This is a genomic window from Shewanella sp. SW24, assembly GCF_025653395.1.
Lineage (GTDB): Bacteria > Pseudomonadota > Gammaproteobacteria > Enterobacterales > Shewanellaceae > Shewanella > Shewanella oncorhynchi.
Genome location: NZ_JAKKSH010000005.1, coordinates 115,344 through 173,014 on the forward strand (window position 1 = coordinate 115,344; position 57,671 = coordinate 173,014).

Genomic DNA, 57,671 nt, shown 5'->3' on the forward strand with positions numbered 1-57,671 from the left:
CCTGTGGACAAACACGGCCGCAGATTTCGGGCAGAGTGTTGGTCTCATGCACTAAATCTGCCGCTTCCATAATGCGGCCTTGTTCCGCTAGCTTGAGCCAGTTAGGAATATAATTGTGTAGCGGGCACTTCCACTCACAATAAGGATTGCCGCAATCTAAACAGCGGTCCGCTTGCTCAGCCACTTGAGGCTGAGCAAAAGGCTGATAGATCTCAATAAACTGAGTCGCACGTTTAGCCGCAGGGTGTTTAGCGGGGTCTTTACGACCCACTTCAATAAATTGAAAATCGTTACTCATGCGCCATTACCCCGCTTTTACAACTAATTCTGGGCTCGATTTCTCTAATTTGAGCAGATCGGCCACGGCAATATTTTTAGGTTTTACTAATACGAAGCAATCTAACCAGTTACCAAAATCACTTAAGATCATCTTGGCATGTTCACTGCCCGTTTCGGCCACGTGGGCTTCAATCAGACCTTTTAAATGTTGTTGATGAATAGGTGATTCGAGTTTTTGAGTATCGACAAGCTCAGTATTCACACGGCGATTGAAGCGGCCGAATTGATCGAACACATAGGCAAAACCGCCTGTCATCCCAGCGCCGAAGTTCACCCCTGTTTTACCAAGGACAACCACAATGCCGCTGGTCATGTATTCGCAGCCGTTATCGCCAAGCCCTTCGACCACTGCAATCGCCCCTGAGTTACGTACTGCAAAACGCTCGCCCGCTTGACCCGCGGCGAAGAACTTGCCGCCCGTCGCGCCGTAAAGACACGTGTTACCGACAATGGCGCTGCGCTCACTTTGGAACGGGCTGCCAATTGGCGGGTAGATGACGATTTGGCCGCCAGACATGCCTTTACCCACATAGTCGTTGGCATCGCCGCAGAGTTTTAACCCAAGGCCTGGGCTGTTCCATACGCCAAAGCTTTGGCCGGCACTGCCGTTAAAGCTCAGTTTGACCGGCGCTTTGGTGCCTTTGACGCCGAGTGTGCTTGCGATATAGCCTGACAACGTCGCGCCAACGGAACGGTCGGTGTTGTTGATGCTGTAAGCAGCATCGAAACTCTCGCCCTTATCGACAGCGCTTTGGCATTCGTTTAATAAATGCTGGTTAAGCAGCCCTAAATCGGCCGGTGGATTGGTTTCTTGCCAAGTGCGTGACGAGGTTGCAGGCACCTTGGGTTGATACAAAATCGGTGACAGATCTAAGCCTTGTTGCTTCGCGGTTTGGCCTTCGAGGGCATATAACCATTCACTGCGACCGACGAGGTCTTCAAACTTGCTCACCCCTAAGGTCGCCATCCATTCACGTACTTCCTGTGCAACAAACTCAAAGTAAGTCATCACTCGCTCTGGCAGACCATGGTAATGGTTGTCACGCAGGTTTTTATCTTGCGTTGCTACGCCAGTCGCACAGTTGTTCAAGTGGCAAATACGCAGGTATTTACAACCTAGGGCGATCATAGGCACAGTACCAAAACCAAAGCTTTCGGCGCCCAATAACGCGGCTTTAATCACATCGGTACCGGTTTTTAAGCCGCCATCGACCTGCAGGCGAATTTTATGGCGTAGACCATTTTCCACTAGCGATTGATGCACTTCGGCTAACCCTAGCTCCCATGGACTGCCCGCATATTTCACTGAGGTAATTGGGCTAGCACCTGTGCCGCCGTCATACCCTGAAATCGTGATCATGTCCGCATAGGCTTTGGCCACGCCGGTGGCGATCGTGCCCACACCGGGTTCTGACACAAGTTTCACTGAAATCAGCGCTTTAGTATTGATTTGCTTCAAGTCGAAAATCAGCTGGGCTAAATCTTCGATAGAGTAAATATCGTGGTGCGGCGGCGGTGAAATCAAGGTCACACCAGGGCGTGCATGACGCAGTCCGGCGATTTCAACGCTGACTTTATGGCCGGGTAACTGACCACCTTCACCGGGTTTTGCCCCTTGGGCGACTTTAATCTGCAACACATCGGCATTAACTAGATAATGCGCCGTGACGCCAAAGCGTGCCGAGGCAATCTGTTTAATTGCAGAGTTGCGTTCAGTATTAAAGCGGCGTGCATCCTCACCACCTTCACCTGAGTTCGAGCGGCCACCTAAGCGGTTCATCGCAATAGCAAGAGCTTCATGGGCTTCAGGGCTCAAGGCGCCGATGCTCATGGCGGCACTGTCAAAACGTGAATATAGATTTGATGCCGCTTCTACATCGGCGACATTAATCGATGTTTGCGCGCCCTTAATACCGATTAAGTCACGCAGTGTGGCCACGGGACGATTGTCGACGAGTTCGGCGAATTTTTTATAGCTCGCGAAGTCTTTGTCAATCAATGACGCTTGCAAGGTGTTGACCACATCAGGGTTGAAGCAGTGATACTCGCCGCCCTCAACGTATTTCAGCAGGCCACCTTGTGGTAATGGCACATGGGCACGGTAGGCCGCTTTGTGCAGAATTGCTTGGTCTTGGGCGATGTCTGCAAAGCCTGCGCCCTCGATGCGGCTAATTACGCCTTTAAAACACAGTTCGATCACTTCGCTGGCAATGCCTATGGCTTCAAATTGTTGACTGCAACGATAGGAGCCGACAGTGCTGATGCCCATTTTGGACATGATCTTACGCAAGCCTTTTTCGATGCCGTAGCGGAAGTTCAACATCAATGCCGTGGTATCGGTTAAATCATGGCGTTTTGCCAGTTCGGAAATTGACTCATACACTAAATACGGATAAATCGCCGTGGCACCAAAGCCAAGCAATACAGCAAAGTGATGCGGATCTCGCGCCGATGCGGTTTCAACAATAATGTTGGTGTCGCAGCGCAGGCTCTTATTCACCAGCATTTGCTGCACAGAACCGACCGCCATGGCCGCGGGGATCACTTGCGCCGTTTTACCTATGGCTCTATCCGAAAGGATCAACAAAGTCGTGCCGCTGCGGGCTAAACGCTCGGCTTCGGCTGTGATACGGCGAATGGCACTTTCTAAGCCTTCCTGTGGTTCGTAATTTAAATCGACAATATTGGCGCGATAGTAAGTGCTATCTAATCCCAGTAACTGGTTAAAATCACTGAATAATAAAATAGGCGAATTGAACATCACCCGGTAAGCATGCCCAGTCGTTTCATTGAAGAGGTTCTGTTCACGGCCAATACAAGTGGTCAATGACATGACGTGCTTTTCACGTAATGGATCTATGGGGGGATTCGTTACTTGAGCAAATTTCTGCCTAAAATAGTCATACAGGGAACGTGACTTTTTCGACAATACCGCCATAGGTGTGTCATCGCCCATAGAACCTGTGGCTTCTTCACCTTGCTTCGCCAATACCCAAATGACTTGTTCTAATTCCTCACGGGTATAGCCAAATTGTTTTTGATATTGCAGCAATAGTTCAGGGCTTAACTCGCTGGCACCGTGCTGCTCAGAAGCTAAATCTTCCGCTGGCGTTAAAGTACGGCTGTTTTTCGCCATCCACTCTTTGTAAGGGTGGCGGCGTTTAAGATCGTTATCAATTTCAAAAGATTGGTACAGGCGGCCGTTCAAGGTATCTAATACCAGCAATTCACCAGGCCCAACACGGCCTTTTTCGATGACTTCATCGGCGGCGTAATCCCAAATACCCACTTCGGAGGCTAAGGTCAAAATACGATCTTTTGTGATCACATAACGCGATGGACGCAGACCGTTACGGTCTACGGCGCAGGCGGCATGGCGACCGTTGGTCATCACAATACCAGCCGGACCATCCCAAGGCTCCATGTGCATAGAGTTAAAGTCGTAGAAGGCTTTTAATTCGTCATCCATTTCCGGATTACTTTGCCAAGCAGGCGGGATCAATAGACGCATGGCACGGTATAAGTCCATGCCACCAGATAACAGCATTTCCAGCATGTTATCTAAAGATGAAGAGTCTGAGCCTGTTTCATTCACAAAGGGAGCGGCCTGCTGCAAATCTGGCAGTAGCGGTGAATTAAACTTATAGGCACGGGCGCGGGCCCATTGACGGTTACCCGTAATCGTATTGATTTCGCCGTTATGGGCTAAATATCTAAACGGTTGAGCTAATGGCCATTTAGGAGAAGTATTCGTTGAGAAACGTTGATGGAATAGGCATATAGAGCTTTTTAAGCGAATGTCCGCGAGATCGGGATAAAACGCGGGCAAGTCTACAGGCATCATCAGACCTTTATAGACGATAACTTGGCCTGACAAACTCGCGACATAGAAGTCTTTGTCATCGGTGATCTGCTGCTCTAGGCGGCGACGCGCCATATAAAGGCGACGTTCCAAGTCTTTTTCACGCCAGCCAATGGGGGCGTTGATCAGCACCTGATAGATTTGTGGCAGGCTAGCCTTGCCAATTTCACCTAACACATCGGGATTGACAGGCACCTTGCGCCAGCCTGCAATACTTAAGGTTTCACGCTCGAGTTCGCGCTCAAGAATAAACTTGGCTTGGTCAGCCAGTTCATCGTCTTGACTTAAAAACAGCATACCTACGGCAAATTTTCGGCTCAAATGCCAATCATTTTCCGTGGCAATCGCTTCAAAAAATTGCACGGGTAATTGCATTAATAAACCACAGCCGTCGCCAGTGCGACCGTCGGAGGCAATACCCCCGCGGTGCTTCATGCGATCTAGACCATGGATTGCCGTGCGCACTATACGGTGGCTGGCTTCGCCATCCATCTGTGCTATCAACCCAAAACCACAATTGTCCCGCTCAAAACTGGGATGATATAAGCTCATACAAAAACCTCCCTAGACCTCAACTGATTACTACTCGGGGAGAAAATGTAAAGACTTTCTATAGATATGCACCCGAACCACCCAAATTAGCCTGAGATTCAATAAAGGTCAAACCAAAAATTTGCATAAAACATGGGTATTAATTCATGTTTCATACACAAATCACAATTGCCTTACGTTAACGTCAACAGTGAAATGTGCCGTATAACATTATGAATAAAAAGAATTTTAAAAACTATCGAACTCAAAGTTTACCAAGGTGTAACATGCTGATGGGATTGTTTTTGATTTAGAAATAGTGATTTTTATTGCAAACACAGTAAATAGATAAAAAATTAAAATTGTTGAATTGTTATTCATTTTTGATGTGAGCAAGATCTCAGCGGTAAGCTGGCTAATTTGAGGGTGCGCACATTTATGATAATAACGGTATGAGTCAGGCGGGAATTTGATGTAGCGCCAAGAAAACTCTCGCTACCTTATTTACACTAAGCTTTTTCTTCTATTTGTTCACGTATTTTCTTTTCTATTTGTGATTTTATCTTGGTTATTCTCAATGAAGCGATATGAAATTTGGTGGGTGCTCTGATGGGGCTTGATGCATATGTGAACACCTTTGGTGCCGTTTGTAAGGCGCGATATGGCACCCGACTGCGAAAACTCACTATAGATGCCAAGTTTACTTGCCCTAACCGTGACGGCACTTTGGGGCGTGGAGGTTGTACTTTCTGTAATGTGGCGTCATTTAGCCATCAAACTGCCGATGTATTGAGTATTACTGAGCAACTCGAACAGGGTAAGAGCCGCTATCGTGAGGCGAAGCCTCAGGCACAAGCCGATAAATTTATTGCTTATTTTCAAGCCTACACTAGCACTTACGATGAATATCAAGTGTTAATGGCTAAGTACGATGAAGCGGTTAAAGATGGCGAGATAGTCGGTTTATGTGTAGGAACTCGCCCCGATTGTGTGCCAAATAATGTACTGGATTTACTGGCGCGCTATCAGGAAAATGGTGTCGATGTGTGGTTAGAACTCGGGTTGCAAACAGCCAAAGATGAAACACTGCGTAGAATTAACCGTGGCCATGATTTCGCCTGTTATTGTGACACTGTGTCGAGGGCGAGAGCTCGCGGTCTTAAGGTGTGCACTCATCTCATTCTTGGCTTACCCGATGAAACCCATAGCGATTATATGGCGACTTTAGCTGCTGTATTGCAGCAGGGTGTTGACGGTTTGAAGTTACATCCTTTGCATATCGTCGAAGGTAGCACTATGGCTAAGTCGTGGCGAAGTGGGCGCTTACCTTTATTGAGTCTTGAGGATTATGCCCATAGTGTCGGCGAGATGATCCGCCATACTCCCGCGGAAGTGATTTTTCACCGTGTCACCGCTTATGCGAAAAAACCTATGCTATTAGCACCCGATTGGTGTGTCTATCGTTGGGATGGATTGGTGGCGATTGTGGATAATTTGCAGCTTTATGGTGGACAAGGGCACGCATTAGCGCAACGATAGAGGCAAGTTAGTGGGATAAATTTACTCCCCAAATGTTATGTCGTCGCTATTATGTCGTAAGCGTTTATTTACGACTATTAGTTTGTTTTTTGTTAATTTTAATCTGAATTAGACCATGAATATCGCTATAAGTTGCACTGATAATTTTAGTGGGTATCATGTGATAAATTCGTTTTAAGCATTGAACCACTTAAGGGAGGCCTTATGGCCACAGTTGAATTAGAAGCAATCCTAGATCTCAATACTCTCGAACAGTACTGCAGCGCCATTGGTGCCGGTACCTTACTCAAGAGTGTGGTGTTATTTGAGCAGCTAATGCCTGAATATGTTGGAAATCTAGTGAAGGCTAACGACGCAGCAGACAAAGATACCTTATGTTCAGAAGCACATAAATTTAAAGGTGCTGCAGGTTCTGTGGGGTTAAAACGTATTCAGCAAATCGCCCAATTATTACAGCATGGCGAAGAAGCAAGATGGGATGCTGAACATGGCTCTTGGGTTGCTGACATCGTTGAACACGCGAGTGCAGATTTACAACAGTTAAAGTTATTCCTCCAAGCCAAAGCATAAAATATTACTTGCTAAGGTAAGTTAAGGCGCAGCAATAATGTCTATTGTTGCGCTCAATTGAGTGAATCTTGCATTGGTTTTACGATTAAGTTTGTTGTTTTCGACATTTTCTTGTTAGCGCTTTTCCCATCTTATTTTGTTACTCCCACTTAAGTTTTACGGCGAACCGATTGAATATCGATTCGGGTCACAATCCTGATATCTTATGCCGCGTTATTGCTCATCACTTATGCTAAAGTAGATTTAATTTCTTAATTCATAACCTTAATGGCAATCGAGAAAATGAAAAGTTTACCTAGCTTAAAAAACTTATTCTATTTGGTGAATCTCCATCAAGAGCAGAATTTTAACCGCGCCGCTAAGGTGTGTTTTGTCAGTCAATCAACGCTTTCAAGTGGGATCCAAAACCTAGAAGAGCAGTTAGGACATCAGTTGATTGAGCGAGACCATAAGTCATTTATGTTTACCGCCATTGGTGAAGAAGTGGTGCAGCGCGCCCGTAAAATTCTCACTGATGTGGATGATTTGGTGGAATTAGTGAAAAATCAAGGTGAGCCGATGACGGGGGATATTCGCTTAGGCTGTATTCCAACCATAGCGCCTTTCCTATTGAGTCGTGTGATCCGCCAGTGTCAGCAATCTTATCCGGCGATGAGTTTATTATTGAAGGAAGATACCACTGAGCGTTTGCTAGATGCTTTGGGTAAAGGAGAGCTGGACTTATTGATCCTAGCGCTACCCGTTGATACTAGCGGTTACCACAGCATGAAAGTGGGCATAGATCCTTTCAAAATGGTTGCCCACAAAGATTTAGCGGGTGGCATACATCAACCTATTGATTATCAAACTCTGCCGGACGAGAGCATTTTTCTTCTGCAAAGTGAGCATTGCATCACAGGCCATGCTATTACTGCATGTCAGCTAGGTGATAGTGCGAAAGTCAATCCGTTTGCCGCCACCAGTTTGCATACTTTAGTGCAGATGGTGAACAGTAAACTGGGCACCACGTTTCTTCCGCAAATGGCCATTGACGCGGGTATTTTGAATGACACAGATTTAGTGGTGATGACGCCACCGGGTGAAGCTCCTTACCGTGATATCGGCCTTGTTTGGCGTCAAACCACCAGTCGCATCTTAACTTTCCGCACTTTAGGTTTAATGATCCAAAAATTATTAACTAAGGACGGGGAATAAACTGACTGTAACTGCAAAGCATTAATTCAAGCTAAAGCTTAAAGTCGATTACAAATCAGAGCGGGGAAACGCCAAACACTTCAATTGAGTGTTGTTTCCCTTTGAGTTTGACTGGGCCTAGATTTGATAGGTGATACTGAGTGTTGGGGTTATCTAAACGTCCCGCGAGTGCGCCCGAAATCAACATGCGCTGTCCTAGTGGATTACATTGATCTTGCAGTCTTGCTAAGGTATTGAGCACGTCACTAAAGAAACTAATTTCTTGTTTCTGTACACCAACAACTGCAGCGACGACTTGGCCACAATGAGCCGCCGCTTTAAATTTCGGCACAAAGCCATAATGCTCTTCAAAGTAGCGGCGTTGCCAGTTCAGTTGTTGGCTAAATTCAAAATAAATATTCATGCAGCGGTCGTGAACTATCCCTTCTTCTAATGGCCAGTGAAGCAGCACTGCATCTCCCATATAGCGGTAGATTTCAGCTTCGTTATTGGACACTGTATCTGAAAGTAAACTAAAGCTGTCTTGGATCAATCGACTAAAGCGGTAATCGCCAAGTGATTCGGCATGTGTGGTTGAGGCGACCATGTCTAAATAGAGGAATAAGCGCTGCTCATATCTTGGCTTGTGGTATTTACCAAGGCCTATGTTGAGTAAAATACGCGGCCCGACTAATAATGCCATTTGCTCGACAAAAGCTAAGCTGACTCGTACGACGACCAAATATACGATCAATGCTTGGAATGAAGGGCTATAGAGAATGTGCGCCGTCAGCATTTGTCTGAGGGTCGACATATGATTTTCGATGGCCCACATATTTAAAAACTGAGTCATGTAAGCTAACGTCGTAGCACCCAGTAATAAAAACAAGCCCTTAAAGATGACTGAAAACACATAGGGGAGGCGATTGATTGCACTGAAATCTGCAATGACGTTCGACATCCAATGTAAGCTGCCAAAAATTATCCCCATGTAGATAGCAAGTGTTGCGAGATCAGCCGAACTTACCGCCCATTGGGGCAGCTCTGGTGATTGGGCATATCGAAAAAACACGAATGCAGCCATGGCAATCGCCCAAGCTAAAATCGCAAAAAGGAGTTTTTTCGCTTGTCTACGTGCTCTCACTGCTTGATTGGTATCCGAATACGGCTGTGATTTCAGGATGCCGTAGTTTATAGAAAAGAGTCACCTTAGTGCCAGTGAAATTTGTGATCTGGATCAATCCAAGTCCATATCGTTACTAAAAATTAACCAAATACCTTATTAAGTATCATAGCAGTGAAACTGGTCTTTAAATAAAAGCCCCTAGGGTTGGTCATTTTGAGGCTACCATCTTCGGCAATGCTTTGTGTTAACGCCTTACTATTAGCGGCCTTAGGGCGCAATTGCAGCACTTCGCCGTGGCGCGCTGTAAGCCTCTCTACTTTTCCGAGGGCGATAAGCTCCATGATCTCTTCCCAATCCTGTTGCAGTAATTGCAACTCGTGCGGATCTGGTTCCCACAATATTGGTGTACCTATACGGCGCTCACCCACAGGAATATGCCTCTCTCCTTCAACGGGTACCCAAAGTACTCGCTGTAACTTATGGCAGACTAAGCTGTTTTGCCAGGTTAATCCTTGGATATTCGATAGCGGCGCCACGCAGACATAAGTGGTCTCCAGCGGTCGCCCCTGTGTATCAATGGGGATAGTTTTTAGCTCGACCCCTAAATGTAGAAAATCTTGCTCAGGTTTAGAACCCGCCGTTGCGCCTAATTCCATTTCGATTAATTGACCGACCCAACCTTTATCGCGTTTAAGATCCTTGGGGACACGAATGCTTCTTTGGCTGGCTATCTGCGCCAAACTCACGCCCGCCATCATGTTGGCACGTTCGAGTAGTTCAGATAGATTTTCGGGGGGGATAATTCGATTCATGGCTGGATTTTACTTAAAAATAACCGCTTAGCAATGGCGGTTAAAAAACGAGCTCTACAGGGTGGGTTAACTTGTACCGAATGTTTTTATTCTAAGTGACTGATTTTAAATTTTATATCCGTGTTAACCCCCGTTTTGCAAAAAAGTGTTCAAAGTTACTCTCTGCTTTCCCTTGCGTTCCCCACATACTTATCCACAGATATTATGGATAACTCAGTAAAGTGAGCCTCTTAACCTAATAAAAACCCTAAGTCAATGCGAATAAAGTGCATTTATTCTGGCTTTTGTGGACAGTTGTGGACACTATTTGTGTATAAAGTTGAGTAATATCGCGAGAATGATAGAAATACTTCTTGCTGGTCAAATAATGAGCTTTATTGGTTTTTTAGTCTAAAATAAATCATGATTAACGTACAAGCTTATGAATTTATTAATCATTAAGTTTTAACTCTAAATTTTAAAAACGATGGTAAATAGATGTTTTTTGAACGTTATAACAAGTTCACCTGAGTTTCAAACAGAGATATCCACAGAAAATGTGGATATCCCCGGATTCCATCCCTTAGCATTGTTGATAAATGTCTTTTAAGTCAGATGTTATCCAAAGCTTAGGATAAAATAGAGGTTTGCTGAGAGACTAGCTTTATGAAACAATCAGTTTATTAAAATTTAATGTGATTTGGAGTCCATGTGATTGATAGCGACGGCTTTCGCGCAAATGTGGGCATTATAATTTGTAACAGATATGGCCAAGTCATGTGGGCTAGACGTTTCGGTCAACACTCATGGCAATTTCCTCAAGGTGGCGTCGATGATGGCGAGACAGCAGAAGAGGCTATGTACCGTGAGTTGTATGAAGAAGTGGGCCTAAGACCTGAACACGTGCATATATTAACCTCGACCCGTTCTTGGTTGCGCTATCGTTTGCCAAAGCGTTTAGTGAGGCAAGACAGTAAACCTGTGTGTATCGGGCAAAAACAAAAGTGGTTTCTGTTACAACTGAAAAGCCAAGATAGTGCGATTAATTTGAGTTCTTCTGGGCATCCTGAATTTGACGATTGGCGCTGGGTAAGTTATTGGTATCCTGTGCGGCAAGTTGTGTCATTTAAGCGTGATGTTTATCGTAAGGTGATGAAAGAGTTTGCGGTAACGGCATTGTCATTCCAAACCCTAGAAATACCTAGGAAACGGGGAAGACAAAAAACAACGGGCTGATTTTCAAAAGAGGATTGAAAACAGTGTTAAATACGCTTAGGGATATTACTCAGGCTGTGGCATCTGCCCACAGTTTGGAAACCGCATTAGAAATCTTAGTTTCATCGACTAAAGCGGCGATGGAAACCCAATGTTGCTCCATCTATATCCTAGAAGAGCAAGAACTCGTGTTATCTGCAACCGATGGTCTTGAAAAAAGCGCCGTTGGTCGAGTACGTATGCCGCTGACTGAAGGTTTAGTTGGACTTGCTGCCCAGCGAGAAGAGGCCGTTAATTTAGCGGATGCTCGGCTTCATCCAAGGTTTAAGCTTTTTCCTGAAGTCGCCGAAGAAGAATACCGCGCTTTTTTAGCTGTACCTATTATCTACCAGAAGGCTGTGGTTGGGGTGATAGTGGTACAGCAGGCGAGTGCTCGCCAATTCAGTGAGGGCGAAGAAGCCTTCCTGATGACCCTCGCCGCCCAATTAGCGATGGCAGTGCGTGGCTTAAAACAAAAAGCACAAGTCAGCTCCCATCATCAACAAATTCTGTTTCAAGGTACTTCAGCATCAAACGGTATCGCCATTGCGTATGCCTTCGTACTTGGTGGGGAAATCCCCCTTGAACAGCCTGAGGTGCGTTCTGACGATATTGCCTATGAATCGAGTCGCTTAACCACGGCTATGGTGCGTTGTAAAGAAGCGATAGGTGCCTTATCTCAACGGTTTGATCGCGAGCAAGATGACGAAGTTGTCTCCATTTTCAATGCATTACAGTTACTGCTTGATGATGCTAGTTTAGGCGGCGAATATACCCGTGAAGTGCAATTAGGCTGGGCTGCTGAGTCGGCGGTGAGTCGAGTGTCTCTACGTTATATTCAACAGTTTTTAGCAATGGAAGACCCTTACCTTAAGGAGCGGGCTAGCGATATTCGTGACTTAGGTCAAAAAGTATTGCGCCAACTTATTGAGCCAGAACGTCTAGAGCTTGAGCCCGATAAACCTGTAATCCTCATTACCCGTGAAGCCGATGCGACTATGTTGGCTGAGTTCCCAAGGCAAAAGCTTGCGGGTATTGTCACTGAGCTTGGTGGCGTAAACTCCCATGCCGCTATTTTAGCCCGCGCCTTAGGTGTGCCTGCAATCACAGGTGTAGAGCAACTGTTATCCGCCAATATTGACCAAAAACTTCTAGTCGTAAACGCAAGCCGTGGTCAGTTATTGGTGTCGCCATCACCTGCGATTGTCGGTGAGTATCGTAGCCTGATTTCGGCACAAAAAGCCTTGCAACGCCAGTATGCCCAAGAATTAGCGCTGCCTTCTGTAACCTTAGATGGTTCACGTATTCGCTTGTATCTCAATGCGGGATTACTCAGTGGTGTGGCCTCTGAAATTGCAGAGGGCGCCGACGGTATTGGGCTTTATCGCACTGAAATTCCTTTTATGTTGCAACAGCGCTTCCCGAGTGAATCTGAGCAAGTCAAAGTCTATCAACAGGTCTTATCGGCAGCGTCCGGTCGACCTGTGGTGATGCGTACTTTAGATGTGGGAGGTGATAAACCTTTACCGTATTTCCCGATTAAAGAAGACAATCCTTTCCTTGGATGGCGCGGTATTCGCTTGTCTCTGGATCATCCTGAGCTGTTTTTGGTGCAGTTACGGGCCATGCTACAGGCTGGGGGAGACGGTAAACAGTTAAGTATTTTGCTGCCTATGGTCAGCAACTTAGATGAAATCGATCAATCCTTAGAATATTTGCAACAAGCCTATGTTGAATTAAAAAACGATGTTAACAGCGACATAGTGATGCCACGCATAGGCATTATGCTCGAAGTGCCTGCCATGTTATATCAGTTGGATGATGTGGCAAAACGAGTGGATTTTGTCTCTGTTGGTAGTAATGATTTAACCCAATATTTGCTGGCTGTTGACCGTAATAACCCGCGGGTGAGCTCGTTATTTGACAGTTATCATCCTGGAATATTGCGGGCTTTGCATCAGGCGCACCTAGATTGTCGATACCATAAACTCGATATTAGTATCTGTGGAGAGTTAGCGGGCGAACCTATGGGGGCCATTTTGCTGGTGGCTATGGGATACGATCAGTTGAGTATGAATCAGGGCAGTTTAGCGCGGATCAATTATCTATTGCGTCGTGTTGCGCGGGCCGATTTAGATCAATTACTTGCTAAAGCGCTGAGCCTATCAAACGGCTTTCAAGTGCGTGAGCTGGTTAAAGAATATTTGACCCAGCAGGGTCTTGCAACAATTCTTAATTAACTAATGCTGTGTTTTGCTTTAAGCTAAGGCCCTCAATTTATCACGCTGTAGGTACTCGTGTGGATAGTTTGTTGTTGGTGTTCTTTATTTGCTTGGCTTTAGGCGCATTTGTCGGCTTTATGGCAGGATTATTAGGTATCGGTGGCGGCTTGATTGTAGTGCCGGCACTGCTTTATATTTTGCCATCGGTCGGTATTAGCTCTACTCAGCTCCCCCATATTGCAATTGCCACTTCGCTAGCAGCCATTATTCTCACCTCTATTTCGTCGGCACGTGCCCACCATAAGCGTGGCAATGTGCCTTGGAATTTATTCAAATCAATGTTACCGGGCCTGATTATAGGCGCGCTGGCTTCAGGTTTTATTGCTGAGCGTATTCCCGCTGATAAGTTACAACAAGGTTTTGCCATCTTTGTGATTTTAATGACAATTCAAATGGCTTACCCCGTTAAGGCCGAATCAAATCGTCAATTACCTAATTCAGTAGTGCTTTTTGTTGTATCGGCTTTTGTTGCGGTTTTGGCAGGTTTGACCGGGATAGGTGGCGGTATACTGATAGTGCCATTTTTGACTTTTTATGGTTTACAGATGCGTCAAGCCGTGGGGTTTTCTGCTGCGATGGGTTTCTTAATCTCTCTTTCTGGCAGTTTCGGCTATATTATTGCAGGTATGAATGCCCCTGAGTTGCCCTATGGTACCTTAGGCTATATCTATTTACCTGCATTGTTTGGTTTAGTAATCACTTCTGTCTTGATGGCGCCTGTGGGGGTAAAAGCGGCGAGCACTTGGCCAACACCTGTACTTAAAAAGATATTTGCATTGTTACTTCTATGTGTCGGCCTTAAGTTAATTCTGACCTAGTTTTTATGTTTATCTCAGTTTGAGGCTGCTAATGGATGTGTTATGGCGTTGAGTTTCCCCAATATCGATCCCGTGATCGTTTCATTTGGACCGTTTAATCTTTTTGGACAAACCTTTGAACCGGCACTACGTTGGTATGGTTTTACCTATTTAGTCGGATTTGTTGCGGCTATGTGGTTGTTGAACCGCCAAGCCGACCGTTCAAAGGGGATATGGACGCGGGAGCAAGTTTCAGATTTACTCTTTTATGGTTTTCTTGGGGTGATTTTAGGTGGCCGTATCGGTTACGTGCTTTTTTATCATTTCGATTATTTCCTCGCCAGTCCCCTCTATTTATTTAAAATCTCTGAAGGTGGCATGTCCTTCCACGGCGGTTTGATGGGCGTGATTACGGCGATGCTTTATATCGCGTGGAAACAAAAACGTACTTTTTTTACTGTCGCCGATATGGTGGCACCTGTTGTGCCTATTGGTTTAGGCGCTGGTCGTATTGGTAACTTTATCAACGGCGAGCTTTGGGGACGAACCACTGATCTGCCTTGGGCTATGGTGTTTCCAACTGGTGGGCCTGACCCACGTCATCCATCCCAGTTGTATCAGTTCGCCCTTGAAGGCGTAGCATTATTCCTATTACTTTACTGGTTTAGCAAACGTACCGATAAAGTCGGTGCAGTCTCTGGTATGTTCTTAGTCGGTTACGGTATGTTCCGTATTATGGTTGAAACTGTGAGGCAACCCGACACACAGTTGGGACTTTACTGGGGATTTATGACTATGGGGCAGATACTCTCTGTGCCTATGGTGTTAATCGGTTTGTACTTGATTTTTCGTAAGCAAGGTAAGCAGCAATGAAACAGTATTTAGACTTAATGAAGCACATATTAGCCGAAGGCGTGGATAAATCGGATCGCACAGGTACTGGGACTCGCTCGGTATTTGGCTATCAAATGCGCTTCGATTTGAGCAAAGGTTTTCCTTTGGTGAGCACCAAAAAATGCCATATGCGCTCTATCATCCATGAATTGCTGTGGTTTCTGAAGGGGGAAACTAACGTTGCCTATTTACGCGAAAACAAGGTCAGCATTTGGGATGAATGGGCCGATGATAATGGCGATTTGGGCCCAGTTTATGGTGCCCAGTGGCGCAGTTGGCCAACCCAGAGTGGTGATGCTATCGATCAGATTTCGCAAGTTATCGCCCAGATAAAATCTCAACCAGATTCTCGCCGTCTTATCGTTTCTGCTTGGAACGTGGGCGAACTGGATAAAATGGCTTTGGCACCGTGCCACGCGTTTTTTCAGTTCTATGTAGCCGATGGTAAATTATCTTGTCAGCTGTATCAGCGTAGTTGTGATGTGTTTCTTGGTTTGCCATTTAATATTGCCAGTTATGCTTTGTTAACTATGATGGTCGCCCAGCAATGTGACTTGGCCTTAGGTGATTTTGTGTGGACGGGTGGTGATACCCATTTATATTCTAATCATATGGAACAGACGGCACTGCAGTTAAGTCGTGATCCAAAACCGTTGCCGACCATGACTATTGTACGCAGACCTGAGTCGATTTTTGACTATCAATTTGATGATTTTGAATTAACAAACTACGCTCCACACCCTCATATCAAAGCCCCTGTTGCTGTGTGATGTATGTTTTTTAGCCTAACACTTCGGGATAACCGAGGTGTTAGGGAGAAACTTACGATTATATTTGTTATTACAATTCGTCTACACTCAATTCATTATGATTTTTAGGAGTGCAAGATGGAAAAAGCAATTAGAAATTTTCTGAGCCAAGAGTCGGCTGGCGGTATCCTGTTATTGGTTGCTGTTGCCTTAGCCATGCTGATGGCCAATTCCCCCTTATCTGGACTTTATCAAGGCTTTTTAGGCACTGACGTTCAAGTCAAAATTGGCGAGCTCAACATACACAAGCCACTTATCCTGTGGATAAACGATGGCTTGATGGCCATATTCTTTTTGCTGATTGGTTTAGAAGTGAAACGTGAGTTACTTGAAGGCGCCTTATCGAGTGTCGCTCAAGCTTCCCTGCCTACCTTTGCAGCCATTGGCGGCATGTTAGTCCCTGCTGGTGTGTACTTACTGTTTAACTACGGTGATCCTGTCACACAAGCGGGCTGGGCGATTCCTGCCGCGACCGATATTGCCTTTGCCTTAGGTATTATGGCACTGCTCGGAAGCCGCGTTCCTGTTTCACTGAAAGTCTTCTTACTTGCTTTAGCTATCATCGATGACTTAGGCGTCATAGTGATTATCGCGCTGTTTTACAGTACTGACCTATCAACCATCAGTTTAGTGATTGCCAGTTTAGCGATTGCGGGCTTGGTTGGGTTAAACCGCAAAGGGGTTATCTCACTTTTACCCTATGGCATCTTAGGGTTAATTCTTTGGGTTGCCGTACTTAAGTCTGGAGTGCATGCGACTCTGGCTGGCGTCATCATTGCTTTTTGTATTCCATTGCGGGCAAAGGATGGCAGTTCACCCTCAGAAGGCTTAGAGCATAGTTTGCATCCTTGGAGTACTTTCCTCATTTTGCCAGTGTTTGCTTTTGCTAATGCGGGTGTTTATGTCGGCAATATGAATTTGGAGACGTTAATTTCTCCTGTTCCTGTTGGTATTGCATTGGGTCTGATGTTAGGTAAGCCAATCGGTGTAATGTTATTTAGCTTTATTGCGGTGAAACTAAAATTAGCGCAATTGCCTGATGGCGTAGGTTGGAAGCAAATTGCCCCCGTCGCGGCCATGTGCGGTATTGGTTTTACTATGTCTATGTTTATTGCGTCGTTAGCCTTTGAACATGCAGACCCTATGTACGGTGACTTAGCACGCCTAGGAACCTTAATCGGTTCGATTATGGCAGCGTTAGTCGGGTATTTCTGGTTATCAAAAGTGTTACCTAATAAAGGAGTATAACTATGATAAAGTTGAAATTAATGGGAATAGCAACGCTCTTATGTTTATCGACAACCGCGACGGCATCGCAAATTTCGGCCTGTAATCAGGATGCAAACTCGCAGACTTGCCAAAGCTATCTTGAAGGAATAGTGGATGGCGCTTTGATGTTTAAATCTGATTCCTTAGGGGCGAGATTAGAAACTAATGGTTATGAATCGAGGGCACTTAAGTATCGCGGTGGTAAACGTTTCCAAGAAGCGAATCGAACCTATTGCGCCGAACGTATTCCTGAACGTAACGTTTTAGTTTCAGGAGTCACTGAAGCGGTAAGTCTGGGGAATGCTGCCGATTTGGAGCAGTTACAAGGCATAGTTACTAACCTACTCGACTGCCAGCGTTTAAAGTAACTTGACTGGGAATCATCAGGTTTTTAATCATCTGATTTTAAACTATCGAGTTTAAAATAACACAGTAACCCCTCAGCGCTTTGGCGTTTGAGGGAGCATTAACAGCGGGTTAGCATGCTGCACTTGAATTATAACCACTTGTATTATTTTTGGATGATTAAGAAAAAGGGCTCAGTCGCGAAGGCGGCCGAAGCCCTATGTTTAACGCCGCAAACGATAACGGGGCAAATTCGTGCCTTAGAAGATAGGTTAAACGGCAGTCTGTTCAAGCGAGTCGGTCGGACATTGGAGGCGACAGAGTTAGGTGAATTGGTGTTTCGCTACGCCGATAAGATGTTTAGCCTTAGCTATGAAATGCTCGATTTACTTAATTATCAAAAAGCGGATGCCATGTTATTCGAGGTGGGTATTGCCGATGCCTTATCTAAAGCTTTAGTCAGCCGAGTTTTATTATCTGTAGTGCCTAATGACAATTCTATGCACTTAGCCTGCTATGAGGCGACTCACGAGAGCCTAATGGCGCGTTTACGTGAGCATAAACTGGATATGATCCTTTCGGATTGTGCAGGTGAGTCACTGAAATACCCTGAAATTTTATCTAAAAAATTGGGCGAGTGTGGCGTGAGTTTTTTCTCCGCTGAGACTTATAGCGCTGATTTTCCGGCTTGTTTAGAGCAAGGCCAGCTATTAATCCCCGGCCGCAGAACCTCACTTGGACAACAGCTATATCGCTGGTTTGACGAGCAAAACCTTAAAGTCAGTATCTTAGGTGAGTTCGATGATGCGGCCATGATGAAAGCCTTTGGTTACCTTAAACGAGGTATTTTTGTCACACCGTCGATTTATCGCCAAGAAGTGATTTCCCATGGTATGAATTTGCTCGGTGAAACCACCGATGTGAAAGAGGAATACCATGTGATGTTTGCCGAACGTATGATCCAACATCCTGCGGTAAAGCGATTATTGGATACAGATTTTAGCGATCTCTTTGAGGGGCTCGATACGCAAGTACAACAATGCTAATTTTGTAAGTCAATATGAAGGGTTAATCGACACTTTAGTCAGTGAACTGATAGACTAATGCCAAATCTGTGTTGGGAGAAATACCTTGGAATTAATGAACATCGCAAGGGTTCGCTGGGCATGTCGCCGTGGGATGCTGGAATTAGACGTCTTGCTTCAACCTTTTGTTGAAAACTTCTATCAAGAAATGTCCGATGAAGATAAAACCGTGTTTATCCGTTTGTTGGAATGTGAAGATCCAGAATTGTTTGCTTGGTTTATGGGCCATGAAGTGTGCCCTGATATTGAACTGGCTCGTATGATAGTGAAAGTCCGTGGAAGACCGGCACCATAGTTTCAGTGTAAAAGCCTCTTTCGACCAACGACTCTCGTTGGTCGTTTTTATTGGTGTCTGTTCTAGCTCATTTCTGCTTTGGCCCCAAAGCGACATTATCGCCTTATCTCTGCTTAAATATTTGTTTATCGTACTTGTTAGTATTTTTTTGCTGTCGCAGTTGTGGCGACTGCAGCATTGGCGTTTAGATTTTGTGCTGAGTGATAAAGGCGAGGGACGTTTGTCAACGGGGGAGCACTTTCAGGTACTAAAACGCACTTGGGTCACGCCCTTTGTTTGCTTTATTTATATCAAAGTGGATACTCAGCTACGGCTCTTGCTGGTTTGGGCAGATATGTTAGACGATACTGACTATCGACATTTATGTCGGCTGTTGCTGCGGGCTAAAATGCAACAGACTAAACCTCATTCTGAGATTTAGTCTGTTTATGATGAAGTAATCTATGCGTATGCCGTTACTTTTCTGGTAGTAAAATTGTTGGGCGAGGCGCGTCTAATTTCTCTGGATGATCGATATTAAAATGCAGCCCACGGCTTTCTTTACGCTCCATGGCACAGCGAATAATTAATTCGGCCACTTGCACTAAGTTACGTAATTCGAGCAAGTTATTGCTAACCCTGAAGTTACTGTAATATTCCTGAATTTCTTGCTGTAACATCAGGCAGCGGCGCAGTGCTCGCTCTAGACGTTTATCAGAGCGTACAATTCCAACGTAGTCCCACATGAATAACCGCAGTTCGTGCCAGTTATGGGCGATGACCACTTCCTCATCAGAGTTCGACACTTTACTTTCATCCCATGCTGGAATTTGTCCCGGGATTTGAATTTTATGCAGTTGGCTTTCTATGTCCTGTGATGCCGCACGGGCAAACACTAAACATTCGAGTAACGAGTTACTCGCCAGACGATTGGCACCATGTAAGCCCGTATAGGCGACTTCACCAATAGCATAGAGACCATTGAGATCCGTCTGACCGTGCATATCTGTCATCACACCACCGCAGGTATAGTGTGCGGCGGGTACCACAGGAATCGCATCCTTAGTGATATCAATTCCTAGATCTAAGCAACGGCTATAGATGGTCGGAAAATGCTTCATCACAAAGTCAGCATCTTTATGGCTGATATCCAGATACACACAGTCGGCACCCAGACGTTTCATCTCGTAGTCGATGGCTCGGGCAACGATGTCACGGGGAGCGAGTTCAGCGCGTTCATCAAAGTCCGGCATAAAGCGGCTGCCATCAGGACGACGCAGATAAGCACCTTCTCCACGCAGGGCTTCGGTGAGTAAGAAGTTGCGCGCATCTGCGTGGTATAAACACGTCGGATGGAATTGGTTGAACTCCATATTCGCCACGCGGCAACCTGCACGCCATGCCATGGCAATACCATCACCACTAGCGACATCGGGGTTTGAGGTATATTGATAAACCTTAGAGCTACCGCCTGTTGCTAACGCAACAAACTTGGCCTTAACGGTTTCGACGTGTTCTTCATTACGATTCCACACATAAGCGCCTAACACACGATTACCTGGGCGATTTAACTTACGGGTGGTGATGAGGTCGATGGCGTTATAGCGTTCTAAAACTTGAATATTGGGATGGGCGAGTGCGCGCTCTTGCAGTGTGGTTTGCACTTCCTTGCCTGTAGCATCGGCAGCGTGCAGAATACGTCTGTGGCTATGGCCGCCTTCACGGGTTAAATGGTAAGGTGCGTCTTTTGCATTACCGTCTGTGGTTTCTTCTTTATCGAAGGCGACGCCACATTCGATAAGCCATTGCATCGCACTCTTGGCATTTTCAGCCGTGAAAGTGACAACGTCTTTGTCACATAAACCCGCCCCTGCGATTAAGGTGTCTGCAACATGGGATTCGATAGTGTCACTTTCGTCGAAGACGGAGGCGATACCGCCTTGGGCGTAGTAAGTCGACCCTTCCGAGAGTGGGCCTTTTGAAAGCAGAATTACTTTTGCTTTTTCAGCAAGATGCAAAGCTAGTGTCAGACCTGCGGCACCGCTACCTATGACTAATATGTCAGATTGGTGTTCAACTACTTGTTTCATCGGGTATCATGATGTGACTGAAGAGTGCCAACTATGGTAAACCAACTCACCGATTATGGGTACTTTCCTTTTTACCTTACTTTTTTTGTATAATTTTTAGAACTTTTTCAAAGCCCGCGAGTCTACATAAGTGAATATGATTCGAGCGACTGAGAAATCAGCATTTTAGATTTAGGAGAAGTCGGCTCGGATGAGTGGACAATTAAGTGATCAACAATTAGTTGAGCGCGTACAACAAGGTGATAAAAACGCTTTTAACCTGTTAGTGCTTAAATATCAAAGTAAAGTCATTAGCTTGATATCCCGTTATGTACGGAACCAAGCGGACGTTGCTGATGTCGCACAGGAAGCGTTTATCAAAGCTTACAGAGCTTTGCCAAACTTTCGCGGTGAAAGTGCATTTTATACTTGGTTGTACCGCATCGCAGTAAACACTGCGAAGAATTATCTCGTATCACAGGGGCGTAGAACGCCTGCGAATGATGTTGATGCAGAAGATGCCGAATATTACGAAGGTAGTGACGCGCTGAAGGAGTTTGCCTCCCCAGAACGGCTAATGTTATCGGATGAAATCAAAAAAGTGATTTTCGATACATTAGAGACCTTGCCTGAAGAATTACGAATGGCCATCTCATTGCGTGAACTCGATGGTATGAGTTACGAAGATATTGCCATAGTCATGGATTGTCCTGTCGGGACCGTAAGATCACGTATCTTCCGAGCACGAGAAGCAATCGATAAAAAGCTCCAGCCTTTGCTGGAAGCCTAAATTCTTATTTTAAGAAACCCTTATATTTAGACAGGTGAAAAATGGATAAATTAGGTCAAGAATGGGTATCTGCCGCAGTCGATGGAGAGACTGATGAACAGACCATGGCAGAGTTATCTGCTGATACACATTCACATGATAAATGGCATAACTATCATATGATAGGCGATGCCATGCGTGGCGAATTGCCGCAGACTATTGTGTTAGATCTCTCTGCTAGCATTGCTGCCGCCATTGAACTTGAGCCAGCGATAGTTGCGCCTAAGCATCATGTGTCTAAAGTCACTGCACCTGTAACGCCACAAATTGCCGCCAATTCGGAGCAAAGCCGCGTCGTACCTTTATTTAAGCAATTTGGCCAATATGCCATTGCTGCGACGGTTGCTATGTTTGCGATTGTGGGTGTGCAGAATTACAATCAAACTGCCGATGATGCCGCGTCACCATCGCCCGTGTTAATTACAAGGCCGCTTATTGGTAGCGCATCACCTGTGAGCCTACAAACCGGTCCTGTACAACAGAATCAAGGCTATACCAATGATCAGGTGAATGAGCAACGTCGCCGAATTAATACTTATATCCAAGATCATATGTTGCAACAACGATTGAATACTGGTGCGGTTGTAGAGGACAATACCGAGGTCGTACCCGTTCCGGTCAATCAATAACGAGGAGTTAGCTTGCGTCTAATCCTGTTGGCTTTATTAGCCTTGGTCTTTCCTGCAACCGCGCAGGAAGACATGCCTGCCAAAGCTTGGCTCGAGAAAATGAGTCAGGCTTTACGAGAGAAAGAGTTTAAAGCATCGATTATTCAACTTCAGGCCGATCATATTCGGCCTTTGGTTTACCTGCATGGTAAGGTGAATAATCAAGAAGTTGCCTTTCTAGAATACCTTAACGGTCCACCCAAAAATGCAGTGCGTGTAGGTAATCGTGTCACCTTTATTGAGCACGATGAGCCTGCGTATAGTATCGTTTCTAATCATATTCAAGGTGTCTGGCCTGCTGCTTTCTCTGCCAATATGGCGGATTTAGAAGTGGGTTATCAGTTTGTACTCGGTGGCCGTACCCGTATCGCTGGGCGTCCGGGGCAGATGATCCGCCTGTTGCCTAATGATGAATTCCGTTATGGCTTTCAAATTTGGCTTGATATGGAAACCTATCTGCCGCTGAGATACGACATGCTGACTCAAGATAAGCAATTACTTGAGCAGATCATGGTGATTGAACTCATTGAATTCAGCGAGCCGCCAGCCATTTTGCAAGAGGCTTATAAGCAAGAGTGGCCGGCAGTTATCGATCAAGCCGAGCGCCAAGACGGTCAAAACTGGCAATTTGCTTGGTTACCCGCAGGTTTTACTGTGGTAGTGCGCGACCACCATAGATTAATTGGCAGTCACGAAGCGGTGGAATACATAGCACTGACCGATGGACTGGCAAATATTTCTGTTTATGTGGCGCGAGCGGGCACGAGTCCATTGCCTGAAGAATTAATTACCCGTAATGGCTTGTCGTTAGTCTCAGAAAAAGTCGGTAATGCCGAAGTGGTTGCTGTGGGTAAAGTGCCGACAGAAACTCTAACGCGCATTGCTAAAAGTCTGACGCTAGAATAGGACGCCGATTATGATGGAAGAAATTGCCAGAGTCGTCTCCAGTGATAGTCAAGGCTGGTTGACGGTTGAAGTGGAACTTAAGAGTACCTGCAAGAGCTGCAGTAACAGTGAGTCTTGCGGGACCTCTGCTGTCGCTCAGGCTTTTTCCTCGAAAACCCAGCAATTTTCTATTCAGAGTGACCGCCGCTGTGAGGCTGGTGAATTACTCAAATTAGGCCTTCCCGAGAGCGTGATCCTCAAAGCAGCAGCATTAATCTATTTAATGCCGCTGTTTGGCCTGTTTGTCGGCGCAGCGTTAGGACAATTTTTAGGCCAGTTGCTTGAGTTTAATCCTAACCTAGGTGCCATGGGCTTTGCGGCCGTTGGTGCCTTGATTGCGTGGTCTTTTGGTAAGCAACAGGCCAAACGTTTAGAAGTTGATGCTCAGCCTGTGATTTTGGCCTATTTAGGTAGGAACATCAATTTAAACGAATTAGCTCAATAATTTCAATGTGTTATTTTTTATCAAATAACAGCTAACTGCGGTTTTGGACGTTGTTTTATCGGCCTGTCTTAAGTAGGAGTGAATGTGATTGGTATTGAAACCGCAATCAGGTACAATTTCGCTCCTTTGAACCGTATCCATTTTCAGTATTAGTCATTGCAGCATAATGAAACAAATTAGAAACTTCTCAATTATTGCCCATATCGACCATGGTAAATCGACGCTATCAGATCGTCTTATTCAGGTTTGTGGCGGTTTAACCGACCGTGAAATGGATTCTCAAGTTTTAGATTCTATGGATCTAGAACGTGAGCGTGGTATTACGATTAAGGCACAAAGTGTCACTTTGGATTATAAAGCCAAAGATGGCCTTGTCTATCAACTCAACTTTATTGATACCCCTGGTCACGTTGACTTCTCCTACGAGGTCTCGCGCTCATTAGCTGCCTGTGAAGGTGCTTTGCTGGTGGTTGATGCGGGTCAGGGCGTTGAAGCTCAGACACTGGCAAACTGTTATACCGCGCTGGATATGAATCTAGATGTGGTGCCCATTTTAAACAAGATTGACTTACCACAAGCCGATCCAGAACGTGTTGCTGCCGAGATTGAAGATATCGTCGGTATTGATGCGATGGATGCTGTGCGTTGTTCGGCTAAAACCGGTGTCGGTGTCGATGAGGTTTTAGAAGTCATTGTTGCCAAAATTCCACCGCCAGAAGGCGATCCTGACGCACCATTGCAAGCCTTGATCATCGATTCTTGGTTTGATAATTACTTAGGCGTAGTGTCGTTAGTGCGAATTAAACACGGTAGCCTGAAAAAAGGTGACAAGTTTAAGGTAATGTCTACAGGGCAAAACCACACTGCGGATCGCGTGGGTATTTTCACGCCAAAACAAACTGACAAAACCGAACTTAAAACCGGTGAAGTCGGCTTTGTGATTGCGGGTCTGAAGGAAATTCACGGCGCGCCCGTGGGCGATACGTTAACTTTAGCCAAAAATGGTGCTGAAAAGCCGTTACCTGGTTTTAAGAAAGTGAAGCCACAGGTATACGCTGGCGTATTCCCAATTTCGACCGACGAATATGAAAACTTCCGTGATGCGTTGAACAAACTCAGCCTGAACGATGCGTCATTATTCTTTGAACCTGAAAGTTCATCGGCACTCGGTTTTGGTTTCCGCATTGGCTATTTAGGCCTGCTCCACATGGAAATCGTACAAGAGCGTTTAGAGCGTGAATACAACCTAGAGTTGATCACCACTGCGCCAACCGTAGTGTACGAAGTTGTCATGACCAGCGGTGAAACGATTTACGTTGATAACCCGTCTGATCTGCCTGCGATTAACAACATTGAAGAAATGCGTGAGCCGATTGTTGAGGCCAACATTTTAGTGCCAAAAGAATACTTAGGTAACGTGATTACCCTGTGTATTGAAAAACGTGGCACCCAAGTGAACATGGTTTACCACGGTAACCAAGTGGCTGTAACTTACCATCTGCCAATGGCGGAAGTGGTCATGGATTTCTTCGACCGTTTGAAGTCCACTAGCCGTGGCTATGCATCCCTCGAATATAACTTTATTCGTTTCGATCCTGCAGACATGGTGCGTTTAGATATTCTCATCAACGGCGACCGAGTCGACGCCTTGGCTATGGTTATCCATAGATCAAACATTCGTCACCGTGGTTTAGCCTTAGTGGATAAGATGAAAGAACTTATTCCACGTCAGATGTTTGATATTGCGATTCAAGCGGCGGTGGGCAGTCAAATTATTGCACGTTCAACCGTGAAAGCCCTGCGTAAAGACGTAACGGCTAAGTGTTATGGCGGCGACGTTTCTCGTAAGAAAAAACTCTTAAATAAACAAAAAGAGGGTAAGAAACGGATGAAGCAAGTAGGTAACGTTGAGGTGCCACAAGAAGCATTCTTAGCGGTACTTAAGCTAAACGAGTAATCGTTAGTATAAGAAGTGACAATTTAGTTGACTATTGCGCCGCTGTTTGCGGCGCTTTAGTTAGGTTATCGCATTGGTTTATCACTTTGGTTTACCAAGGTCGAATACGGTAAGTTAACTAAAGTATGATATTCGCTGAGTTAGGCACCTTTAATTATTTTTAAGGCAGGAGTTCAATAAGCAATGGCAGCGTATTTTTCCATTATTCTAGTGCTAATCACCCTGATCTCAGGACTTATTTGGTTAGTCGATGTGCTCGTTTTCGCCCCAAAGCGTCGTGAGAGTTTAGCGTTAGCAAAGGCATCACAAGCGAATTTAACTGAAGAAGCTGAGTACCAAATCATTCGTGAGTCGACCATAGTCGAAACCGCGCATTCTATCTTCCCTGTGATTGCCTTTGTGTTGATCCTACGTTCATTCATTTATGAGCCATTTCAAATCCCATCGGGTTCTATGATGCCAACCCTCTTAGTGGGCGACTTCATTCTGGTGGAAAAATTTAGTTATGGGCTTAAAGATCCCGTATGGCGCACTAAACTGGTTGAAACTGGTGAGCCCAAACGCGGTGATGTGGTGGTATTTAAATATCCTGAAAATCCGCAAATTGACTACATCAAACGTGTTGTCGGTTTACCGGGTGATAGAATTATTTACCGTAACAAGCAGTTGATGATCCAGAAGGCCTGTGGCGTTGAGCAAACAGCTTGCCCAGAACCGCAAGTTATCGCCCGCACTGAGATCAGTCGTGGTGATTACAGCCAAGATGGTGTGCCGTTGCTGCGTTATAAAGAGGAATTGGGTGATGTCGCCCACGATATCTTGATCAACCCAAGTCGACCTGACATGCTGGGGTATTTTAAGCGCGAAGGTAATTTACCCGCGGGTGAATTTTTAGTGCCAGAAGGCCATTACTTTGCCATGGGTGATAACCGCGATAACAGTACCGACAGTCGTTTCTGGGGCTTTGTGCCAGAAGAGAACCTTGTTGGTAAAGCGGTAGCGATTTGGATTAGTTTTGAATTTGACCGTTCAAAAGCCGACTTCCTCCCAACTTGGGTGCCTAGCGGTGTGCGTTTTGAGCGTGTAGGTGGAATTAAATAGCATGGAACCGATTAAAAATTTGCCACGTTTGTGTCGTACCTTAGGTTATGAGTTCAAGAATATTGAGCTTTTGACTCAAGCGCTGACCCACAGAAGTGCGGCAAATAAGCATAATGAGCGCTTAGAGTTTTTAGGTGATTCAATTTTATCTATCGTGATTTCTGATGCTTTGTATCATCAGTTTCCGAAGGCAACCGAAGGCGATTTAAGCCGGATGCGTGCCACCTTAGTTCGCGGTGATACCTTAACTATCATCGCCCAAGAGTTTAAGCTCGGCGATTATTTATATCTCGGTCCTGGCGAGTTGAAAAGTGGCGGATTTAGACGCGAGTCGATTCTTGCCGATGCAGTTGAAGCCATTATTGGCGCCGTTTACCTTGATTCCGATCTCGAAGTTTGCCGTGCATTACTGTTGAAATGGTATGCCGAGCGTTTGGCCGAAATCCAACCTGGGATCAGTCAGAAAGACGCTAAGACATTACTGCAAGAACATTTACAAGGGTTTAAAAAGCCGCTGCCTGATTACCAAGTAATCAACATAGAAGGCGATGCCCACGATCAGACATTTACCGTTGAATGTCGTATTGAAGACTTGAGCCAAAGCGTCATTGGTGTGGCGAGTTCACGCCGTAAAGCCGAGCAAATCGCGGCCGCTCAAGTATTGGAGTTACTAAAGAAATGACCAAAAAAACAGACTTGTCAGGTATCGATGCTGCAAAAGCGGCAACTGAGCCGAGTTTAGATGAATTACTGGCAAGGATGAATGCGGCCGCGCCAACGCCGTCGGCCCAATACGATGTCACTTATTGCGGCATGGTGGCGATCATTGGTCGCCCTAACGTCGGTAAATCAACGTTAATCAACCGTTTGCTTGGTCAGAAGGTGAGTATTACTTCTAAAAAGCCACAAACAACGCGCCACCGTATCATGGGTATTCATACCGATGGTCCGAAGCAAATCGTGTTCATCGATACACCTGGTTTACACATAGAAGAGCAGCGGGCGATTAACCGCCTGATGAACCGCGCAGCAGCCAGTTCGCTTGCCGATGTGGCTATGGTGATTTTTGTGGTCGATGGCATGACGTGGACCGCCGATGATGAGATGGTGTTGAGTAAATTACGCCGTGGCGGTGAAGAGCGTCAGACAATTCTGGCGATCAATAAAGTCGACAATATCAAAGACAAAGAATCGCTGTTCCCGTATTTGGAAGAAGTCGCCAAAAAATATCCTTTCGATGAAATTTTGCCGATTTCAGCCAGTAAAGGTACCAACGTTAAGCGCATTTTAGAGCTAGCGGCGGCGTCGATTCCTGAAGGACCTTTCTTCTTCCCTGAAGACTATGTTACCGATCGTTCGCAACGTTTTATGGCGTCGGAAATTGTGCGTGAAAAACTGATGCGCTTCTTAGGTGATGAATTACCCTATGATGCGACAGTTGAGATTGAACAGTTCAAGATGATGGAAAATGGTGTTTATCAAATCAATGCCTTGATCCTTGTTGAGCGTGAAGGTCAAAAACGTATGGTGATTGGTAGCAAGGGCGAACGTATTCGTACTATCGCAACTCAAGCTCGCTTAGACATGGAGACCTTGTTTGATAATAAAGTTTTCCTCGAAGTGTGGGTGAAAGTGAAATCCGGTTGGGCCGATGATGAACGCGCCTTGCGTAGCTTAGGTTACGGCGACGATTAAGCATTAATTTCAGCGAGCGCGCTTACCGATGAAACGTGGTTACGTTTTACATCATCGCCCATATCGAGAGTCCAGTGTCTTAGTTAACCTGTTAGTTGACGGCATTGGACGGGTTGATGTGGTTGCCCGAACCGGCAGCGGTAAGCGCTCTATCAAGAGTATTCTCCAGCCCTTTCAACCGCTGATCTTCGAATTTAGCGGTAAGTCTGAATTAAAAACCTTAACTCAAGTCGAAGCCGCTGCGCCTGCTGTGCCTCTTTCTGGTCAAAGCTTGTTTGCTGGCATGTATATCAATGAGTTATTGGTTCGCACTTTGTCTGTACAGCACAATGCCGAAGAGTTGTTCCTCATTTATCATCAAGCTTTAGTCGGCCTTGCCGCGAAGTTTTGCCAATCCCAACTGCGTTATATTGAGCTTGCCTTGCTGCGGGAATTAGGTTTTATGCCTTCTCTTAGCCGCGATACTCAAGGTGAACCACTCGTGCCTGACGATTATTACCAGCTCGTGCCTGAGTTAGGTTTTCAATTTGTGCTTAACTCCCGTGCTCGCAACGCCTACCAAGGGGCAATGTTGACGGCGCTTAACGATAACCAGCTCACCGAAGCACATTTTTTGAGCGCGAAGTTGTTGATGCGCTCCCTGTTAACGCCATTACTCGGGACTAAACCTTTGTTGAGTCGACAATTGTTCGTCAGCACTGCCGTACCAACTAAGATTGATGGGAATAATTCGCCCTAGCTCCTGTTTTTTAGCGTGAGCCTAAGTACAATAGGCCGCAATATCAGCGTTAAACATTAAGGAGTTCCCGATGAGCCGTATCTTATTGGGCGTGAATATCGACCATATTGCTACTCTGCGCCAAGCCCGTGGCACCAGTTATCCTGATCCTGTGCATGCTGCTGCCGTTGCTGAACATGCTGGCGCCGATGGCATCACTATTCATTTGCGTGAAGACAGACGCCACATCATAGACCGCGATGTATATTTGTTGGCAAAAACCTTGAAAACCCGCATGAATTTTGAATGCGCTGTGACCGAAGAAATGCTTAACATCGCCTGTGAAATTAAGCCGACCTATGTCTGTTTAGTGCCAGAAAAACGTCAAGAAGTCACCACTGAAGGTGGCTTAGATGTGGCGGGACAATTAGATAAAATCACTGCTGCAGTTAGTCGTTTAGCTGCTGAGGGTATTCAAGTCTCCTTATTTATCGATGCCGATAAAACTCAAATTGATGCCGCTGTTGCCTCTGGCGCACCGCTTATTGAAATTCATACGGGCTGTTATGCCGATGCTAAAACGGAAGCAGAAGAAGCCACTGAGTTAGCGCGTATTAGCGAAATGGCAAAATACGCCCATGGCAAAGGTTTAGTGGTTAACGCAGGTCATGGTCTGCATTATCACAACGTGAAACCGATTGCGGCGATTCCTGAGTTATATGAACTCAATATCGGTCATGCGATTGTCGCACGTGCCGCCATTGACGGTTTAGCGACAGCAGTGAAAGACATGAAAGTGTTAATGCTTGAAGGTCGTCGAGGCGAATAATGGCGATTGTCGGCCTAGGCACAGATATCGTCGAGATTGAGCGTATTCAGGTCCATGTGGCACGCGCAGGTGACAAGCTGGCGAAACGTGTGCTGACCGAGTCTGAGTTAGCCATTTATACTGCCCATAGTCAGCCAAGTCGTTATCTTGCCAAGCGTTTTGCGGCAAAAGAAGCCGCAGCCAAAGCCCTCGGTACGGGTATTGGCCGCGGTGTGTCGTTTCAGCATATTCACATTGGCAACAATGAGGATGGTGCACCGACGATTCACTTTACCGAGGGTGCGCTGACGCGCTTACAGCAGCTTAAAGCGACGGTTGGGCATATCTCTATTGCCGATGAAAAATCCTATGCGATTGCGACGGTAATCATAGAGTCTCAATAAACCCGAGTTTGCGTCTGTTGGTGGTAAAAAAGGAACCTTAGGGTTCCTTTTTTCATTTCTGGATGGGTATCCAAATCAGTGCTAAATTACTGAATGCAACAATTTATTTACTTTTACTGTTCAGCTTAATTGTTTTACGTTAGTTTATGGCTTGCGCGTCGCTCAATTTGGCGCACGTAAAAGCAGGGGCAAATGAAGAGGAACCCGACATGAAATCCGCCGCAGAGCAGTTATCGACCTACAAAAGTGTGCATTTAAATCAGCGTAATATTCAGACCCATTTTATTGGCATCCCACTGATTATTTGGTCTGCTTTCCTGTTGCTGGCCACAGTGCGTATTCCGCTGGGCAGTATGGGAGAGACAAGTTTAGCAGTGATAGTCGGTATATTCGTGTTGGCCTATTATGTCCGTTTACACTTAAGGCTTTCAATGGGGCTCATATTATTTATGGTACCTGTGCTGCTCACTACTGAGTGGGCGGCGCATATCGCCGGTGCCACTTGGCTTGCCCTAGGGGTATTTGTGGTGGGCTGGGTATTCCAGCTAATCGGCCATCAATATGAAAAAGCCAAGCCTGCCTTTGTGGATGACTTAAATCAGCTATTAATTGGGCCATTTTTCTTAATGGCGGAAGTGTATTTTATGTTGGGCTTAGAAAAGGCGCTGAACGCCCAGATAACGCCAATGGCGCTTGAGAAGCGCCGTATACTTGAGGCGAAAAAGTCTGCATAGCTTGGCTAGATAGTGAATTAGAGTAGATAGATTTATAGCTTGGGGGAGCATCATCGCTTGGAGGAAATCGTCGGCCGGACCACATCTTAACTCGCGTGGTTCGGCCAATTTTTATGCTCAAAATTGAGGATTAAACTCTGGGGGGATGATAATACAGCGGGATAATTCTCACTGTATTAATCATATTTTCTGACACATCAATTATCTCTAATGGATAACCTGCTAAACGTAAACTGGTATTCGCAGAAGGAATTTCCTCCAGATACTCCAGAATCAGACCATTGAGGGTTTTAGGGCCATCGGTGGGAAAGTTCCACTTCATTTCTTTATTCAAATCGCGGATCGTAATGCCCGCATCAACTAAGTAGCTGCCATCTTGCTGGACCTTAATGTCTTCACTCGGGGTGGTCAACATAGAAGTGGTAAAGTCGCCGACAATCTCTTCGAGAATATCTTCGAGTGTTACTAGACCTTGAATATCACCATATTCATCAACGACTAAGCCGATGCGCTCTTTATTTTGTTGGAAGTTAGCTAGTTGCACATTGAGTGGCGTACCTTCTGGCACAAAGTAGAGTTCTTTCACTGCACGTAGCAAAGATGACTTGCTAAATTGCTCTTTAGATTGGAGGCGCAGGGCATCGCGTAGATGAATAAAGCCCACTGCATCGTCTATGGTGTCGCGATACACTAACACTCGGGTATGTGGACTTTGGATCACCTGACGATTGATAACCTTAAATTCGTCATTAACGTTAATTCCGTAGATATCTGAGCGTGGCACCATAATATCTTCAACGGTGACTTTCTCTAAATCCAAGATAGATAACAGCATTTCTTGGTGGCGTCGGGGGATGAGTGCCCCTGCCTCATGTACCACAGTGCGCAACTCTTCTTGGCTTAGCGCATCGCTACTATTAACGGTTTTTATCCCCATCAAACGTAAGATGCCTGTGGTTATCAAATTAACGCTTGAGACAACATAGGCAAAGGTCGAGGAAAGTATAAGTAGCAGAATGCTAGAGGGAAAAGCAATACGCTCAGGATTTAGCGCGGCGATGGTTTTTGGCGTGACTTCAGCAAAAACGAGCACGACTAACGTAAGCACGCCAGTTGCAACAGCGACCCCTAAGTCGCCCCAAAGACGCATACCAATGATAGTCGCAATAGCAGATGCGGAAATATTGACTAAGTTATTGCCAATTAAGATCAATCCAATCAAACGGTCAGGACGCTCAAGTAACTTCAAGGCTCTAATCGCCCCTTTATGGCCATTGTTGGCTAAGTGGCGTAAACGGTAACGGTTGAGAGTCATCATTGCGGTTTCTGAGCCTGAAAAATAGGCAGAGAATAGGATAAGCACTAGTAAAACGATCAGGAGTGCGCTTGTCGATATAGCGTCCAAAAAAGGCTCCAATGTGGCCAGTAAACTTAAGTAAATACCGACATTTAAAAAAAGTGTCAAGTCGGCCGCAGCAATAACTGCCCCAGCCGACATAAATGTTTAGTTGAGGATTAACTCTTTGACAATGCGCGCGCCAAAATATGCGAGCGAAAGTAAGGATGCGCCAGTCAGAGTATAAATGACTGCGGTACGAATTTTACAACCGACCCAATACTGTTGCCACAGCATAGTAATGTATACAAACCAAGCCATTATCGACAGAATTGCCTTATGACCTTTACCATCGGCGAACATATCTTCAAGGAAGATAAAACCAGTCGCGAGCGACAAACTGAGCAAGATAACGCCGATAATCACCAGATGATAAAGCTGTTTTTCAACTGTCATCAGCGGCGGAATGCCAGGGCTCAGCATAAATTGTTTTTTCTTCAGTTTATTTTGGATCATCGCCAGTTGTATCGCATACAGGGCGGCAATCATCAGGGCGCTGTAGGCCATGAGTGACAACACGACGTGGGCTAATACTTCAGGATAAAGCTCAAAATGCGTGATGAATTTAGGTGGCAATAACCAGAGTAGGGCAACCGAAAGCACTGAGCAGGCATAAACCACGGGCACGACGACGATGACCTTCAGCCTGAACATCAATATCGTAAAAGTAAAAGCGATAATCCAGTTCACTAAGGAAATCACATTCGTCAGGCTAAAGTTTTGGCCATCTGTGGTGAAAATCACTTGTGATAATGCTGCGGCATGTAAAATAACCGCAATAGCGGCAAAGCCTGCGACAGCACGGCGATTCGGACCGTCTGGGTGAAACAATCGACTCGTCACTAGTACCAATGCAATGCAATAAAAAAACATGGCTGAGGCAGAAAAGATGACCATGGGTAATTAACCTATTTGTGTAGTTAAAGGTGCCTTAAAAACGGGGCATACAGATCAATATTTTCCCTAGAATAACATGAGCTGTCGGCAAATGGGCAGTGACATGAGTTGCAAAATTTAGCAGATTCTTATTGTTAGGGTTAAATAGTGTGTCGACGACAATAAAACATGACTCAGCGCAAGTAAAACACTTAACCACAATCAAGATGGGTGCAGCAGTAGCATAATGCGCATGCATCGTTATAATACAGCCCATCAATCGAGATTCTTAAAGGTATAGAACAGGACGATGTTTGAGAACCTAACCGACAGACTGTCACGCACACTGAAAAATATCAGTGGCCGTGGTCGCTTAACTGAAGAAAACGTTAAGGAAACCCTGCGCGAAGTGCGTATGGCACTGCTGGAGGCCGATGTTGCCCTGCCTGTGGTGCGCGAATTTGTTAATAACGTAAAAGAACGTGCCGTTGGCCAAGAAGTCTCTAAAAGCTTAAGCCCAGGTCAAGCCTTTATTAAGATAGTTCAAAGTGAACTTGAAAAATCCATGGGCGAGGCGAATGAAGCCCTAGATTTAGCCACTCAGCCGCCAGCTGTGATTATGATGGCAGGTCTGCAAGGTGCGGGTAAAACCACCAGTGTGGCCAAACTGGGTAAATTTTTACGCGAACGCCATAAAAAATCGGTATTAGTCGTCAGTGCTGACGTTTATCGCCCTGCGGCGATTAAACAGCTTGAGACGTTAGCGCAAGAAGTGGCGGTGGAGTTTTTCCCATCGGACGTTAGCCAAAAGCCAATCGACATTGCGAAAGCGGCGATTGCCCACGCTAAATTAAAGTTTATCGATGTGGTGATCCTCGATACCGCGGGTCGTCTGCATGTCGACGAAGCCATGATGGACGAGATCAAAGGCTTACACGCAGCGGTTAAGCCTATCGAAACCTTGTTCGTTGTTGATGCTATGACAGGTCAAGATGCGGCAAACACCGCTAAGGCGTTTAACGAAGCTTTGCCACTGACAGGGGTTATCTTAACCAAAGTCGATGGTGATGCGCGCGGTGGTGCGGCGTTATCGATTCGCCACATTACGGGCAAGCCGATTAAATTCCTCGGTGTGGGTGAAAAGACCGACGCGTTAGAGCCATTCCATCCAGACCGTATTGCCTCACGCATTTTGGGCATGGGCGATGTGTTATCGCTTATCGAAGAAGTTGAGCGCGGCGTCGATAAAGAAAAGGCCATGAAGCTGGCTTCGAAAGTGAAGCAAGGTGGCAGTTTCGATTTAGAAGATTTCCGTGAGCAGTTACAGCAAATGAAAAATATGGGCGGCATGATGAATATGCTGGAAAAACTGCCCGGTGTCGGTCAATTGCCCCCAGAAGCCTTAGCGCAAATCCAAGACGGCAAGATGACAGGTCAAATGGAAGCCATCATTAATTCGATGACTTCCAAGGAGCGTAAGAACCCTGATTTAATCAAGGGCTCACGCAAACGTCGCATCGCAGCTGGTTCTGGCACGCAAATTCAAGATGTAAACCGTTTATTGAAACAGTTTACTCAAATGCAAAAGATGATGAAAAAAATGTCTGCTAAAGGCGGCATGCAAAAAATGATGCGCGGAATGCGTGGCATGATGCCGCCAGGAATGAAATTTCCGGGACGTTAATCGGGCATTTTTAGTTAAACTTAGCACTTTATCAGTCGGTTGAATCTGGCAACAATGAACCGCTTACTGAGGGCGCAGGCGTAATAATCGCCATCTTTGGTTGCATTCGTTGGAAAGTCAGGTAAAATCTTCCGGCTTTCTATCTGGGACTCTTCGCGAACACGGGGTTCCAGTTTTTATTTTTGCTTCAAGCAAATCATTAGAGGATTGAAAACGCATGGTTACCATTCGTTTAGCTCGTGGCGGCGCAAAAAAGCGTCCATTTTACAACATCGTTGTTGCTGATAGCCGTAACGCTCGTGACGGTCGTTTCATCGAGCGTGTTGGTTTCTTCAACCCATTGGCCCGTGGCCAAGAAGAAACTTTACGTTTAGACCTAGCTCGCGTTGAGCACTGGGTTTCTAACGGTGCAGCTGCTACAGAACGTGTAGCAAAACTGATCAAAGACGCTCGTAAAGCAACAGCTTAATAGCGTTAAGGTATAGATTGATGAGCAGTAACCAACAGCCAGTCGTACTGGGGAAATTAGGCTCCTGTCATGGCATTAAAGGTTGGCTGAAAATCACCGCCTATACCGATTCTGTTGAAGGTATCTTTGACTATTCACCTTGGCTTATTAAAGAAAATGGTGAATGGCGCGAAATAAAGGTCACCCAGTGGCGTTATCAAGGTAAGGCCGTTGTTGCCTTACTTGATGGCGTAGAAACACGGGAGCAAGCGCAAATGCTCACAAATAGTGAGATTGCGATTTTGCCGGAACAGATGAACGATTTGCCAGCAGATGAATTCTACTGGCGTGATCTCATCGGTTGCGAAGTGGTCAATACAACAGGCTATAACATGGGGATTGTCGATCAGATCGTGGAAACAGGATCGAACGACGTATTACTTGTTAAAGCCAACGCTAAAGATAGTTTCGGCAAAGTGGAACGTATGATCCCCTTTGTCCCTGAGCAGTTCATCAAAACGGTGGATCTGCAAGGTAAACAGATTTTAGTGGATTGGGATCCTGACTTCTAAGTCGAGGTACAACAGATGTGGTTAGGGGTAATAACCCTGTTCCCAGAGATGTTCCGTGCCGTGACAGACTTTGGAGTTACGGGTCGAGCCGTGAAAAACGGCCTGCTCGAGTTGCACACGTGGAATCCCCGTGATTTCACCCATGATAGACATAATACGGTAGATGACAGGCCTTACGGCGGTGGTCCCGGAATGTTGATGATGGTGCAACCCTTGCGCGATGCCATCCATGCAGCGAAAGCCGCAGCGGGTGAAGGTGCGAAGGTGATTTATTTGTCACCTCAAGGACGCAAGCTGGATCAGCAAGGCGTCACTGAGTTGGCTCAATCATCACGTTTGATTTTGGTCTGTGGTCGATACGAAGGTATTGACGAACGCATCATTCAAACGGAAGTGGATGAAGAGTGGTCGATAGGGGATTACGTGCTTTCGGGCGGCGAATTACCGGCGATGACTCTGATAGATTCAGTATCGAGATTGGTTCCTGGCGTGCTAGGAAAACAAGCTTCGGCGGAGCAAGATTCTTTCTCCGACGGTTTACTGGATTGTCCACATTACACTCGCCCTGAAAGCTTGGATGGTCTTGACGTACCGGCAGTGCTGCTAAGTGGCAACCACGAACAAATTAGACTCTGGCGTTTACAGCAAAGCCTTGGTAGGACTTTACTTAGACGGCCAGAATTATTGCAAAATCTAGCTCTGACTGACGAACAAACGACTCTATTAGCGCAGTTCGTTGAAGCAATGGACAAGCATGCTTAGTCGTAGCTCAGTTAATTCTAGAACGGAGTAAGTTATGAACAACATCATTAAAATGCTCAACGATGAGCAAATGAAACAAGACGTACCTGCGTTTGGTGCTGGTGATACAGTAGTCGTTCAGGTTCGTGTTAAAGAAGGCGATAAAGAGCGTTTACAGGCTTTTGAAGGCGTTGTAATTGCTAAGCGTAACCGTGGTCTGCACTCTGCATTCACAGTACGTAAAATCTCTAATGGCGAAGGTGTTGAGCGTGCATTCCAAACGCACAGCCCACTGATCGCTAGCATTGAAGTTAAGCGTCGTGGTCGCGTTCGTCGCGCCAAACTGTACTATCTGCGTGATCGTTCAGGTAAATCTGCACGTATCCGTGAGAAGCTGGCAACTAAGTAATAGTTACCGCTACAGAAAACAAGACGTAGTGTTCGCACAGAAAACCGCCCTAGTGGCGGTTTTTTGTTGCTGTTTTTTGAGTATTTATACTTGATCTAAAGAGAATGAACAGGCATAGTGGTCGCCTGATTGTAATGGTGTAGCATTACAAAAGTACATTGCGATGGATTTACGCTATTTTATATCCGAAATGAATACCCAAGCTGACTTGAAGTCCTGCTTCGACAACTGGGTTAAACACTAAGTCTTAGGTGGTAAGCATGCAACAAGATACGATTAACAACGTACACATCAGTTCAGAGAAAGTCTTAATCACGCCGCAAGAGCTTAAAAATGCCTTGCCACTCTCTGAGCATGCTTATCGTTATATCCTCAATGCCCGTAAAACTGTGGCTGATATTGTTCATAAGCGTGACAATCGAGTATTGATTGTCACTGGCCCTTGCTCAATTCATGATATCGCCGCCGCAAAAGAATACGCTTTAAGGCTTAAAACTCTGCACGATGAACTCAGTGATGAGTTTTATATCTTAATGCGAGTCTACTTTGAAAAGCCGCGTACTACGGTAGGTTGGAAGGGCATGATCAATGATCCCGATATGGATGAATCCTTCGATGTCGAAAAAGGCCTGAAAATGGCCCGTGAGCTAATGATTTGGTTGGCCGAGTTAGGACTGCCTGTTGCCACCGAAGCACTCGATCCTATCAGTCCTCAGTACATTTCTGAGCTTGTCACTTGGTCTGCCATTGGTGCTCGCACCACTGAATCGCAGACTCATAGGGAAATGGCATCGGGTCTTTCTATGCCAGTGGGCTTTAAAAATGGCACCGATGGTAAGCTCGATGTAGCGATTAATGCGCTAAAATCGGCGGCCAGTAGCCACAGATTTATGGGCATAAACCAGCAGGGCCAAGTCGCATTATTGCAAACTGCGGGCAATCCCGATGGCCATGTGATTTTACGCGGTGGTGCAACGCCCAACTATGATGCGGCGAGTGTGGCAGAGTGTGAAACGCAGCTCCATAAAGCCAAACTCAATGCACGTTTGATCATCGATTGCAGCCATGGCAATTCATCCAAAGACTACAGCCGCCAAAAGCCTGTCTGTGAAAATGTGTTCGAGCAGATTTTTAACGGCAATAAGTCGATTATTGGCGTCATGCTTGAAAGCCATTTAAATGAAGGCAATCAAAGTTGTGATAGGCCATTAAGCGAGCTAGCTTACGGTGTTTCTGTAACAGATTCTTGTATTAGTTGGGAAAAAACAGAAACCATTTTACGGGAAGGCGCAGCGAAGTTATCTTCAATACTTCCAACGCGTTTCGATATGCTTAAAGTAGCTAACGCTTAAATTAGTTACAGCTTAATGGACTCAGGTATGAATGAAAAAACAACGGCCGAATTAGAACACCTTCGCGGCCTGATTGATGGTGTTGATCAGCAATTACTGCACTTACTGCGTAAGCGCTTGGATCTCGTGGCGCAAGTGGGCACGGTGAAACACGGCGCCGGTTTACCTATTTATGCACCTCAGCGTGAAGCAGCCATGCTGGCTAAACGCCGTGAAGAAGCAAAAACTATGGGAATCGAGCCGCAGTTGATCGAAGATATTTTGCGTCGCTTGATGCGTGAGTCTTACCTCAATGAAAAAGATGTTGGTTTTAAGCAAGTTAAAAAAGATCTTGGCTCAGTGGTGATTGTCGGCGGTAAAGGGCAACTCGGTGGACTATTTTCACAAATGCTGACTTTATCCGGCTACCAAGTGAATTTGCTCGATAAAGACGATTGGCAGCAAGCGGATAGCTTATTTGCCGATGCGGGCATGGTGTTAGTGACTGTGCCGATTGCGATTACTTGCGAGCTTATTCGTGAAAAGCTGACCCAATTACCAGCCGACTGCATTCTGGCAGATTTGACCTCCATCAAGACTGAGCCGGTTAAAGCCATGCTTGAGGCGCATTCTGGTCCCGTCGTTGGTTTTCATCCTATGTTTGGTCCTGATGTGGGCAGTCTGGCGAAGCAAGTCGTGGTGGTGTGTCATGGTCGCTCGCCGGAAAAATACCAGTGGTTGCTTGAGCAGATCGCCATTTGGGGAGCTCGGATTGTCGAAGCAGAACCAGAGCGTCACGACAGTGCGATGCAGCTAGTGCAGGCAATGCGTCACTTCTCGACCTTTGTGTATGGTTTGAATCTGTGTAAGGAAGAGGCCGATATCGATACTTTACTGCAATTTAGCTCGCCGATTTACCGATTAGAATTGGCTATGGTAGGGCGCTTATTCGCCCAAAGCCCAGAGCTTTACGCCGATATTATTTTTGCCCAGCAAGATAGCCAGCATGCTATTGGTGATTATTTAGATAACTACCGTGAAGCGTTAGAACTGCTAAAACGGGGTGACAGGAACGAGTTTATTAAGCAGTTCCAAAGTGTCGCCAAATGGTTTGGGGATTTTGCACCTCAATTCCAGCGTGAAAGCCGTATTATGCTGCAATCGGTTAATGATATGAAAACCAATTAATAAATAAACAGTTACTTTTAAAACGCCCATCATTGATGGGCGTTTTTTTATGGATTTTTAACAGTTCACATTGTATTAATTAGCAATTGCTTAAGGTGATCTTTCTCTAACATTTAGCATCTCACTTTAGAAATGACTGTCGCTTATGGCACGTTTAGGTAGACTAGTTTTAAACATGCAAAAATAAAGCATGAATTTAAATTAGGAGTCTATCCATGTTCTGTATTCAGTGTGAGCAAACCATTCGTACACCCGCTGGCAATGGTTGTAGTTATTCTCAAGGTATGTGTGGCAAGCTGGCGGCAACGTCCGATCTACAAGACTTGCTGATTTACATGCTACAAGGCGTGTCTGTATATGCGGTTAAAGCTCGCGAGCTGGGCATTATCGATGCTGAAATTGATAGTTTTGTGCCTAAAGCCTTTTTCGCGACCCTCACCAACGTCAACTTCGATGATGAGCGCATTATGGCCTATACCCAGCAGGCGGCTAAGTATCGTGCTCAGTTAAAAGCTTCTTACGAAGCGGCTTGTGAACAAGCCGGTATTGCTGCTGAGCAAGTGCCGCAAGTCGCTCAGTTAGTGCTGGGGACCAGTAAGATTGAAATGCTAGCGCAGGCGCCGATTGCACTGCTGAATAAAGATAAGCATGAAGTTCATGAAGACATCATGGGATTGAGGTTATTGTGTTTATATGGCCTTAAGGGTGCGGCTGCTTATATGGAGCATGCTCGCGTGTTGGGTCAGACTGATGCTGATGTGGCAGGGCGCTTCCATGAAATCATGTCTTTCTTAGGTGAGCCGAGTGTTGATGGCGATAAGCTGTTTACTACGGCTATGGACATAGGTCAGTTGAACTACCGCATAATGGCAATGCTGGATGCGGGTGAAACTCAGGCCTTTGGTCATCCTGAGCCAACTGTGGTCAACACTAAGTCAGTTAAGGGCAAAGCCATACTAGTCTCTGGCCATGACATGAAGGATTTAGAGCTTATTCTCGAGCAGACTGTAGGCAAGGGTATCAATGTGTTTACCCACGGTGAAATGCTTCCTGCACTGGCGTATCCAGCCTTTAAAAAATATGCACATCTTGTCGGAAATTACGGCAGTGCTTGGCAGAATCAACAGCAAGAATTTGCCAATTTCCCTGGCGCTGTGGTGATGACATCTAACTGTATTATCGATCCAAATGTGGGTAGTTATAGTGATCGTATCTTTACTCGCAGCATAGTGGGCTGGCCTGGTGTGGTGCATATCGAAGGAGATGATTTCTCGGCTGTCATTGATAAAGCGTTAGCCTTAGAAGGCTTTATCTATGATGAAATCCCACACACTATCACTATTGGTTTTGCCCGTAATGCCTTGATGGCCGCAGCGCCCGCCGTGGTTGAAAATGTGAAGAGTGGTGCGATTAAGCATTTCTTCCTTGTTGGCGGTTGCGATGGCGACAAAGCCGACAGAAGCTACTTCACTGAACTTGCTAAATCCACACCTAAGGATTCAATAATCCTGACGCTAGGCTGTGGTAAGTACAAATTCAATAAGCTCGAATTTGGTGACATTAACGGTATTCCACGTTTGCTCGATGTGGGCCAATGTAACGATGCCTATTCAGCGATTCAGTTAGCGATTGCATTAGCTGAAGTGTTTGAATGTGATATCAATGAATTACCTCTGAGCTTAGTGCTTTCTTGGTTTGAGCAAAAAGCCATTGTAGTACTGCTGACGCTGTTGTCACTTGGCGTTAAAAATATTCGAACAGGCCCGACGCCACCTGCGTTCCTGACGGCCAATTTAGCCAAAATTTTGGAAGATAAATTTGGCTTGCGTAATACCACGACAGTCGAAGCCGATTTAAAAAATATGTTAAACGTGGCTTAAATCAACCAAGAATTGTTGCTGAACTGCGGTTTTGGCTTGTTTACTGAGGCCGCAGTGTTTTGTGGGTAAATGCTATGAACATGAGTGTGATAGCGGGAGCGCGGGCATTATCGGTTTCGCCCCATAAACCTGGAAGTGTTAATCAATTAGTGTGCGTCGAACGCTGGAATGAAACCTCGGATGTCGTGAGTTTTCGTTTTCAAGCGGGCGAGCCGATGAAGTTTGACTATAAACCCGGTCAGTTTATGACCTTTGTGCTTGAGATTAATGGCGAGCAAGTGTGCCGCAGTTATACCTTGTCATCATCGCCATCTAGGCCCTATTCCTTGATGGTGACGATTAAGCGTGTTGCGGGTGGACTCGTATCTAATTATCTTATCGACAATCTATTACTCGGCCAGAGTGTACGAGTGCTGCCGCCCGCGGGACAATTTAATCTGTTTGATATTGCTCGGCTAAGCCATAAACAGCCAGAGACTGAAAAGTTAGATGCTAATCTATTAGCTATAACGGCGCAGAAATACCTTTTTTTGAGTGCTGGTTGCGGTATTACCCCCATGTACTCTATGTCGCGTTATCTGACTGATACACAAATTGATGCCGATATTGCCTTTGTGCACAGTGCGCGATCAGAGAATGATATTATTTTTAAGTCATCATTGGCGACTATGGCCAACCGTTTTAATGCATTTAAGCTCAGCTACGCACTTGAGACTGTCACTGAAACACTGGGGTGTTCACCAAAGATAGCATTCGATTTCGGGCGGTTAAGTGCACAGATGCTAAAAACCTTAGTACCTGATTTTGCAGAGCGTACTATCTACCTTTGTGGGCCAGAACCCTATATGCAAGCGGTAAAAATCTTATTGGTCGAACTCAATTTTGATATGAGTCGGTTATACCATGAGAGTTTTGCCACGGCCGAGAAAGTTGCCCGCAGTCAGCTTATGCAAGCAAACTCGTCAGATGGAACGAGTGAAAACCTACCTGAAGGGGCTTTTACCTTGTCTATTGGCGATCGAAGCACGACGCTAAATCAAGGACAAAGTCTGCTGGAGGGAATTGAGGCCGAAGGGTTGCCGATTATTGCAGCCTGTCGTTCGGGCGTTTGCGGCGCGTGTAAGTGTCAAGTCTTGGAGGGAGAAACGGTATCGACAAGCGTGATGACACTGACTGCTGCAGAAATTGAGGCCGGTTTTGTACTCGCTTGCTCCACAACATTAGCATCCGACGTGACACTTAAACTTTAACGTGCTGCTAATTAGCGTCATTTACTTGTGACTTATTTTTAAATGGATGGAAATATTTCTAATCCTTAGTTGCGCTTATCTCAGTGAGAACGTAAGGTTAATGACAAGGGCGTATGATGTTTGCGCCCAGTCTATTAGTCTGGCTGGAGTCTCTCAATGACAATGACAACCACTTATGCCGCAAAAATTGAAGACCGTACTCTGGGACATTTGTTGTACGCCTTGATGTCGGGTTTTCCCTTATTATTACTTCCTGTGCTGCTAAGTTTGTTCATTAATCTTTCCCAACGCCAATTCCATGGTAATCCATTATTGGCGTCGCATTTGCGTTGGCAACGGCATTCTAATCTCGCCTTTCTTGGCTTGCTAGTGCTCGGCTATTGCGTTCCACTGACTTGGCTCAGTCTTTCGATTTATCTCTTTGGGATCATTTGGTTTTGTCACAGGATCATTAAAGGGTGGTTAAGTCTATTGGATGGTTTAGAAATCTAAACTTGTGCTAGAGTCTCTAAATTGATGATTTTTAGAGGCTCTTATGTCCAGCTACCAAATTCTGTGTGTCCTCTGCGCGTTGGCGCTAGTGACTTCGGTTATCTCCTCTCGCGTCCATAAACTGCAGGAAACTGTGGCCATTACTGCTATTGCCCTAGGAATGAGTTTGTTGTTGCTCCTTGGGGGAAAGGCTTTAGGTGGGGACGTTTATGTGTATTTTGTCTCTGGCTTAGAGAAACTCGATTTTCAAGCTTTACTGCTCAATGGCATGCTCGGTTTTTTACTCTTTGCCGGCGCATTACAAATCCGCTTAAAAATATTGAGGCATCAAAAGTGGGAGATCCTAATCCTTGCTTTTATAAGCACTTTATTGTCGACATTTATTATAGGTGGGCTGTTATTTTGGTTCGCGCCTATGCTGGGTCTCCCGCTACAATTCAGCCACTGCTTACTGTTCGGCGCCTTGATTTCGCCCACCGATCCTATCGCTGTTTTGGCTATTTTAAAGAAAATGGGTGCGCCGGAAGATATTGCGATTCAAGTAGAAGGTGAATCTTTATTTAACGATGGCATAGGGTTAGTGATTTTTGTGGCAATATCGCAATTGGCTTTCTCCACCGAGCCACTGACGTTTATCCATATCTCTGAGTTATTTATTCGTGAGGCGGTAGGTGGGGTTATTTACGGTAGCGTGCTTGGTTTTCTGCTGCATCATTTTTTCCGCTACTGCGAGGAAGAAACGCAATTAATGCTGGTTACCCTGCTGATCCCAACCGCGGGATATGTCATGGCGGATGTGCTTGGTGTTTCTGGTCCTTTAGCTATGGTGAGTGCGGGGATCATCATAGGAAATTTCAGCGTGCCTAAGTTTTTTGCTCGTAATGAGCGAGTGAAACTATTTACTTTTTGGTCGCTGATTGAATCCTTCTTTAATGCCTTACTCTTCCTATTGCTTGGTTTATTACTTTTGTTAGTCACTTTCAAAGCGCCATTATGGTGGTTTATGTTTGTGGCTATACCAATAGTGTTGTTGGCTCGTGCAATGAGTGTGTTATTACCTTATTTGGGCTTTCGATTGTTTAAGTCATACAACCCCTATGCTGAGACGATTTTGATTTGGGGTGGTTTAAGGGGAGGATTAGCCCTCGCTATGGCGATGAGTTTGCCTGAGGGTATCGTCATAGATGCTATTGGTGGTGTAGAGCTGCGGGAGTTGTTGTTAGTGATGACCTATGCCGTCGTCGTATTTTCGATTTTAGTGCAGGGCTCTACTATGACAGGGCTTATCCGTAGGAGTAATGCCGTTACTAAACCATCGAGTGCTATTGGCTCTTCTTAAAATGCATAAAGGATCACTGCGCTGCAATACTAAACAATATTAAGCCTGCTAGTCATCCACACTGGCTAGCAAGCTTGTCTGAGTCAATTAGGGATAAAAGAAGCCTCATTTATCCCTTAACACACTTCGAACTAACCACATTTCACTTTAAATTAAATCACTCAAGATCAAAGCTTTAATTTGCCCGATATAATTCCCTTACCACAGCGCTTATTAAGTTAAGCGACTCATGGTCATCACTGCTAGATAGTGGACAATTGAGTATCAATCCATCCACTTTAAGCTGTTTAATTCCTTGTGTTTGAACCAATAGGGCATCATCTGATACGGCATAACTTGGGTTGATCAAAATCGGCAAATGGCTCGTGGCTTTAATCTGGATCAGACTCGCTAAATCGAGTGAAGGTAGATTGGCGTTATTTAAGGTTCTAATGCCTGAGTCACACAGAACCAGTTGCTGATTGCCTTGGCTTAAAATGACTTCTGTTGCCGTGAGTAATTCTTCAAAACTTGCCATATCGTTACGCTCAAGTATTAAAGGTATCGGTAGGGTTCCTGCTTGAGTCAGTAAAGTTTGGTTAAACATCTGCTTGCCTGCGAGGAATAACATATCGGCGTGCTGGACTGCTAATGGCATATCGGCTTCTTGCGCTATGGCAATAATGCACACTAGGCCATATTGATGCAGGATTTGGCGTAGTTTAGCGAGAGTAACTTCTGCCATAGTCAGTTGATTAACAGCGCTGAGCAAAACGGCTTGGAATCCCGCTTCTTTAAGCTGCTTCACTTGCTGCTCGAAAGCCGATAACGCTAAGTGTGAAATGTCATTATTCAGTGTGATTTGGGCTATGGCACCGACATGCCCTGCACCGATTGTCATTGCGCCACAGTTTATTTCACTGGCTTGCTCTTTATAGGCTTTGCTATATCGAACTGGACTGGCATTAGCACCATTTTCGCTGATGACTTGATCCTTAGAGGTGCTGGGCTCAATCAGTAGCTGGCTGTTGCTCAGCTGTGTGGGCTTGACTGTTTCACAAGGATAACAGCCTAATACTTTGATAAAACGGGTGATCCGCTCGAGTTGCTTTAAACCCGCCTGCATGGATTCACTGGAGATATTCGCGTCGATATCCAAATAGAACATTTCTTCCCAAGGTGTTCCTGGAATCGGGCGTGACTCTAATTTACTCATGTTTAACTGATGCGCTTTTAGAACAAGTAAGGCTTCCACTAAAGCACCGGCTTTTTGGCCTGTTGCCATGATCAATGTAGTCTTAGCGGGTAACTGCTCTGGTACGGCAACGGCTTTGCGCGCAACAACGATAAAGCGACTTTGGTTGATCTTCTGATTCGCTAAACCTGCTTCTATGGACTCAAGTTGATAGAGTGCACCACCTTCGGCGCTGCCAATCGCTGCTGCACTGTTATCTGGACTTTGGTTTACCTTTTCCATTGCTTCTGCGCTGCTTGAGCAGTATTCCAGTCTCAAGTCTTTGTGTTGAGTTAAATATCTGCTGCATTGGCTAATAGGCTGAGGGTGGGCATAGACAGTTTTGATCTCAGCTAATTTACTGCCAGCTTTTCCTAGTAGGCAATGGCTGACTTCAATCGTCGTTTCACCAACAATCGACAGACTGGTGTGCTGTAGCACGTCGTAGACTTCGTTGATTGAACCTGAAGATGTGTTCTCAATCGGTAGGAAACCATAATCAGCATGTCCAGACTCAACGGCTTGCACTATTTCATCGAAACTTTGGCAACCTAAGTCCAGCATTTCAACTTGGCGACGTTGGCAATAGCGTGTCGCTGCGAGATAAGAGTATGAACCTCTAGCACCGAGGTAAGCGATACAATACTGTTGTTTTTGTGTCTCTGGATTGGCGCGGCCGTGAAGGTAAGCTTGTTGATTCAATACTGAATCTTCAATGATGCTCTGGTAAAGGGAGATAACATAGTGGGCATCTAATCCTTTCTCTCTGCCTTCTTTCACGAGTCGAGCGAGCAGTTCTTTTTCCCTTTGAGTATCTCTGATGGGTCTGACATCCACTTCTTTGCTACGGGCTACTTCTAAACTTAAGCGACGGCGCTCAGCGAGTAATGCCAGCAGTTCATTATCCAGATGGGTGATCTGCTCTCGGGTTTGATTTAAAGGCTGTGGTGTATGCATTCTGACCTCAATTGCCGCCATGTATTTTATCAATCGTTTAAGACAAAAAAGCCTCCCAGTTGGGAGGCTTTGGATTTTTACTTTCGTTTTTACACAGTAAATCCGCCTCCTAGAGTGGGGGTGTAAAAAAGAAAGTAAAAAAAGCTGCTGTTATCATTTTCATGGTCTTAAAACTAAAGGGCTAGGGCTTAGCTGTCAATCAAAACTTTCTTAAAGGTAATCTAAAAAGAAAGCGCACCCGAGGGTGCGCTGGTTTGGTTCAAGTATGTATATATGGTCAAGCGAGTTTATCCTCCTTATGGTCAGTGTGGGACAAGGTAACACATTCGTTTATCTTACATTTACGTGTAACAGTAAAACGTTGACAACTCACTAGATAACGACTTGCATTTATAATGAACATTAACAAGTACTTTATGCAGCATAGCGTATAACCTTGAAACTATGCAGTTTGCAGTACCAGCGAACTTACGTTGACATGTCTTGCACTTATATTTTAACAATTAACACTTGCATGGAGCTATAACATTAAAAACTAACACTAACAAAACGAACATTTAAAAATAAACGATTTACGGCTCATTGGTTGTACTAGGTACATTTTGCTGTAAGAACAGCTTAGCCTTGTCACGCGTTTAGGTCTTGCTACTTACATTATTACCATTATTACTTTTTACTTTAAAACCTAACATGTTAATACATGGAACGTATAAAAAGCTCTCATTTACTGTTATTACAATTTTCGTCAAGTCTAGATTTCCTCCTTTTTAATTGATAAGTAAACATTATTTAAGGTGTCTATAAATATCAAAACTCAACTAATGGTAAACGTTAACACATTACATAAATAAACATTTATACGTTTTACAGTTTTTACTATACAAATAACACTAAGTAAACTAATGACTTTTAATCAAACCAACGTATTGCACTTACATTAAACACCTACATTAAATCTCACGCTAAAAACGCTAACTTATCATATCAGTGTAAATATGACTCTCTTTATATAAATAATCTACATCTCTACATCTAACTAAACGTGACAGTTGTTACCTCATTTATCTCAGTGTTTAGCACGCATTGGTGCCGGCCCATTTTACAATAAACGCTTTTATTCATGTAGCTTTTGTAAATGTGATTTTTGTTTATGTTTACCTGAGCCTCCATTGTGAATATAAACAATTTGATAGTTAAAGGTTTTGCTAATGTACTCGTTGTACTGTACTCGGCTCCTTATGTTAACTCTGGTATTCAGCAATGCCGCTTGTTTCTGGTGGTCATCCTGATATTGGGTCAAAATTGAGTACTACTTTTAGTGAATGCCAACATACTTGATTGTTTCTAAAATCAAATTGTTCGCTCTTGTGTTGCCTCCTTTCCAAACTTGCTATTGAAAGTGGAACCTAGTTGAAAATAAAAATTGAACTTTTAAACGTAGAAATTATAAGTAAAATTAATCATTAACAGTAAACCTTAGTACTTAAAACTATATAGCTTAGATTAGTAGTGCTCCTTAGTTATATCCAGTAACGTTACTTAGAACTTAAGATCTGTTAATCAATATTTGTAAATCAAAATTTAAAGTAAATCAATATTTGAAACGATTTAAATCCGCACCACTTCGATTCTTGCTGTCACTTTGTAAAGTGTAGTAGGTATTTAGTCAAAAGAACTGTTTTTTTCATCATTAAAATGATTGCACTAAGCTTTTTTAAAAACTGTGATCTGATTAAATATTTCTACTTTATTGCTCTCAAAGTGATGCGTTTCTCGCACTCACCAGATTTAAATTATGCCGCATCTTCCTCCTCGTACTCGTCGTCAATTTCAACAACATCATTAGTCGGTGTTAGTGATGTGGAGCGTTGAGCTTCAGGTTTGTGTGTTATGCGATTGAGCTGCTTCTCTAATTTTTGGCCCATAGCGTTAATCGCAGTATATAAATTTTCATGTTTTGCTTGAGCGAAGAGTTCTCCATTTGGGATGCCAACCGATGCTTCAATTTTGAAACCAGGTTTCTCCTCCGTAATGATTACATGGGGATTTATCATTTGCACATCATGCCTTGAAAGTTTTTCAAAACGGCTTTCAATGCGTTCGCGAATAGGAGATGTGACTTCAAGTTGCTTGCTAGTAATCTTTAGCATATTTCGAACCTTCTGTTGTTTCCTTGGATTTCAGATTACCAAGGTTCGCACTATAAAACGAGATGTAGATCACGTTTTTGTGCCCATTAGATACTGTTCGTTGGATATTTGATCACTTAGACAAATATCAATAATTCTTGGCCCAAAAGCCTTGTATTGCCAGCTAAATGGGGTCATATTCGATGGGATAACTCCGCAGTCTTTGCCCTTATTTACTTATATTTACTTTAAGTTTCATCCCGAATCCCGATAAAATACCTCTACTTATTCCATTCGGTCACTTTGAGTTTGCCCATTTTATGAATACTGAACATGTTAAAATTAAGGTCTGGGATTTACCCACGCGAATTTTCCATTGGGGTATGGTGTGTCTGTTGGCACTTTTATGGTGGAGTGCCGATGCGGGCGAAATGCAGTGGCATCAAATTTTTGCTTATAGTTTGCTGATCCTTATTGGATTTAGGATCCTCTGGGGGCTCATTGGTAGCGATACGGCAAGGTTTAGCCACTTTGTTCATCACCCCAAAGTTGTACTCGATTACTTGAGATCGATTCGAACTAAAGGGATGTCTGTGGTACTTGGGCACAATCCTATCGGTGGCTATATGGTCATCGCGTTGATTGGGATCATTAGCCTTCAATTAGTTACAGGCCTTTTTGCGACCGATGATATTTTTACCGAAGGTCCGCTATATAGCTATGTCAGTTCAGATACCAGTGGATTTTTGACTTGGTTACACAAAACGAACTTTAACCTTATTCTCTTGCTGAGTGCCATTCATGTACTGGCTGTGATTATTCATGCCATGAAAGGGGATAAGTTAGTTGGTGCTATGATCAGTGGTTACAAGAAAGTCTCGAAGGTTGCTTTTTCATCAAGTGCGAAGAGCGAGCTTCGATTCAAGTCTGAGTGGCTTGCTTTAGTGCTGTTCACAGTATGCGCGGCAGTGGTATTTGGCTATTTAATGTGGCCAATAGTGCAAGTTCTGTAGATTTATACTTAGTTTTGGAACAACAAAAAGCCTGCTATTTAGCAGGCTTTTTGATGGGAAAAACAACGTCAAATTAATCTTTCTTATAAATGTCGTGACAACTTTTACAGCTTTTTCCTGTGTCCATAAAGGCTTGTTTGATTTCAGCTTGATTACCTTTTTGAGCTACAGTAGCCAGAATGGCAGCATTCTCTTGGAAGGTTTTCATTTTTGCATCAAAATCAGCTCTGTCTTGCCAAACTTTGGCTAGGGCTTCGGTATCACCTTTGTCTGAGCCATCAATAAAACCTTCGAAAGGAATTTTGGATAATGCAGCAACATTCGTTGCGCGCATTGCGAAGGTTTCTGCTTCGAAAGGTTTTTTATCTTTCATCATGGCAGCCATATCGCCGAAGTTATAAGCAATAAGACCAAATGCAGATTGGCGGTATTCAATTGCATCTTTAGAGTCTTCGAAATTGTGTGCTTGAGCAGTTGAAGCCAATAAGGTACTGGCAACGAGAGTAAGTAGTAATTTTTTCATCGTATTCTCACAAATTAGCGTCGAAGTGTGACATTGCACTCCTATTGTACACAAATTAACTTGATGTACTAGAAGCAATTTTGTCAGTTTTTGTCTGGATCTGACTGCTAAACGTAACAATTTATTTGTAAGTAGGCTAAATCTGTTAGACTGCTAATGTAATGCTTGAACAGTACTTATGAGGGTGATTATGCGAGCTAACTGGGATCTAGTATTAGAAAAAATTTTGAGCCACAGCAATTATGAAGATCTTTCTGTGTTGTTTCATTTACTGTTAACCGAAGAAGAACGTAGTGCCGTTGCCGGACGTTTGAAGGTCTTTCAATTGCTGCTAGACGGGGAAATGAGTCAAAGGCATATCGCTGCGGAATATGAAGTCAGTATTGCAACGATTACACGTTGTTCTAATTATTTGAAGAATATGTCTTCTGAGCATAGGGCGAAAGTTCAAAAATTAATTGGTTAGTGTTCATGTGGATACAACTCTTGTGAATATCATCTGCTCCTACTGTGGTGAATAGAACTAAGCCTTAAGGCGTGATGGGAAGCTTATGACGACGATAGAGGGAACGACGAACCAGAATGTATAAGCCGTAGCTGAGTAAACAGATAGCCAGAATTGGGTAAAGATCCTTGGGAAGGAATTTAAAGATAGCCAGCGCCGCTAAGAGATAGATAAAAGGTATAAAGTTATAAATTATCTCGGGAAGATAACCCGATTTACGTCGTTTGGCCGAGTCTGTTCGACGGTTTTGAGAACGCATAACGTAGATCCTCGCACCTAATACAAATACCACAGTTGCCGCTATCAAGGCATAGTTGATGTCGAGTGCAATAAAACTCGAACTACCGAGCGCCATGTAGCCAAAAGGCAAAATTTCGTAAAGTGGTTTGGTTAACATAAGCACTCCGTCGCTTAACTTAGGTTGATATCAATATCTAATTGAAAATATTCATATAAAATTTGAATACTTCAATTTACCAGTCAGTTATTTATCTATTACGAATATTATAAACGCTTGTGTATAAAAAATGCACGACCTTAAATTAAGGGCGTGCATCTTAAAAGGTTAAACCATGGCAGTTTAATCACTTACGGATAAACAACTTCTCGTTTAACTTCTGGTATCAGGCTTTGTTTAGCCGCGGCAACCACAGCCGCCATTACCGTCACAACCTGTTTTAGGTGTGTCACAGGCTTCGTGCTCTTCATGGTGGTGTCCATGATCGTGGTCTGAACCACCACAACATCCGCCCGCTTCTTGTTTGCCTGAACCGCCACAGCATCCACCGCCGTGGTCGTGATCATGTCCATGGCTTCCACAACCACCTTGGGCATGAATGTGGCCATGAGCGATTTCTTCGGCTGAGGCTTCACGAACGTCAACGATTTCGACGCTGAAATTGAGCGATTGGCCCGCTAAAGGATGGTTGCCATCGACGATAACCACATCGTCTTTTACTTCCATGACTTGAACTGGGCGCTGACCCATTTCAGTTTCAGCGATGAAGCGCATACCTGGGACGATATCTTCGATATCACCAAAGGCTTCTAATGGCACGGCTTGACGTAGGCCATCGTGATAAGGCCCATAGGCTTCTTCGGCGCTAATAGTGACATCGAGTTTTTCGCCTTTGCTTTTACCATCTAATGCGGCTTCTAAACCTGGGATCAGGTTTTCAGTGCCGTGTAGATATAGCATAGGTTCAGAGTCGAAGGAGTCTTCTAATAGTCTGCCTTCTTGATCTGATAAACGGTAATGAATGGTTACCGCGCTGTGTTGAGTGATCTTCATATCGCCTCCAATTCGTAATGTGCGCGCATAATAACGTGCTTTTTTAGTGCTGGCGATAATTTGAAGTGGCTTATGTTAGATATCGCACAGGTTTTTTTTAGGCAAATTTGTCGGTGCTTTACGGTAGAAAGGATGAGTAATGTGATTTTTGCTCGTTAGCCTGTCAATTTAGCCTGAATGATGAGGTAGAACAAATAACGCATTATTTTAAAGTGAACTATAAATAATTATATGTAAAACAAGTAATTATATAATTGTATTCGTACCATATTACGTTGACGTCAACAGTTATCTATTGCGTAAATCGCATTTTTACCCCTAGAAAACTTCATATTAACGAATCTTGATGCAGTATTTTATCGAGCGTTAATATTTGCCTATAAATAATCCATTTTAGGGGTTGACAAGCGCGGGTAAAAAAAGCAATTCTGTTTATCAAGAAATTAACATGGATTAGCCCAAACACATGCATAGCCTAGGTTTCGTAGTAACTACCATTATTACAACCACCACTACAACAACAGTGGGGGCGGGCTGATACACCCTAAAAAATTTTAACGATGAGCCCGCTTCCCGCAAAGAAGCGGGCTTTTTTGTTTCTAGCTCTTATTTCTAAGTCGGGCGCGGTACAGGAGAACAAGATGAAAGTAATGAAATTTGGTGGTACCTCGCTTGCAAATTGGCAGCGATTCTCGATGGCGGCGGATATCGTTGCTAAGTCATCTAAGCTTGAACCCATAGCCACTGTGCTATCGGCCCCGGCGACTGTGACAAATGCGTTACTAGAAATGGTTGATGTAGCCGTTAAAGGTGAAGATTATTCGTCTGTGCTGCAGCATGTTGAGCGGGTATTTACCTCGCTATACCAAGATGCTGTTATTTCAATGTTGTCGAGTGAGCAGAGTGAACAGCTCTTTTCTGGACTTAATGCACAGCTGGTGATTTGGCAGGATAGATTACGTGGCATTAGCTTACTGCAAGAGTGTCCTGATGGCATACGTGCTGAAATCGTGGTGGCAGGTGAGCGTTTATCTGCAGCCTTGATGGAACAAGTGATGCTATCTAAGGGGATCACATCTGCTCAACTCGATCCGCGCGCCTTGTTTCTGGGTCGTGGTCGGCCGTTAGAATCCGTGGTCGATATCGCTGTGAGTAAGCCAAGGTTTCGTGCGTTGGCATTAGGTGAAAAGCGCGTATGGGTAATGCCGGGATTCACCGCCGCCGATGAACAGGGCAAAGTGGTGACGTTAGGCCGTAATGGTTCTGACTATTCTGCTGCTGTGCTCGCTGCCTGTTTAGATGCGTCAAGTTGTGAAATCTGGACCGATGTTGACGGTGTTTATAATACCGATCCCCGTGTGGTTGCCGATGCTAAGCTGTTATCACAACTCAGCTATCAAGAGGCGATGGAACTCTCCTATTTTGGCGCTAAGGTGCTGCATCCTAAGACGATTGCGCCTATCGCCCAGTTCCATATTCCCTGTTATATCAAAAACAGTTTTAACCCCGATGCGCCCGGCACTCTGGTATCAAACCAAGCCGATGAAACGGGCTTACAGGTTAAAGCTATCTCCAATTTAGATAACCAGACCATGTTTGATATATCAGGCCCAGGCATGAAAGGCATGGTTGGCATGGCGAGCCGTACTCTCGCGGCGATTTCTCGCAGCGGCGTGTCTGTGTCTTTAATCACCCAAAGCTCCTCTGAATACAGTATTAGCTTCTGTGTGGCGACGTCTGACTCGGCCAAAGTGAAATGGGCCTTAGAGCAAGAGTTTGAATTAGAAATAAAAAGTGACTTGCTTGAACCTATTGCTATGCGTCATGAGCTCGCTATCGTTTCTTTGATTGGTGATGGCATGCGCACCCACAAAGGCGTGGCAGCGCGTTTCTTCCAAGCGTTAGCGCAGGCAAGCGTGAATATTATCGCTATCGCTCAAGGATCGTCCGAGCGGTCGATTTCGACTGTGATCGAGCAGCGTAAGACTAAGCATGCGGTGGCGGCTTGTCATCAAGGCTTTTTCGATGTGCAGCAGTATTTAGATGTGTTTTTAGTGGGTTGCGGCAATGTAGGGGCAGGCCTGCTCGAGCAGATAAAACAACAGTCTGCCATGCTCAAAGAGCAGCACATCAGTATCCGTGTTTGCGGCATAGTGAATTCGAACAAGATGCTACTCGACAGTGCGGGTATCGACTTAAGCAATTGGTCTAGCTTGCTTGCCGATAGCCAGCAAGCCTGCGATATCCCAGCGTTACTTGCATGGGCGAAAGAGCAACAATTACTAAACCCTGTGCTGGTGGATTGCACCTCGAGCGAGCAAGTATCGGATCTGTATTTGGATGTGATGAACTCAGGTTTGCATGTTGTCACGCCGAACAAAAAGTCGAACACTCGCGATTATGCTTATTATCAAGCACTGCGCCAAACGGCATTAAAACAGCGTCGCCAATTCTTATATGAAACTACAGTCGGTGCGGGTTTGCCTGTGATCGATAACCTGAAAAAACTGTTATTTGCGGGTGACAAACTGCATAAGTTTAACGGTATTTTATCGGGCTCTTTATCCTTTATCTTCGGCATGCTCGATGAAGGCATGACACTTTCTGAAGCGACAGGTCTTGCGCGGGAAAAATGTTTTACTGAGCCCGATCCCCGTGATGATTTGAGTGGTATGGATGTGGCGCGTAAAGTGCTCATTCTTGCCCGTGAAGTGGGACTAAAGTTAGAGCTCAGTGATGTGCAGGTTGAATCTGTATTGCCAGCCGAGTTTGATGATTCAGGTGATGTTGAAAGCTTTATGGCACGATTACCGCAAGTTGATGCCGCAATTGCCGCAAAAGTGGCGCAGGCCAAAGCCCAAGGTAAAGTGCTGCGTTATGTTGGGCAAATTGAGGATGGTGTGTGCCGTGTGCGTATCGCCGAAGTGGATGCACAGGGTCCGCTTTATAGCGTTAAAGGCGGTGAAAATGCCTTAGCGTTCTATAGCCGCTATTATCAGCCCATTCCCTTTGTGCTACGCGGCTATGGCGCGGGGACTGAAGTGACCGCTGCTGGTGCCTTTGCCGATGTATTAAGAACCTTGAATTGGACTCGTGAGGTGAGTGTATGAGTTTGACCGTTTACGCTCCAGCCTCTATGGGTAACGTGGGCGTCGGATTTGATTTATTAGGCGCTGCATTAGCGCCGATTGATGGCAGTTTACTGGGCGATAGAGTGACTATCGCCGCGGCAGCGTCGGGTGTGAGTCTGATACAGACCGGCGTTTGGGCCCATAAACTGCCTGAAAATCCGAAAGACAATATTGTGTACCAATGTGCCGAATTCTTCTTAACAGCCATGAGTAAGGAGTTTTTAACTGCGCTGGGTAAAGCAGATGGAGGCGTAGCGCTGACACTGGAAAAGAACCTGCCCGTCGGCAGTGGTTTAGGGTCGAGTGCAAGCTCAGTCGTGGCGGCGTTATATGCCCTGAATGAACATTTTGATAGACCCTATAACGAGCAAGCACTGCTGGAACTGATGGGCGAGTTTGAAGGGAAGATCAGCGGTAGTGTGCACTATGACAACGTTGCCCCCTGTTATTTGGGCGGCATGCAATTGATGCTCAATGTGCCGGGCAATGTCTGTGAAGCGATACCCAGCTTTAAAGAATGGTATTGGGTTGTGGCCTATCCAGGGATTTCACTCTCAACGGCAATGATGCGCAAACTCATGCCAGATCAATATGATAAAAGTGTCACTATCGATTTTGGCCGTTATTTAAGCGCCTTTGTGCATGCGTCTTACCAGCAGAATGCCAAGCTTGCGATCAACGTATTAAAAGATGTGTTAGCCGAGCCCTATCGCGCCGCCGCGATCCCGGGTTACGACAAGGCCAGAGCCGCTTTAGCCGCTTTAGGCATGTTGACTACGGGGATTTCCGGCAGTGGCCCAACGCTGTTTTCGATTACCGATGATTTAGCCACGGCAAATGCGGCTAAAGCCTGGTTAGAACAGCATTATTTAACCGAGGTTGGGGGCTTTGCCCACGTGTGTCGCCTCGATGAGCAAGGCACGCGTAGAGTCGATTAATAGTTAATTTAGCTAAGACTAAGTACCCCAAATTAGCATTTAAGGTTTAGCATCAAAAGGTTGAGTGAGCATGGAACTATATAATTTAAAACACCCTTCGCAGAAAGTGAGCTTTAAAGAGGCGGTACAGCTGGGGTTAGGTAAAGACAGAGGTTTGTTCTTTCCTAGTCAAATACCCGTATTAGACGATATTGAAGGGCTGCTGGCGTTGCCATTCGTTGAGCGCAGTAAAAAAGTACTCGGCGCATGGCTTGCCTCTGAGTTAGGCCAAGATGCGGTCGATGAATTAGTTGAGCGTGCCTTTAACTTTGATTTACCTTTGGTTGCCGTCGATGAGCAGCGTGCCTGCCTCGAATTATTCCACGGTCCAACACTGGCGTTTAAAGATTTTGGGGCGCGTTTTATGGCGCAATGCGTTAATACCTTTGTGGGCGACACGCGCTTAACCATTTTGACTGCGACCTCGGGCGACACTGGCGCCGCGGTTGCCGATGCTTTTTATGGGCTTGAGAAAGTCAATGTGGTGGTGCTCTATCCTAAGGGCAAGATCAGTGAACTACAGGAAAAGATGTTCACGACGTTGGGCAAGAATATCCATACAGTTGCCGTCTCGTCCGATTTCGATGCCTGCCAAGATCTGGTTAAGCGCGCCTTTGATGATCCCGAAGTCCGCGATGGGTTGAGCTTAAACTCGGCAAATTCTATCAACATCAGCCGCTTACTCGCACAAATTTGCTATTACTTTGAAGCGGTTGCCCAGTCTAAACAACGCCATGAAGCCGATCCTGTGATTTCAGTGCCAAGTGGTAACTTTGGCAACCTCACCGCAGGTTTATTCGCTAAAGCGATGGGATTACCGGTTAAACGCTTTATTGCCGCGACCAATGCCAACGATACAGTGCCGCGTTATTTAGACAATGGCCAATGGCAGCCCAATCCGACTCAAGCGACTATGTCCAATGCCATGGATGTGAGTGAGCCCAGTAACTGGCCGCGTGTGGAAGCCATTTGTGAGAAATTAGGTTGGCCACTGAGTAGCTTAGTGGGTATTC

53 protein-coding genes and 1 other annotated feature (2 of these 54 cut by a window edge) are annotated in these 57,671 nt (G+C 45.1%); of the genes, 41 read left to right on the forward strand and 12 right to left on the reverse strand.

What is annotated here, in order from left to right; translation table 11 throughout:
- Window positions 1-298 carry the 5' portion of an FAD-dependent oxidoreductase gene (locus L5M17_RS06390; RefSeq protein ID WP_263140514.1) on the reverse strand. Its footprint begins 1,109 nt before the window's first position, so 298 of the gene's 1,407 nt are visible here — the first part of the coding sequence; it begins with the start codon at window positions 296-298; its stop codon lies beyond the left edge, outside the window.
- A gap of 6 nt (window positions 299-304) precedes the next feature.
- Entirely contained in the window at window positions 305-4,753 is a 4,449-nt protein-coding gene (gene gltB, locus L5M17_RS06395; protein WP_263146052.1) for a glutamate synthase large subunit, read from the reverse strand.
- 588 nt (window positions 4,754-5,341) lie between these two features.
- On the opposite strand from gltB, the gene L5M17_RS06400 reads away from it, so the two are divergent.
- The 3 genes from L5M17_RS06400 to oxyR all read left to right on the forward strand — a co-directional run bounded on the left by L5M17_RS06400 (window position 5,342) and on the right by oxyR (window position 8,035).
- Window positions 5,342-6,271: a TIGR01212 family radical SAM protein gene (locus tag L5M17_RS06400; RefSeq protein ID WP_263146053.1), complete on the forward strand. Its 930-nt coding sequence runs from the start codon at window positions 5,342-5,344 to the stop codon at window positions 6,269-6,271.
- Between the two features lie 204 nt (window positions 6,272-6,475).
- Window positions 6,476-6,841 (forward strand): Hpt domain-containing protein, encoded by a 366-nt coding sequence (locus L5M17_RS06405; protein WP_028760840.1) that lies wholly within the window; start codon window positions 6,476-6,478, stop codon window positions 6,839-6,841.
- Window positions 6,842-7,123: 282 nt separating this feature from the next.
- Window positions 7,124-8,035, forward strand: coding sequence for a hydrogen peroxide-inducible genes transcriptional activator OxyR (gene oxyR, locus L5M17_RS06410; RefSeq protein ID WP_198572141.1), 912 nt, complete (start codon window positions 7,124-7,126; stop codon window positions 8,033-8,035).
- A 55-nt stretch (window positions 8,036-8,090) separates the two neighbouring features.
- Here oxyR and L5M17_RS06415 read toward each other — a convergent pair whose 3' ends face one another.
- Window positions 8,091-9,158 (reverse strand): adenylate/guanylate cyclase domain-containing protein, encoded by a 1,068-nt coding sequence (locus L5M17_RS06415; RefSeq protein ID WP_105249866.1) that lies wholly within the window; start codon window positions 9,156-9,158, stop codon window positions 8,091-8,093.
- Window positions 9,159-9,280: 122 nt separating this feature from the next.
- A complete protein-coding gene (gene mutH / locus L5M17_RS06420; RefSeq protein ID WP_131523041.1) occupies window positions 9,281-9,952 on the reverse strand; it encodes a DNA mismatch repair endonuclease MutH in 672 nt (223 codons plus the stop codon).
- 690 nt (window positions 9,953-10,642) lie between these two features.
- Here mutH and rppH point away from each other — a divergent pair.
- From rppH to L5M17_RS06470, 10 genes are all read left to right on the forward strand, one after another.
- Window positions 10,643-11,167 carry an RNA pyrophosphohydrolase gene (rppH, locus tag L5M17_RS06425; protein WP_006080762.1) on the forward strand — a complete coding sequence of 175 codons (525 nt, stop codon included), beginning with the start codon at window positions 10,643-10,645 and terminating at the stop codon, window positions 11,165-11,167.
- Between the two features lie 23 nt (window positions 11,168-11,190).
- On the forward strand, window positions 11,191-13,425 hold the full coding sequence (gene ptsP / locus L5M17_RS06430; RefSeq protein WP_105249864.1) for a phosphoenolpyruvate--protein phosphotransferase: 2,235 nt from the start codon (window positions 11,191-11,193) through the stop codon (window positions 13,423-13,425).
- A 59-nt stretch (window positions 13,426-13,484) separates the two neighbouring features.
- A complete protein-coding gene (locus tag L5M17_RS06435) occupies window positions 13,485-14,285 on the forward strand; it encodes a sulfite exporter TauE/SafE family protein (protein ID WP_113940671.1) in 801 nt (266 codons plus the stop codon).
- A gap of 42 nt (window positions 14,286-14,327) precedes the next feature.
- Entirely contained in the window at window positions 14,328-15,137 is an 810-nt protein-coding gene (gene lgt / locus L5M17_RS06440; protein WP_263146056.1) for a prolipoprotein diacylglyceryl transferase, read from the forward strand.
- A complete protein-coding gene (gene thyA, locus L5M17_RS06445; protein ID WP_105249861.1) occupies window positions 15,134-15,928 on the forward strand; it encodes a thymidylate synthase in 795 nt (264 codons plus the stop codon). The genes lgt and thyA overlap by 4 nt, the downstream gene beginning before the upstream one ends.
- Window positions 15,929-16,045: 117 nt before the next feature.
- A complete protein-coding gene (gene nhaA, locus L5M17_RS06450; protein ID WP_263146057.1) occupies window positions 16,046-17,215 on the forward strand; it encodes a Na+/H+ antiporter NhaA in 1,170 nt (389 codons plus the stop codon).
- 2 nt (window positions 17,216-17,217) lie between these two features.
- Window positions 17,218-17,604, forward strand: a complete 387-nt coding sequence (locus tag L5M17_RS06455; protein WP_105249860.1) for a hypothetical protein — start codon at window positions 17,218-17,220, stop codon at window positions 17,602-17,604.
- 114 nt (window positions 17,605-17,718) lie between these two features.
- Window positions 17,719-18,627: a transcriptional activator NhaR gene (nhaR, locus tag L5M17_RS06460; protein WP_028760830.1), complete on the forward strand. Its 909-nt coding sequence runs from the start codon at window positions 17,719-17,721 to the stop codon at window positions 18,625-18,627.
- Between the two features lie 85 nt (window positions 18,628-18,712).
- Window positions 18,713-18,961 (forward strand): succinate dehydrogenase assembly factor 2, encoded by a 249-nt coding sequence (locus L5M17_RS06465; RefSeq protein ID WP_173246130.1) that lies wholly within the window; start codon window positions 18,713-18,715, stop codon window positions 18,959-18,961.
- Entirely contained in the window at window positions 18,942-19,382 is a 441-nt protein-coding gene (locus L5M17_RS06470; RefSeq protein ID WP_263146060.1) for a protein YgfX, read from the forward strand. The genes L5M17_RS06465 and L5M17_RS06470 overlap by 20 nt, the downstream gene beginning before the upstream one ends.
- Window positions 19,383-19,416: 34 nt before the next feature.
- Here the strand turns inward: L5M17_RS06470 and nadB are convergent, their stop codons facing one another.
- Window positions 19,417-21,030 carry an L-aspartate oxidase gene (gene nadB / locus L5M17_RS06475; protein ID WP_028760827.1) on the reverse strand — a complete coding sequence of 538 codons (1,614 nt, stop codon included), beginning with the start codon at window positions 21,028-21,030 and terminating at the stop codon, window positions 19,417-19,419.
- 190 nt (window positions 21,031-21,220) lie between these two features.
- Here nadB and rpoE point away from each other — a divergent pair, with 190 nt between their 5' ends.
- From rpoE to L5M17_RS06535, 12 genes are all read left to right on the forward strand, one after another.
- Window positions 21,221-21,799, forward strand: a complete 579-nt coding sequence (rpoE, locus tag L5M17_RS06480) for an RNA polymerase sigma factor RpoE (RefSeq protein ID WP_028760826.1) — start codon at window positions 21,221-21,223, stop codon at window positions 21,797-21,799.
- 41 nt (window positions 21,800-21,840) lie between these two features.
- On the forward strand, window positions 21,841-22,467 hold the full coding sequence (locus L5M17_RS06485) for a sigma-E factor negative regulatory protein (protein ID WP_263146062.1): 627 nt from the start codon (window positions 21,841-21,843) through the stop codon (window positions 22,465-22,467).
- Window positions 22,468-22,479: 12 nt separating this feature from the next.
- Complete coding sequence (locus L5M17_RS06490) at window positions 22,480-23,412, forward strand: MucB/RseB C-terminal domain-containing protein (RefSeq protein WP_028760824.1); 933 nt, start codon at window positions 22,480-22,482, stop codon at window positions 23,410-23,412.
- A 10-nt stretch (window positions 23,413-23,422) separates the two neighbouring features.
- Window positions 23,423-23,896 carry a SoxR reducing system RseC family protein gene (locus L5M17_RS06495; protein WP_263146064.1) on the forward strand — a complete coding sequence of 158 codons (474 nt, stop codon included), beginning with the start codon at window positions 23,423-23,425 and terminating at the stop codon, window positions 23,894-23,896.
- Between the two features lie 166 nt (window positions 23,897-24,062).
- The gene (lepA, locus tag L5M17_RS06500) at window positions 24,063-25,853 is read left to right on the forward strand and encodes a translation elongation factor 4 (protein WP_028760822.1); all 1,791 of its coding nucleotides are present in this window, start codon (window positions 24,063-24,065) and stop codon (window positions 25,851-25,853) included.
- 183 nt (window positions 25,854-26,036) lie between these two features.
- Window positions 26,037-26,954 carry a signal peptidase I gene (gene lepB, locus L5M17_RS06505; protein ID WP_168823422.1) on the forward strand — a complete coding sequence of 306 codons (918 nt, stop codon included), beginning with the start codon at window positions 26,037-26,039 and terminating at the stop codon, window positions 26,952-26,954.
- A gap of 1 nt (window position 26,955) precedes the next feature.
- The gene (gene rnc / locus L5M17_RS06510) at window positions 26,956-27,636 is read left to right on the forward strand and encodes a ribonuclease III (RefSeq protein ID WP_012088603.1); all 681 of its coding nucleotides are present in this window, start codon (window positions 26,956-26,958) and stop codon (window positions 27,634-27,636) included.
- The gene (gene era / locus L5M17_RS06515) at window positions 27,633-28,649 is read left to right on the forward strand and encodes a GTPase Era (protein ID WP_028760819.1); all 1,017 of its coding nucleotides are present in this window, start codon (window positions 27,633-27,635) and stop codon (window positions 28,647-28,649) included. The genes rnc and era overlap by 4 nt, the downstream gene beginning before the upstream one ends.
- A 28-nt stretch (window positions 28,650-28,677) precedes the next feature.
- Entirely contained in the window at window positions 28,678-29,388 is a 711-nt protein-coding gene (gene recO / locus L5M17_RS06520; protein ID WP_212599987.1) for a DNA repair protein RecO, read from the forward strand.
- A gap of 70 nt (window positions 29,389-29,458) precedes the next feature.
- Complete coding sequence (pdxJ, locus tag L5M17_RS06525) at window positions 29,459-30,196, forward strand: pyridoxine 5'-phosphate synthase (RefSeq protein WP_248084318.1); 738 nt, start codon at window positions 29,459-29,461, stop codon at window positions 30,194-30,196.
- Window positions 30,196-30,579 carry a holo-ACP synthase gene (gene acpS / locus L5M17_RS06530; protein WP_028760816.1) on the forward strand — a complete coding sequence of 128 codons (384 nt, stop codon included), beginning with the start codon at window positions 30,196-30,198 and terminating at the stop codon, window positions 30,577-30,579. The genes pdxJ and acpS overlap by 1 nt, the downstream gene beginning before the upstream one ends.
- 209 nt (window positions 30,580-30,788) lie before the next feature.
- Window positions 30,789-31,313 (forward strand): DUF962 domain-containing protein, encoded by a 525-nt coding sequence (locus L5M17_RS06535; RefSeq protein WP_105249854.1) that lies wholly within the window; start codon window positions 30,789-30,791, stop codon window positions 31,311-31,313.
- Window positions 31,314-31,443: 130 nt separating this feature from the next.
- Here L5M17_RS06535 and L5M17_RS06540 read toward each other — a convergent pair whose 3' ends face one another.
- A complete protein-coding gene (locus L5M17_RS06540; RefSeq protein WP_113940661.1) occupies window positions 31,444-32,718 on the reverse strand; it encodes an HlyC/CorC family transporter in 1,275 nt (424 codons plus the stop codon).
- Window positions 32,719-32,817: 99 nt separating this feature from the next.
- Window positions 32,818-33,606 (reverse strand): inner membrane protein YpjD, encoded by a 789-nt coding sequence (locus tag L5M17_RS06545; RefSeq protein WP_028760813.1) that lies wholly within the window; start codon window positions 33,604-33,606, stop codon window positions 32,818-32,820.
- A gap of 289 nt (window positions 33,607-33,895) precedes the next feature.
- Between L5M17_RS06545 and ffh the strand changes: the two genes are divergently transcribed.
- From ffh to L5M17_RS06600, 11 genes are all read left to right on the forward strand, one after another.
- On the forward strand, window positions 33,896-35,269 hold the full coding sequence (ffh, locus tag L5M17_RS06550; protein ID WP_006080787.1) for a signal recognition particle protein: 1,374 nt from the start codon (window positions 33,896-33,898) through the stop codon (window positions 35,267-35,269).
- A gap of 217 nt (window positions 35,270-35,486) precedes the next feature.
- On the forward strand, window positions 35,487-35,738 hold the full coding sequence (gene rpsP / locus L5M17_RS06555) for a 30S ribosomal protein S16 (RefSeq protein ID WP_006080788.1): 252 nt from the start codon (window positions 35,487-35,489) through the stop codon (window positions 35,736-35,738).
- Window positions 35,739-35,758: 20 nt separating this feature from the next.
- The gene (gene rimM, locus L5M17_RS06560) at window positions 35,759-36,289 is read left to right on the forward strand and encodes a ribosome maturation factor RimM (protein ID WP_263146073.1); all 531 of its coding nucleotides are present in this window, start codon (window positions 35,759-35,761) and stop codon (window positions 36,287-36,289) included.
- Between the two features lie 15 nt (window positions 36,290-36,304).
- Window positions 36,305-37,051: a tRNA (guanosine(37)-N1)-methyltransferase TrmD gene (trmD, locus tag L5M17_RS06565; RefSeq protein ID WP_263140465.1), complete on the forward strand. Its 747-nt coding sequence runs from the start codon at window positions 36,305-36,307 to the stop codon at window positions 37,049-37,051.
- Between the two features lie 34 nt (window positions 37,052-37,085).
- Complete coding sequence (rplS, locus tag L5M17_RS06570) at window positions 37,086-37,439, forward strand: 50S ribosomal protein L19 (RefSeq protein ID WP_006080791.1); 354 nt, start codon at window positions 37,086-37,088, stop codon at window positions 37,437-37,439.
- Between the two features lie 260 nt (window positions 37,440-37,699).
- Window positions 37,700-38,791 carry a 3-deoxy-7-phosphoheptulonate synthase gene (locus tag L5M17_RS06575; protein WP_263146076.1) on the forward strand — a complete coding sequence of 364 codons (1,092 nt, stop codon included), beginning with the start codon at window positions 37,700-37,702 and terminating at the stop codon, window positions 38,789-38,791.
- A 27-nt stretch (window positions 38,792-38,818) separates the two neighbouring features.
- Window positions 38,819-39,958, forward strand: a complete 1,140-nt coding sequence (gene tyrA / locus L5M17_RS06580; protein ID WP_263146078.1) for a bifunctional chorismate mutase/prephenate dehydrogenase — start codon at window positions 38,819-38,821, stop codon at window positions 39,956-39,958.
- A gap of 215 nt (window positions 39,959-40,173) precedes the next feature.
- Window positions 40,174-41,838 carry a hydroxylamine reductase gene (gene hcp, locus L5M17_RS06585; RefSeq protein WP_113940658.1) on the forward strand — a complete coding sequence of 555 codons (1,665 nt, stop codon included), beginning with the start codon at window positions 40,174-40,176 and terminating at the stop codon, window positions 41,836-41,838.
- Window positions 41,839-41,912: 74 nt separating this feature from the next.
- Window positions 41,913-43,088, forward strand: coding sequence for a hybrid-cluster NAD(P)-dependent oxidoreductase (locus L5M17_RS06590; protein ID WP_263146081.1), 1,176 nt, complete (start codon window positions 41,913-41,915; stop codon window positions 43,086-43,088).
- Window positions 43,089-43,244: 156 nt separating this feature from the next.
- Window positions 43,245-43,580, forward strand: a complete 336-nt coding sequence (locus L5M17_RS06595; protein WP_028760805.1) for a hypothetical protein — start codon at window positions 43,245-43,247, stop codon at window positions 43,578-43,580.
- A gap of 43 nt (window positions 43,581-43,623) precedes the next feature.
- A complete protein-coding gene (locus L5M17_RS06600) occupies window positions 43,624-44,919 on the forward strand; it encodes a cation:proton antiporter (protein WP_263146083.1) in 1,296 nt (431 codons plus the stop codon).
- Window positions 44,920-45,094: 175 nt separating this feature from the next.
- Here the strand turns inward: L5M17_RS06600 and L5M17_RS06605 are convergent, their stop codons facing one another.
- Both L5M17_RS06605 and hpf read right to left on the reverse strand, forming a co-directional pair.
- Window positions 45,095-47,089 (reverse strand): chorismate mutase, encoded by a 1,995-nt coding sequence (locus L5M17_RS06605; RefSeq protein ID WP_263146086.1) that lies wholly within the window; start codon window positions 47,087-47,089, stop codon window positions 45,095-45,097.
- A 41-nt stretch (window positions 47,090-47,130) separates the two neighbouring features.
- Window positions 47,131-47,247: a sequence feature (Phe leader region), on the reverse strand.
- 1,635 nt (window positions 47,248-48,882) lie between these two features.
- On the reverse strand, window positions 48,883-49,239 hold the full coding sequence (gene hpf / locus L5M17_RS06610; protein ID WP_263146089.1) for a ribosome hibernation-promoting factor, HPF/YfiA family: 357 nt from the start codon (window positions 49,237-49,239) through the stop codon (window positions 48,883-48,885).
- Window positions 49,240-49,538: 299 nt separating this feature from the next.
- Here hpf and L5M17_RS06615 point away from each other — a divergent pair, with 299 nt between their 5' ends.
- A complete protein-coding gene (locus L5M17_RS06615; RefSeq protein WP_113940655.1) occupies window positions 49,539-50,231 on the forward strand; it encodes a cytochrome b/b6 domain-containing protein in 693 nt (230 codons plus the stop codon).
- Between the two features lie 73 nt (window positions 50,232-50,304).
- Here L5M17_RS06615 and L5M17_RS06620 read toward each other — a convergent pair whose 3' ends face one another.
- Window positions 50,305-50,754, reverse strand: coding sequence for a c-type cytochrome (locus L5M17_RS06620; protein ID WP_263146091.1), 450 nt, complete (start codon window positions 50,752-50,754; stop codon window positions 50,305-50,307).
- 190 nt (window positions 50,755-50,944) lie between these two features.
- On the opposite strand from L5M17_RS06620, the gene trpR reads away from it, so the two are divergent.
- Entirely contained in the window at window positions 50,945-51,220 is a 276-nt protein-coding gene (gene trpR, locus L5M17_RS06625; RefSeq protein WP_028760799.1) for a trp operon repressor, read from the forward strand.
- A 64-nt stretch (window positions 51,221-51,284) separates the two neighbouring features.
- Here trpR and L5M17_RS06630 read toward each other — a convergent pair whose 3' ends face one another.
- Window positions 51,285-51,656, reverse strand: a complete 372-nt coding sequence (locus L5M17_RS06630) for a hypothetical protein (RefSeq protein ID WP_263146093.1) — start codon at window positions 51,654-51,656, stop codon at window positions 51,285-51,287.
- A gap of 237 nt (window positions 51,657-51,893) precedes the next feature.
- Entirely contained in the window at window positions 51,894-52,550 is a 657-nt protein-coding gene (gene slyD / locus L5M17_RS06635; RefSeq protein WP_028760797.1) for a peptidylprolyl isomerase, read from the reverse strand.
- 641 nt (window positions 52,551-53,191) lie between these two features.
- Between slyD and thrA the strand changes: the two genes are divergently transcribed.
- The 3 genes from thrA to thrC all read left to right on the forward strand — a co-directional run.
- Window positions 53,192-55,660 (forward strand): bifunctional aspartate kinase/homoserine dehydrogenase I, encoded by a 2,469-nt coding sequence (gene thrA, locus L5M17_RS06640; RefSeq protein WP_263146095.1) that lies wholly within the window; start codon window positions 53,192-53,194, stop codon window positions 55,658-55,660.
- Window positions 55,657-56,619 (forward strand): homoserine kinase, encoded by a 963-nt coding sequence (thrB, locus tag L5M17_RS06645; RefSeq protein WP_263146098.1) that lies wholly within the window; start codon window positions 55,657-55,659, stop codon window positions 56,617-56,619. Before thrA ends, thrB begins: the two co-directional genes overlap by 4 nt.
- 70 nt (window positions 56,620-56,689) lie before the next feature.
- A protein-coding gene (thrC, locus tag L5M17_RS06650; protein WP_263146100.1) for a threonine synthase crosses the window boundary here: on the forward strand, window positions 56,690-57,671 show its 5' portion. The gene runs 302 nt beyond the window's last position; the window shows 982 of its 1,284 coding nt (coding positions 1-982); it begins with the start codon at window positions 56,690-56,692; the stop codon falls past the right edge of the window.

What these genes read in the sequence shown, in the direction of transcription:
- gltB (WP_263146052.1), bottom strand. Translation starts at nt 4,753, where the DNA reads ATGAGCTTATATCATCCCAGTTTTGAGCGGGACAATTGTGGTTTTGGG.
- L5M17_RS06400 (WP_263146053.1), top strand. Translation starts at nt 5,342, where the DNA reads ATGGGGCTTGATGCATATGTGAACACCTTTGGTGCCGTTTGTAAGGCG.
- L5M17_RS06405 (WP_028760840.1), top strand. Translation starts at nt 6,476, where the DNA reads ATGGCCACAGTTGAATTAGAAGCAATCCTAGATCTCAATACTCTCGAA.
- oxyR (WP_198572141.1), top strand. Translation starts at nt 7,124, where the DNA reads ATGAAAAGTTTACCTAGCTTAAAAAACTTATTCTATTTGGTGAATCTC.
- mutH (WP_131523041.1), bottom strand. Translation starts at nt 9,952, where the DNA reads ATGAATCGAATTATCCCCCCCGAAAATCTATCTGAACTACTCGAACGT.
- lgt (WP_263146056.1), top strand. Translation starts at nt 14,328, where the DNA reads ATGGCGTTGAGTTTCCCCAATATCGATCCCGTGATCGTTTCATTTGGA.
- thyA (WP_105249861.1), top strand. Translation starts at nt 15,134, where the DNA reads ATGAAACAGTATTTAGACTTAATGAAGCACATATTAGCCGAAGGCGTG.
- nhaA (WP_263146057.1), top strand. Translation starts at nt 16,046, where the DNA reads ATGGAAAAAGCAATTAGAAATTTTCTGAGCCAAGAGTCGGCTGGCGGT.
- L5M17_RS06455 (WP_105249860.1), top strand. Translation starts at nt 17,218, where the DNA reads ATGATAAAGTTGAAATTAATGGGAATAGCAACGCTCTTATGTTTATCG.
- nhaR (WP_028760830.1), top strand. Translation starts at nt 17,719, where the DNA reads ATGCTGCACTTGAATTATAACCACTTGTATTATTTTTGGATGATTAAG.
- nadB (WP_028760827.1), bottom strand. Translation starts at nt 21,030, where the DNA reads ATGAAACAAGTAGTTGAACACCAATCTGACATATTAGTCATAGGTAGC.
- rpoE (WP_028760826.1), top strand. Translation starts at nt 21,221, where the DNA reads ATGAGTGGACAATTAAGTGATCAACAATTAGTTGAGCGCGTACAACAA.
- L5M17_RS06485 (WP_263146062.1), top strand. Translation starts at nt 21,841, where the DNA reads ATGGATAAATTAGGTCAAGAATGGGTATCTGCCGCAGTCGATGGAGAG.
- L5M17_RS06495 (WP_263146064.1), top strand. Translation starts at nt 23,423, where the DNA reads ATGATGGAAGAAATTGCCAGAGTCGTCTCCAGTGATAGTCAAGGCTGG.
- lepA (WP_028760822.1), top strand. Translation starts at nt 24,063, where the DNA reads ATGAAACAAATTAGAAACTTCTCAATTATTGCCCATATCGACCATGGT.
- lepB (WP_168823422.1), top strand. Translation starts at nt 26,037, where the DNA reads ATGGCAGCGTATTTTTCCATTATTCTAGTGCTAATCACCCTGATCTCA.
- rnc (WP_012088603.1), top strand. Translation starts at nt 26,956, where the DNA reads ATGGAACCGATTAAAAATTTGCCACGTTTGTGTCGTACCTTAGGTTAT.
- era (WP_028760819.1), top strand. Translation starts at nt 27,633, where the DNA reads ATGACCAAAAAAACAGACTTGTCAGGTATCGATGCTGCAAAAGCGGCA.
- recO (WP_212599987.1), top strand. Translation starts at nt 28,678, where the DNA reads ATGAAACGTGGTTACGTTTTACATCATCGCCCATATCGAGAGTCCAGT.
- pdxJ (WP_248084318.1), top strand. Translation starts at nt 29,459, where the DNA reads ATGAGCCGTATCTTATTGGGCGTGAATATCGACCATATTGCTACTCTG.
- acpS (WP_028760816.1), top strand. Translation starts at nt 30,196, where the DNA reads ATGGCGATTGTCGGCCTAGGCACAGATATCGTCGAGATTGAGCGTATT.
- L5M17_RS06535 (WP_105249854.1), top strand. Translation starts at nt 30,789, where the DNA reads ATGAAATCCGCCGCAGAGCAGTTATCGACCTACAAAAGTGTGCATTTA.
- L5M17_RS06545 (WP_028760813.1), bottom strand. Translation starts at nt 33,606, where the DNA reads ATGGTCATCTTTTCTGCCTCAGCCATGTTTTTTTATTGCATTGCATTG.
- ffh (WP_006080787.1), top strand. Translation starts at nt 33,896, where the DNA reads ATGTTTGAGAACCTAACCGACAGACTGTCACGCACACTGAAAAATATC.
- rpsP (WP_006080788.1), top strand. Translation starts at nt 35,487, where the DNA reads ATGGTTACCATTCGTTTAGCTCGTGGCGGCGCAAAAAAGCGTCCATTT.
- rimM (WP_263146073.1), top strand. Translation starts at nt 35,759, where the DNA reads ATGAGCAGTAACCAACAGCCAGTCGTACTGGGGAAATTAGGCTCCTGT.
- trmD (WP_263140465.1), top strand. Translation starts at nt 36,305, where the DNA reads ATGTGGTTAGGGGTAATAACCCTGTTCCCAGAGATGTTCCGTGCCGTG.
- rplS (WP_006080791.1), top strand. Translation starts at nt 37,086, where the DNA reads ATGAACAACATCATTAAAATGCTCAACGATGAGCAAATGAAACAAGAC.
- L5M17_RS06575 (WP_263146076.1), top strand. Translation starts at nt 37,700, where the DNA reads ATGCAACAAGATACGATTAACAACGTACACATCAGTTCAGAGAAAGTC.
- tyrA (WP_263146078.1), top strand. Translation starts at nt 38,819, where the DNA reads ATGAATGAAAAAACAACGGCCGAATTAGAACACCTTCGCGGCCTGATT.
- hcp (WP_113940658.1), top strand. Translation starts at nt 40,174, where the DNA reads ATGTTCTGTATTCAGTGTGAGCAAACCATTCGTACACCCGCTGGCAAT.
- L5M17_RS06590 (WP_263146081.1), top strand. Translation starts at nt 41,913, where the DNA reads ATGAACATGAGTGTGATAGCGGGAGCGCGGGCATTATCGGTTTCGCCC.
- L5M17_RS06595 (WP_028760805.1), top strand. Translation starts at nt 43,245, where the DNA reads ATGACAATGACAACCACTTATGCCGCAAAAATTGAAGACCGTACTCTG.
- L5M17_RS06600 (WP_263146083.1), top strand. Translation starts at nt 43,624, where the DNA reads ATGTCCAGCTACCAAATTCTGTGTGTCCTCTGCGCGTTGGCGCTAGTG.
- L5M17_RS06605 (WP_263146086.1), bottom strand. Translation starts at nt 47,089, where the DNA reads ATGCATACACCACAGCCTTTAAATCAAACCCGAGAGCAGATCACCCAT.
- hpf (WP_263146089.1), bottom strand. Translation starts at nt 49,239, where the DNA reads ATGCTAAAGATTACTAGCAAGCAACTTGAAGTCACATCTCCTATTCGC.
- L5M17_RS06615 (WP_113940655.1), top strand. Translation starts at nt 49,539, where the DNA reads ATGAATACTGAACATGTTAAAATTAAGGTCTGGGATTTACCCACGCGA.
- L5M17_RS06620 (WP_263146091.1), bottom strand. Translation starts at nt 50,754, where the DNA reads ATGAAAAAATTACTACTTACTCTCGTTGCCAGTACCTTATTGGCTTCA.
- trpR (WP_028760799.1), top strand. Translation starts at nt 50,945, where the DNA reads ATGCGAGCTAACTGGGATCTAGTATTAGAAAAAATTTTGAGCCACAGC.
- L5M17_RS06630 (WP_263146093.1), bottom strand. Translation starts at nt 51,656, where the DNA reads ATGTTAACCAAACCACTTTACGAAATTTTGCCTTTTGGCTACATGGCG.
- slyD (WP_028760797.1), bottom strand. Translation starts at nt 52,550, where the DNA reads ATGAAGATCACTCAACACAGCGCGGTAACCATTCATTACCGTTTATCA.
- thrA (WP_263146095.1), top strand. Translation starts at nt 53,192, where the DNA reads ATGAAAGTAATGAAATTTGGTGGTACCTCGCTTGCAAATTGGCAGCGA.
- thrB (WP_263146098.1), top strand. Translation starts at nt 55,657, where the DNA reads ATGAGTTTGACCGTTTACGCTCCAGCCTCTATGGGTAACGTGGGCGTC.